The following is a 53,274-nucleotide window of genomic DNA, read 5'->3' on the forward strand; positions in this document are numbered from 1 at the left end:
GCCGGGCTCACGCTCCGGCATGGGCGCGGACACCTGTTCCGCGCGGCGTACGAGGGAATCGGCTTCGGCATCAGGCAGATCCTGGAGAAGTTCGACGACGCGCACACCGGCAACCGCACCGTCGCGGTCGGCGGCGGCCTGCGCAGCCCGGTCTGGGCGCAGGCGGTCAGCGACATCACCGGACGCACGCAACTGGTTCCCGAGCAGGCGATCGGCGCCAGCTACGGTGACGCCCTGATGGCAGCCATCGGTGTGAAATTAGTTGCACCGGAGACGGATTGGGCAAGAATCGCCCACGAGATCACGCCTGACCCTGCGAACCGCGCGCTCTACGACGAGCTGTACGGCGTATGGCGCGAGCTGTATCCGGCGACCAGGGACCTGGTGCACGAGCTTGGTGAGATTGGCGAACGGGACGCTCCGCCCACCGGCTGACCGCGCGTCACTCCTCGTTCAGCGCCGGGCTGCCCAGGATCTCGGTGGCGGTGGCGGGGTCCGTGACGAGGTGGTTGAAGTATCCGCCGCGGGCGCCCGCGATGACCGAGTCGACCTTCTCCTTGCCGACGGCGACCGCGATCGTCACCGGAATGTGGCGCAGCGCATCGAGTTCGATGGCGATCAGCCGTTCGCCGTCCTCGAAGTCGACCGGCATCCCCGTACGGTCGAAGAACCTCGAGCACACGTCACCGACCGCGGCACGCAGGGACGTCGAACCGGTCGGGACGAACCGCGGGATGTCCAAGCGGGTGAGCGGGGGCGCTCCGACACCCATCAGTGCGCATCTCGCGTGCGGCCAGAGATGCAGCACGCGTTGGATGCTCGGGTCCTTCAGTAGGGACTGGTACAGCTCGACGCCGGGCAGCGCAGGCGCGAACAGATAGTTCGCCCGTCCACCGACGCGGTTGGCGACCAGCCTGGTGATCTCGTTGGTCTGATACCACTCCTCCGGCTGATCGTTGCCGCCGACCGTGGGGGCGACGATCACCCCTGGCAGCTGCGTCAGCTCGAACTGCGCGACCTCGTACACCGTGCGCCCAGAGGACACCAGGAGGACGTCCCCGGGCAGAAGACCGGCCTCGCTGAGGGCGCGACCGACGGCGGGGGCCAACGCGCGGCCCATCACGTCGACGAAGGTGCGGCCGGGGCTGGGTGCAGGTAGCTGCGGGCTGAGGTACACCGACGTCAGGCTCAGGGCTCGGGCCAGCCGGTCGGCGAGGTCGCCGGGTAGCGCCTCGGCGGGGGGCACCACTTCGATGCGGACGATTCCCTGCCGTTTCGCCTCGGCCAGCAGTCTGCTGACGGTGGCGCGGCTGGTGCCGAGTCGTTCGGCGACCTCGGCCTGAGTGGCCTCGTCCTCGTAGTACAGCCTTGCCGCGGTATAGAGCAACGACGCCGGAAAGTGGCTGCCCTCAACCTCTTGAGGGGCGCCGTCTTGAGGGGCGCCGTCTAGAGGGGCGCCGTCTAGAGGGGCGCCGTCTTGAGGGGCGCCGTCGCCGAGCTGATTCGGCGGCGTGTGCGGGGCCGACCGGGGCATAGGGGCGAGTATGTCATTGAAAATAATCCTGCACATGTGTTCTGGAGAGAGTTTCACTGAACATTCGTTCTGGACAAATGTGCAACGCCTTCGCTACGGTGACCGGAGCCACAGGTGAAGGAGCAACGTGATGAGTGAGCAGATTCCGGAGAAGATGCAGGCAGTGGTCTGTCACGGACCCAATGACTACCGCCTAGAAGAGGTGGCCGTTCCCCAGCGCAAGCCCGGCGAGGCGCTGATCCGGGTGGAGGCGGTCGGCATCTGCGCCAGCGACCTGAAGTGCTACCACGGGGCCGCCAAGTTCTGGGGTGACGAGAACCGCCCGGCGTGGACCGAGACCATGGTCATCCCCGGCCATGAATTCGTCGGCCGCGTAGTCGAACTCGACGACGCGGCGGCCAGCCGATGGGACATCGCCGTCGGTGACAGGGTCACGTCCGAGCAGATCGTGCCCTGCTGGGAGTGCCGCTACTGCAAGCGCGGTCAGTACCACATGTGCCAGCCGCACGATCTCTACGGCTTCAAGCGCCGGACCCCCGGCGCCATGGCCAGCTTCATGACCTATCCGGTGGAAGCCTTGGTGCACAAGATTTCCGGAGACATTCCCCCCGCGCACGCGGCGTTCGTCGAACCGCTGTCCTGCTCGCTGCACGCCGTCGAGCGGGCCCAGATCACGTTCGAGGACACCGTTGTGGTGGCAGGCTGCGGACCCATCGGCCTCGGCATGATCGCCGGGGCCCGCGCGAAGAATCCGATGCACGTCATTGCGCTGGACATGGAGCCGGAGAAGCTCGAGATCGCCAAGAAGTGTGGCGCCGACATCACCATCAACATCGCCGAGAAAGACGTCGAGAAGATCGTCAAGGACCTCACCGACGGGTACGGCGCCGACGTCTACCTGGAGGGCACGGGACACCCGTCGGCAGTGCCGCAAGGTCTGAACTCATTGCGCAAGCTGGGCCGCTACGTCGAGTACGGCGTCTTCGGCAGTGACGTGACGGTGGACTGGAGCATCATCAGCGACGACAAGGAACTCGACGTCCTCGGTGCCCATCTCGGCCCGTACTGCTGGCCTGCCGCCATCAAGATGATCGAGTCCGGCGTTCTGCCGTTGGACGAGATCTGCACACACCAACTTCCGCTGAGCGAGTTCCAGAAGGGACTCGACCTAGTCGGCAGCGGCAAGGAGTCGGTCAAGGTCTCCCTGATTCCGGCCTGACCCCAACCGATCTAAGGACGTCTCGAGATGAGCGATCGACTTTCCCGTCAGGGTCCGCAGCTGTCGCGGCGGAACATGTTGGCGGCGTTGGGAATGGCCGGGGTGGCGGCCGCGAGCCTGCCGGTGCTGAGTGCGTGCGGTGTCGGCGGCAAGGCAGGCGCCCCAAACGGCGCGGGAGAGGTGAGCGGCGGGTTCGACTGGAAGAAGGCGTCCGGCTCGACCATCAACATCCTGCAGACGCCGCACCCATATCAGCTGTCCTATCAGCCGCTGCTGCAGGAGTTCTCGGAACTGACCGGGATCACGGTCAACGTCGACCTGGTGCCCGAGGCCGACTACTTCACCAAGCTCAACACCGAACTTGCCGGCGGCTCGGGAAAGCACGACGCATTCATGCTCGGCGCATACTTCATCTGGCAGTACGGGCCGCCCGGGTGGATCGAGGACCTCAACCCGTGGTTGCAGAACACGTCGGCGACCAACGCCGAGTACGACTTCGAGGACATCTTCGATGGTCTGCGCACCTCGACGCGCTGGGACTTCACGCTCGGCCAGCCGCTGGGCACCGGCGGCCAGTGGGCGATCCCGTGGGGCTTCGAGAACAACGTTGTCGCCTACAACAAGAGGATCTTCGACGAGAAGGGCATCACGAAATTGCCCGACCGCCTCGACGACTTCATCCAGCTGGCCGTCGACCTGACCGACCGCTCGCAGAATCGCTACGGCATCTCCACCCGCGGCTCGAAGTCCTGGGCGACCATCCATCCCGGTTTCATGACGCAGTACACCCGCGAAGGCGCGGTCGACTATACGTTCAACGGCTCCGAGCTGATCGCCGAGATGGACAGCGACAAGGCGATCACCTTCACCAAGAAGTGGATCGACATGCAGCACCGGGCCGGGCCGACGTCCTGGACCACGTACGACTATCCCAACGCCACCGGCGATCTCGGCGACGGCAAGGCGATGATGGTGTTCGACGCCGACAGCGCGACTTATCCCAAGAACAAGCCCGGCGCCAGCAAGGAAGCGGGAAACCTCGCGTGGTATCCCGGACCTGCCGGGCCCGATGGCAACTACAAGACCAACCTGTGGACCTGGAGCTGGGCGATGAGTGCCAATTCGCGCAACAAACTCCCGGCGTGGCTGTTCATCCAGTGGGCCACCGGCAAGGAATCGATGAACAAGGCCGTCGAGGGCGGCACCTACGCCGATCCGGTGCGAAAGTCGGTGTTCGACACCACGTTCAAGCGGATCGCCGCGGACCAGTACGGCTACCTCGAGACATTCGAGACCGTCATCGGCGAGTCGAAGATCCAGTTCACCCCGCAGAAGGCCTTCTTCGACACCACTCAGAACTGGGCAGTCGCGCTACAGGACATCTACGGCGGCGACGATGCGGCATCCCGCCTGCGCAGTCTGGCGAAGACCAATACCTCCAAGGTCAACCTCTAGGGAGTTGCGGCAACGATGACGACACAAACCCCCAAGGCACCACCCACTTCGCCGCAGCATCCGGCCAAGGCGGCGGGACGCGCATTCCCCGAGGTGCCCACGTGGCGCCGCAAGCTCCGGCCGTACTTGCTGTCGATTCCCGCCCTGGTGATCGTCATCGGGATCCTCTACCCCTTCGTGGTCGGCGCGTACTACGCCTTCCTCAACTACGCGGCGGTCAACCCCGACCCGCACTTCGTGTGGTTCGACAACTTCAAGTCGGTTCTCGGCGACCAGGTCTTCTGGCAGAGCGTCAAGGTCACCGCGATCTTCGCGGTGGCGGCGACCGCCATCGAGACGGTGCTCGGCGTGGGGCTTGCCCTGTTGCTCAACCGCTCCAGCATCATCGGAAAGATCTTCGAGAAGGTGCTGATCCTGCCCCTGATGATCGCGCCAGTGATCGCGGGCGTGATGTGGAAGCTGATGTTCAACCCGCAGTTCGGTATTCTGAATCACGTTCTGGGGCTTGGCAATACCTTCGACTGGTTGTCCAGCACCAACGCGCTGTTCTCGGTGGTGCTCGTCGACCTGTGGATCTTCACGCCGTTCGTCGCGATCCTGGTGCTGGCGGGCATGCGATCACTGCCCAAAGAGCCGTTCGAGGCGTCCGAGGTCGACGGGGCGAACTGGTTCTACATGTTCCGCAAGTTGATGCTGCCGATGCTGTGGCCCTACATCCTGGTGGCCGTCATCTTCCGGTTCATGGACAACCTGAAGGTCTTCGATCACATCTACGTGCTCACCGCAGGCGGGCCGGGTGTGGCCACCCGAACGCTGCAGATCGGCGCGTTCGAGGACTCGATCATCAACCTCAACTACTCCCGCGGCAGCACCTACATGCTGCTGCTCTGGATCATCGTGTTCATCACCGCGCGCTATCTGGTCAGCGTGCTCGGAAAGGCGCAGCGTCGTGCTGCGGGAGCGGAGTCCTAACTCATGGCACTCACCAAGTTCAGGCCGACGCGCAGTGAACTCCTTCCTGGCCAGAAGCGGCTCGGCGTCGGATCGGTGGTCGCCGACATCGGCCTGATCGGCTGGTTCGTCTTCTCGCTGTTCCCCATCGCGTGGATGGTGATCCTGGCGCTGAAGAACGCCGAGGAGCAGACGACCACCTACTTCCAGTTCAGCCCGACGTGGTCGAACTTCGCAACGGTGCTGTCCGACAAGGGCACTCAGATGACGAGCGTCGACTTCAAGGCATCGCTGCTGACCAGCCTGCTCAACTGCGGTGGTGCCGTGATCGTGTCACTGGTGATCGGCATTCCCGCCGCGTACGCCGCGGGTCGCTGGAAGTACAAGGGGTCCAACGACCTGATGTTCCAGATGCTGTCATTCCGGTTCGCCCCGGAGTTGATGGTGATCGTGCCCCTGTTCGTCATCTACAACCAGATCGGCTTGTTCGACACCAAGGTCGGCATGATCTGGGTGCTGCAGCTGGTCACCATGCCGCTGGTGGTATGGATCCTTCGCTCGTACTTCGAGGACCTGCCCGATGACCTGGAGCAGGCCGCCCTTCTCGACGGATACACGCGCACGCGGGCGTTCGTCATGGTGGCGCTGCCGATCGTCCGCCCCGGCATCGCCGCCGCGGCTCTGCTGGCGTTCATCTTCGCCTGGAACAACTACGTCTTCCCGCTGATCCTGGCTGACAGCAACGCGGGCACCGTCACGGTCGCCATCACCAAGTTCCTCGGCGGCGGCGGGCAGGCGTACTACAACCTGACCGCGGCGGCGGCGATCATCGCGGCGCTGCCGCCACTCATATTGGCACTCACCATCCAGAGATACCTGGTGCGGGGTCTATCCTTTGGGGCGGTGAAAGGCTGATGGCCACCGTATCGCTCAAGGGCCTGTCCAAGTCCTACGGAAAGACCAGGGCGGTGAGTGGCCTGACGGTCGACATCGCCGACGGCGAGTTCTTCGTCATCCTCGGGCCCAGTGGCGCTGGCAAGACGACGACGCTGAAATCCGTTGCCGGCCTCGTCGACATCGACAGCGGGTCCGTGACGATCGGAAGCAACGACGTCACTCTCGTCGAGCCCTATCACCGCAACGTCGCGATGGCGTTCGAGAGCTACGCGCTGTACCCACAGAAGACCGTCAGCGAGAACCTGGCGTCGCCATTGAAATCGGGGAGGACGGGCCGCTACAGCGATTCGCAACGGAAGGAGCGGATCGACCAGGTGACGACCACACTCGGAATCAACCACCTGCTCAAGCGCTTTCCACGTGAGCTGTCCAACGGGCAGCGCCAGCGGGTGGCGCTGGGCCGGGTGTTGGTGCGGCCTGCCGACATCTACTTGCTCGACGAGCCGCTGAGCCATCTCGACGCCAAACTGCGGGCGGCGATGCGCGCCGAACTCAAGCAGCTGGGCGCGATGTCGAAGACCACCACCGTCTATGTCACCCACGACTACCAGGAGGCACTGGCTCTCGGCGATCGCATCGCCGTGATGCGGGAGGGTTCGCTGGTCCAGATCGGCACGCCCGAGGAGATTTGGCGTCGGCCCGCGGACACGTTCGTGGCAAGAGCCCTCGGGCAGCCGGAGATCAACCTCTTCGACGGCGAGGTCGAGGACGGCCGGATCCGACTGGGTGACGGTTCGTTCGGCGTGCCGGTGCCCGCAGGTTTGAACCTCAGAGGTGGCGACCGCGTCCGGGTCGGCCTGCGGCCGTGCGACGTTCACGTCGTCGGTGACGGGTCTGCCGGGGCGGCGAGGCTCTCGGGCACGGTGACCCTCGCCGAGCGACTGGGCCGCAACGTCGAGCTGACGGTCGACGTCGGAGGCGAGCAGTTGATCGTGCTGGCCTCGGGCCGCGAAGGCGTCGCCGAGGGCGCCCGGGTATCGATGACCGTCGCCGACGACGACGTTCACGTCTTCGCCGCGGGTGACGGCGACACCCCACGTCTCGGTGCGGACGACAAGACCCTGGAGGCAGCGCAATGAGCGTCATGACATCGCGGGCCGACCGCCCCGCCAAGGGCGGGCCGGGCGCCTCGGAGACCGCGCAGAGCCTCACCCTGACGGACCTCGTCAAGACCTACGCGTCCCGAGGCAGGGAGAGCGTCACCGCGGTCAAGGGCATCGACCTGGCGATCGAAGCCGGCGAGCTCGTCGCCCTGCTCGGCCCGTCGGGCTGCGGCAAGACCACGACGCTGCGGATGATCGCCGGCCTGGAGACGGTGACCAGCGGGTCCATTCGCATCGGCGAACGGGAGATCTCGCAGCTGCCCGCATCGAAGCGCGGCATCGGGGTCGGCTTCGAGAGCTACGCGCTGTACCCTCCGATGTCCGTGCGCGAGAACCTGCTCTACGGGCTGAAGGCCCGAAAGGTCAAGGGCGCCGAGCAGATGGTGACGTCGATCAGCAGCCGCCTCGAGATGGACGACATGATGAGCCTGCGGCCCGCGGGCCTGTCCAGCGGCCAGAAGCAGCGCGTCGCGCTGGCCCGCGCGCTGGTGCGCAACCCCCCGGTGCTGCTGCTCGACGAGCCGTTGAGCCACCTCGATGCGTCGGCACGCCAGCGCGTGCGTCGCGAACTGAAGGTGCTGCAGCGCGAATTCGGCTACACCACCATCGTCGTGACCCACGACCAGGTCGAGGCACTGTCGCTGGCCGACCGGCTCGCGGTGATGGACGCCGGGGTGGTACAGCAGTTCGGCACCCCCGACGAGGTCTTCGACGATCCGGCCAACCTGTTCGTCGCACAGTTCGTCGGCGAACCGCAGATCAACGCGCTCCGCGGAGTGGTCAAGAACGCCGACGGGAAGGCTCGAGTCGAGATCGGTTCGGGGGCAGGTGCTTTGGACACCGTCGTGACCGGTATCGCCGACGGCACCAAAGTCACCGTCGGCATCCGCCCGCAGGACTGCGCGATGTCCACCGGCGACGGACCCGGGCTGTCGACCACCGTCGCCTACTTCGAGCACCTCCTCGAGTTCGGCCTGGCCACCAGTACGGTGGCCGGCGTGGAGGAGGGCATCGTCGTGCAAACGCCTGCCCAGGACGTCTACCAGCCGGAGCAGAAGGTCGTCATCAGCGCACCGCCGGAGCGGGTGTACCTTTTCGACACCGAGACGGGAGAGCGACTGAGATGACCAAACTGTTCAACGATCCCGCGCGGTTCACCGAGGACATGCTCGTCGGATTTCTCGACGCAGCAGCGAAGTACGTCGCTGGCGTGCCGGGCGGCGTGGTTCGCGCACACGAGACCCGGTCGGGCAAGGTCGCCGTCGTCATCGGGGGCGGGTCGGGGCACTACCCGGCCTTCTGCGGCACCGTGGGCCGCGGCTTCGCCGACGGTGCGGTGGTCGGCAACATCTTCACCTCACCGTCGGCCGAGGAGGCCGCGTCGGTGGCACGGGCCGCACACGGTGACGCAGGCGTGCTGCTCACCACCGGCAACTACGCGGGCGACGTGATGAACTTCGGCCTGGCCGTCACCCAGTTGCGCAGCGAGGGCATCGACGCGCACTACTTCGCGGTCACCGACGACATCGCCAGCGCGCCGACGGGCGAAGAGGCCAAGAGGCGGGGCATCGCAGGTGATTTCACCGTCTTCAAGTGCGCTTCGGCCGCCGCCGAGGACGGCCTGGACATCCAGGGCGTCATCCGCGTCGCGGAAGCCTCCAACGCCGCGACCAGGACCCTCGGCGTCGCCTTCGACGGCTGCACCCTGCCCGGCGCAGAGCAGCCGTTGTTCACGGTCCCCGACAAGCAGATGGGCGTCGGCCTCGGCATCCACGGGGAGCCGGGGGTGCGCGACGAGCCGATGCCGTCCGCCGCCGACCTGGCGGTGACGTTGGTCGACGGTGTGCTGGGCGACAAGCCCGCAGGGGAGTCGCAGCGCATCGCGGTGATCCTCAACGGCCTTGGCCGCACGAAGTACGAAGAGCTGTTCGTGGTCTGGGGCACCGCCTCTCGGCTCCTGCGGGAACGCGGCTACGAGATCGTCGAGCCCGAGGTCGGCGAGCTGGTGACCAGTCTCGACATGGCCGGCTGCTCGCTGACCGTGATGTGGCTCGACGACGAGCTCGAGAAGTACTGGACGGCACCTGCCGACACGCCTGCCTATCGCAAAGGCGTTGCGGCCGAGAAGGATTCGAGCGAGCGCCGCACCGACGCCGCCGCCGACGCGTCCGCCTCCACCCCGGATCTGGCCGAGCTCGCCGACGACGATGGCCGCTCCGGAGGACGCTTCGTCGCCAGGGCGCTCGACGCGGTGGCGGCCACGCTGGCCGACGCCGAGGACGAACTGGGCCGCATCGACGCCGTCGCCGGCGACGGGGATCACGGTCGCGGCATGGTCAAGGGGTCGTCCGCGGCCAGGACGGCGGCGGCCAGGGCGTCCGAGGACGGTGCGGGCCAGGGTTCGGTTCTCGCCGCCGCAGGCAAGGAGTGGGCGGCCAAGGCGGGCGGCACTTCCGGGGTGCTGTGGGGCGCGCTGCTCAATGCGGTGGGCGCCCGGCTCGGTGACACCGGCAAGCCCGAATCGGCCACCGTCGCCGCCGCGATGCGCGACGGGTACGACGCGCTGATCCAGCTCGGTGGCGCGTCGCCAGGAGACAAGACGATGCTGGACGCCATGCTGCCGTTCGTCGAGGAGCTGGAGCGCCGGGTCGCCGACGGTGAGTCCTGGCAGGATGGCTGGCGGGCGGCCGCGGACGTGGCCACCGCAGCCGCCATCGCTACCGCGGACCTGCGGCCCAAGGTCGGCCGCGCCCGCCCGCTCGCCGAGCGCAGCGTGGGCACGTCCGACGCGGGCGCGACGTCGCTGGCGATGTGCGCACACGCCGTCGCCGACACTTTTGCTCTGACTGCCAAGGGAGATGCCTGATGACCCCACTCCGCATCGTCGTCGGGTCCGATGACGCCGGCTACGAGTACAAGGAAGCCCTCAAGGGCGACCTGCTCGCCGACGACCGGGTCGCTGAGGTCACCGATGTCGGCGTCGGCTCCGACGAGGACACCGCCTACCCGCACATCGCCGTTGCCGCGGCCCGGCTGGTGGCCGAAGGCAAGGCGGACCGCGCCCTGTTGGTCTGTGGCACGGGGCTCGGCGTGGCTATCAGCGCCAACAAGGTGCCGGGAATCCGCGCCGTCACCGCGCACGACGGCTACTCGGTGGAGCGATCGGTGCTGTCCAACAACGCGCAGGTACTGTGTTTCGGGCAACGGGTGATCGGGCTGGAGCTGGCGCGCCGGCTGGCCCGCGAGTGGTTGAGCTACGAATTCGACCCCAACGGCCGCTCGGCCGACAAGGTCGAGGCGATCTGCAGCTACGAGCCAGCCACCACTCCCTAGCGACTTCGGCGCGCTGAGCCGCGCCCACCGCGGCTGAACGCGCCCAAATCGCAGGGGCCTGACCCAACTCGTCACCTGGCGTGCACGGACACGTCACGCTGCGATTGCCGCCGCGCTGTCCTGCTGAAGCACCGTGCTGGCCATGAGCACTATTTCCGTACTCATCGCCGCTGATCAACCGACCGCGTCGGCGGACACGCCGCGCTACACCCTGCTGCTGTCCACCGACCCCGGGCTCATCGAGGACGCGCAGCGTCTGCGCTACGAGGTCTTCACCTCGGAGCCCGGATTCGAGCTCGCCGACGTCGCCGACGAGCGGGATGCCGACCGGTTCGACGAGTTCTGCGACCACCTGCTCGTCCGGGAGGACCGGTCCGGCGAACTCGTCGGCTGCTACCGCATGCTGCCGCCGCCCGGTGCCATCGCCGCCGGCGGTCTCTACAGCGCAACGGAGTTCGACGTCACCGAGCTCGACGCGCTGCGGCCCTCCCTGGTCGAGATGGGCCGCGCAGTCGTGCGTGAGGACCACCGCAACGGGGGCGTGGTGCTGCTGATGTGGGCGGGCATCCTGGCCTACCTGGACCGCTGCGGCTACGACTACGTGACCGGTTGCGTGTCCGTGCCGGTTCGGGGTGCGCCCGACGAGGCACCCGGCTCCCAGATCCGCGCAGTGCGCGACTTCGTGCGGAAGCGCCACGCCTCCGAGTACACCGTGCGGCCCTACCGGCCGGTGCTGGTCGACGGCACGGGGCTCGACGACATCGCGCCGCCGGCTCGAGTCACCGTTCCGCCGCTCATGCGCGGCTACCTGAGGCTGGGTGCCGAGGTGTGTGGCGACCCGGCGCACGACCCCGACTTCGGCGTCGGCGACTTCCCTGCGCTGCTCGACAAACGCAAGGCCGACGTCCGGTACCTGCAGAGACTGCGGTCGGTGTCCCAGGCGTCGGACATGTCCGAGGGGATGGCCCGGTGAGCAGCCACACGGCGCCGGCGGATAGCCCCTGGCTGCCGCGCGCGTCGTGCGACGCGTCGTGCGTCCGGGCCGGTGCCACCCAGGCGTCGGCGGTCGTAGCGTTGCGCACCGCCGCGCGGATCGCGTGCGCCCTGGTGCTGCTGCCCGCGCTGCCGCTGCTGGCGGTCCCGCTGCCCGGCCGATCCCGGGTACAGCGCGTCTACTGCCGGCTGATGCTCCGGTGCCTCGGCGTGCGGATCACGACGTCCGGCGGCCCGATCCGCAACCTGATTGGCGTGCTGGTGGTCAGCGGACACGTGTCGTGGGTCGACATCTTCATCATCGGGTCGGTGTTACCCGGCTCGTTCGTGGCGCGAGCCGACCTCATCGAATGGCCCGCGCTCGGGTTCGTCGCGAAGCTGCTCAAGGTCATCCCCATCGAGCGGTCCAACCTGCGCAGGCTGCCCGACGTCGTCGCCGCGGTCGCCGACCGCCTCGCCGCAGGGCAGACGGTCGTCGCGTTCCCCGAGGGGACCACCTGGTGCGGTCTCGGTTACGGCCGCTTCCGGCCCGCGATGTTCCAGGGTGCCATCGACGCAGGTCGGCCCGTGCAGCCGCTGCGTCTGACCTACCACCATCGCGACGGGCAGCCGTCGACGGTCCCCGCCTTCATCGGCGACGACTCGCTGCTCGAATCGGTGCGACGGGTCATCACGGCCCGCCTGACCGTATGCCACGTGCAGGTGCAGTCACTCCAGCTACCTGGCGCCGATCGTCGCGATCTGGCGGCCCGGTGTGAGGCAGAGGTGCGGGGCACGACGGTTCTCGGGGCGCCTGCCGCGCACGGTCACGCGCTGGTCGCCTGAGCTTGACTGGCCACGAGTGGCCACTTACCGCACGGTTCGGAGCCGAGAACGTGCGATATGTGGCCACTCGCGCCCGAACGCAGTCAGAAGGCCCAGCCGTCGGACCCGTATCCTGGACGGGCCATGAGCTCCGTCTACCTGGATCACGCCGCGACCACCCCGATGCACCCAGCTGCCATCGAGGCGATGACTACGGCGTTGGCGACGGTCGGCAACGCATCATCGCTGCACACCACGGGCCGGGCGGCACGCCGCCGGATGGAGGAGGCGCGCGAGTCGCTCGCCGGGCTCCTCGGGGCGCGGCCATCGGAGATCATCTTCACCGCCGGGGGCACCGAGAGTGACAACCTCGCGGTCAAGGGCATCTACTGGGCGCGTCGTGATTCAGCGCCGCAGCGGCGAAGGATCATCACCTCTCCGATCGAGCATCACGCCATCCTCGATGCCGTGGAGTGGCTCGTCGAGCACGAGGGCGCCGAGGTGACCTGGTTACCGGTCGGTGCCGACGGATCGGTCGCCACCGCCGCGCTGCGGGAGGCGCTCGAGGACCACGACGATGTCGCGCTGGTGACGGTCATGTGGGCCAACAACGAGGTGGGCACCATCATGCCGATCGCCGAATTGGCCGCGATCGCCTCGGAATTCGACGTACCGATGCACAGCGACGCCATCCAGGCGGTCGGTCAGCTTCACGTCGACTTCGCGGCCAGCCGTCTCTCGGCGATGAGCATCGCCGCCCACAAGTTCGGTGGTCCCACCGGTATCGGCGCGTTGTTCCTGCGCCGCGACACGGCCTGTGTGCCGCTGCTGCACGGCGGCGGGCAGGAGCGCGACGTCCGTTCCGGCACACCGGACGTCGCGGGTGCGGTCGCGATGGCGGCGGCGGCGAAGGTGGCCGTCGACGGTCTGGACGCCAACCGTGCGCGGATCTCGACGCTGCGCGACAAGCTCATCGACGGCGTGCTCTCGTCGATCGACGACGTCGACCTCAACGGTGCCGACGGCGACACCCGCCTTCCCGGCAACACGCACTTCACCTTTCGCGGCTGTGAGGGCGACGCACTGCTGATGTTGTTGGACGCCAAGGGAATCGAGTGTTCGACCGGTTCGGCGTGCACGGCCGGGGTGGCGCAGCCGTCACACGTCCTCATCGCGATGGGCGCAGACCCCGCGAGTGCCCGCGGGTCCCTCCGATTCTCGCTGGGGCACACCAGCACCGACGCGGACGTCGCCGCGACGCTTGCGGTGCTGCCCGCCGCCGTCGACCGGGCGCGACAAGCCGCGCTGGCGAGCGCGGGAACTCGGAAGTAGACATGCGGGTCCTAGTCGCGATGAGCGGTGGCGTCGACTCGTCGGTGGCGGCGGCGCGGATGGTCGATGCCGGTCACGACGTCGTAGGCGTGCATCTCGCGCTGTCGTCGGCGCCGGGAACTCTGCGCACCGGTTCGCGCGGTTGCTGTTCGAAGGAGGATGCGGGGGATGCCCGTCGCGTCGCCGACATCCTCGACATCCCCTTCTACGTCTGGGATTTCGCCGACCGCTTCAAGGAGGACGTGATCGACGACTTCGTCGCGTCCTACGCTCGCGGCGAGACGCCCAACCCCTGCGTTCGGTGCAACGAGAAGATCAAGTTCTCGGCGCTCTCGGCCCGCGCGCTCGCGCTGGGCTTCGACGCGATCGCCACCGGCCACTACGCCCGACTCTCCGATGGTCGGCTGCGCCGCGCCGTCGATGCAGACAAGGATCAGTCCTACGTCCTCGGCGTGCTCGACGACCGACAGCTGGCGACGGCCGTCTTCCCGATCGGCGACACCCCCAAGCCGCAGATCCGGGCGGAGGCCGCCCGACGCGGTCTCGCGGTCGCCGACAAACCCGACAGCCATGACATCTGCTTCATCCCGTCCGGAGACACCCGCGCCTTCCTCGGTGCGCGGATCGGTGTCCGCCGTGGCGCCGTCGTCGATGCCGGTGGCACCGTGCTGGCCGAACACGAGGGCGTGCACGGGTTCACCATCGGTCAGCGCAGGGGTCTCGGCATCGCAGGGCCCGGCGCCGGCGGCCGCCCCCGCTACGTCACTTCGATCGACGCCGAGAGCGGCACGGTGCGCGTCGGTGACGTCGGTGAGCTCGACGTGTGGCACCTCGTCGGCGAGTGCCCGGTGTTCACCACCGGAGCGAGTCTGGACGGCGCCGTTGAATGCGACGTCCAGGTGCGTGCTCACGGCGGCCTTGCCGACGCCGTCGTCCAGGTCCGCGACGGCACGCTCGTCGCCGTGCTTCGCAGCCCGTTGCGAGGGGTGGCGGCCGGTCAGACGATGGTGCTGTACCGCCGCGACCCCGACGGTGACGAGGTCATCGCGAGCGCCACGATCTCTGCGGCGGGCAACGCAGGTTAGTCAGGAATCTTCGCCACGATGTTCGTCATCACGAGGTCGGGCACCGAGGCGGGATACGCGCAGAACGTGACCTCCACCAGGACGACCGACTTCAGGCGGTAGTCACGCCCGCACTCACTACTGGTCCGGGTGCGCACGGAATCGTCGGTCGCCGTCCAGTCGCCGACGTAGCCGGACGTCGAGGCCCCGCAGGCGTCGACGAGGCCGAGCACGCCGTCGAAGGCGTGACGTGCCGTCGCGGCGTCACGGTAGCCTGCGGCACCCTGCGAGATGAGCGCGCCGCGCGGCGGGTTCTGGTAGGTCGTCTTGTGGAATTCTTCGACCTCGGGTCCGAAGGTTTGCGTCTCGGCGAAGATCCAGCCGCACTGAGGGGGAACGCGGTCGGCGAGGATGGTGATGTCGACCGGAGACTTGCCGTCCATGCTCGGAATCACCGTCAGGTCGTCGCCGCCACCGGTGATCGCCCGCATCTGGGACTGCTCGAGCAGGACGGCATCCACGTCGACCGGCGACCGCGAGTCGTCGTCGATCCCCGGTGCGGACCGCTCGGCGGTCCCCGCCACGGTGTGGGTGCACGCCACGACGAGTAGGGCCGCGCAGACCGCACCCGACAGTCTGAGGGCCGATGCGGGCATGGTCGACGGTAACTCTTCTCACCTGCCATCGAATACTGTTGGCCGCGTGAGCGTTTTCGCCGCGGCAACCGGCATCGGATCCTGGCCAGGTACGACGGCACGTACCGCCGCCGAAGTGGTGGTCGGTGAGCTGCACACGCTGACGCACCTGGTCGAGTTGCCCGCGCGGGGCGTGGGAGCCGACATGATCGGGCGCGCAGGCGCATTGCTGATCGGGATCGGCATCGACACGGTGCCGCGCGGTTACCGTGTGGCGCCGGGCCGGAGCTCCGTGGTGCGCCGGGCGGCGAGCCTGCTCGACGAGGACGTGGACGCGCTCGAAGAGGCCTGGGAGCGGGCCGGTCTGCGTGGTGGTTCGCGGACCGTCAAGGTGCAGGCGCCCGGGCCGATCACGTTGGCCGCGCAGCTCGAACTGACCAATGGCCACCGCGCGATCACCGACGCCGGAGCGGTACGCGACCTGGCGGGGAGCCTCGCCGAGGGCCTCGCAGCTCATCGTGCCGAGATCTCTCGTCGTCTCGAAGTACCGGTCGTCGTGCAGCTCGATGAACCGTCGCTGCCTGCCGCGCTGGCGGGTCGGTTGTCCGGCGTGTCGAGCTTCTCGACGGTTCATCCCGTGGATGAACCGGTGGCACAGAGCCTGCTCGACGAGTGCATCGCGACCATCGGCGGCGAGGTCGTCATGCATTGCTGTGCACCGGATCTGCCATGGAACACGCTGGGGCGAAGTGCCCTTGGCGCGGTCTCGGTGGACGTCGCGACGTTGACCGTGAGGGATCTCGACGGCATCGGCGAATTCGTCGAGTCGGGGCGCGTGGTGATGCTCGGCGTGATTCCTTCGACGACGCCCGACCGCCCTCCGGCGCCGCAGGAGGTGGCGAAGGCAGCCGCGTCGATCACCGACCGGCTCGGCTTCTCCCGCGCGGTGCTGCGCGACCGCATTGGGGTCACTCCGGCATGTGGGCTTGCCGGAGCGACCGAGCAGTGGGCACGTGCGGCGGTCGAGTTGGCGCAAAGGGTCGCGGACGGGATCGCCGAGGATCCGTCGTCGGCGTAAGGTTTGCGGCAAACACCCAACCGGTCGAGGAGGCCCGTGGCTCAGGCGCTATTCCGCATCACGGCCGGCCTTGGGATCGTTGCCGCCGTCTCGGTAGTTGGCGGTCTCGGCGCAGCCGTCACGTCTGCGGATCCGGGTGGATCCAGATCGCCGTCGAGTCACTCGTACGACGGTGGGCACTCCCGCGGCAATGGGGAGGGAACCCGAGGTCGTGGGCGCGGCCCACGGGACGGCGACCGGGGCGGTGACCACGGGCGCGACGGCTCCGGTGGCTCCGGCCGTTCCGGCGCCGGGGACCCGCGTGGCGACGATGACCGGTTGCCGACGGTCGTCGCGGGTCGGGGTACCTCGAAGGAGTCGGTGGGCCAGACCGCGACGCCGTCACGCCTGGCCGCGGTCGAGCCGTCGACGTCCGATGCAGTCCCCGACACTCCCACCATCCCGGTCGCCACGTCGGGTGCCGGCTCGTCGGGGCGAAGCGGTGCGGGCCAGGTGACGACGCCGATCGTCGTGCCGCGGGTTACCTTCGGCAACGGCCGTTCCCCGGGACTCTCATCGGAGGGCCCCGATGAACGGCCCGGCCCGGTGGAACCGGGCCTGGCGATCGTGTTGCCGGCCGCCGCAGCGCCTGCTCCTGGCCCCGCACCTGCTCCGGCATCCGTGCCGCGCACCGTGTGGGCACCCGACACCCCGGTCGCGTCACTGTGGGCACCGGCGCACGCGGGCTGGCCCGCGAGCGTGATCTTCGGCATCGCCGGACTGCTTCTCGCGCCGATCGGCGGAATCTGGCTGGGACAACGGAACGCACGCGCGTCGAAGTCAGCCTCCGAGCTCGTCGGTTCTTAGGACGTCCGCAGGTCCTTGCGCAGAATCTTGCCGGACGCCGACTTCGGAATCGCCTCGATGAACGCGACCTGCCGAACCTTCTTGTACGGGGCCACGTGCCCGGCGACGAAATCAATCACCTCGGACTCGGTCAGCTGGGCGCCGGACTGTCTGACCACGAACGCCTTGGGGATCTCTTCGCCTGATTCGGCATCGGTGACGCCGATGACGGCCGCGTCGGCGATGCCGGGATGAGTGAGCAGTACCGCTTCGAGTTCGGCGGGAGGCACCTGATAGCCCTTGTACTTGATGAGCTCCTTGAGTCTGTCGACGATGTACACGCAGCCCGTGGAGTCGACGCGCGCCACGTCGCCGGTGTGCAGGAAGCCGTCGTCGTCGATGGTTTCACCGGTAGCCTCGTCATTCTCGAGATAGCCGGCCATGACGTTCGGCCCCTTGAACCACAGTTCCCCAGGTTCGCTGAGACCCGATGTGGGGGGATCGATCTCGGCGCCGGTCTCGGAGTCGACGATCCTGCTGACGGCGTTGGGGACGGTCCATCCGCAGGAACTGAGCGGTGCGACGGACCCGATCAGCTCCAGTCCGCCGTCAGCCGGTGTGACGTGGCTGACGGGGCTCAGCTCGCTCATGCCGTACCCCTGGACCAGTTGACAGTTCAGCCGCTTGGCGACCGCATGCCCCAGTTCCTCGTCCAGCGGCGCCGCGCCCGACATGACGTTGCGCAGGCTCGACAGGTCGTACGAGTCGACGACGGGGTGCTTGGCCAGCGCGACGGCGACCGGTGGTGCGATGAAAGCGTAAGTGCACCTGTGCTTCTGGATGTTGTCGAGAAACTCGCCAAGGTCGAAGCGCGGCATGATGACCAGACGCGCACGCGCGTGTAGCGCGGCGTTGAGCAGGACCGTCATGCCGTAGATGTGGAAGAACGGCAGGACCGCCAGGATGCGGTCGTCAGACCGCATGCCCTGCAGCGGCCGAATCTGGGCGACGTTCGCGGCGAGGTTGCGATGCGTGAGCATCACGCCCTTCGGATTGCCCGTCGTGCCCGAACTGTAGGGCAGGGCTGCCAGCTGCGTGGCCGGGTCGAAGGTCACCTCTGGAACGGGATGCCCGGGTGCAAGCAGATCGTCGGCGTTGGGATGGCCGTCGACCGCTTCGCCGGGACCGTCGAGCACGATGATCGCGCCATCGGCGAACCCGAGCGCGGCAGCTCCCTCGATGGCCTGGGCGCGCAGCGCGCTGACCGTGACCAGGGTCCTTGCCTTCGAATCGGTCAGCTGCTTGACGATGTCCTTGGCAGTGAAGAGCGCGTTGATGGTGGTGGCGGTGGCGCCTGCGCGCAGGATGCCGTGAAAGGCGATGGCGAACGCCGAACTGTTGGGCGCCAACAGCGCAACGACGTCGCCGACGCCGACACCTCGCGCCGCGAGTGCTCCGGCGAACGCATCGATCCGGGAGATCATCTCGCCGTACGTCGTCTCGATGCCCGACTTCGCATCGACCATCGCGACGCGGTCGGCATCGGCCTCGCTGACGTCCTCGAACAAGTAGTCGTAGACGCTGGTGGCGGGAATCTGGACCTGGGGGAAGGGGCTCGAGAAACTCATCGTGCCCTCGATCGAACCATGACCGGTCGCCCGTGGGTCAACGTTGGTCGAGCTGGTCGATCAACCTCTTGGGAGCGACGAGCCGGTACGACGCGTCGACCAATTCGCGGACTTCATTCCAGTCCACCTTCGCCTTGGTGAAGTCCAAACCCAGCCAGCCCGACACTCCCACGTAGGCGGGGTAGAAGAAACGGCCATCCCGTTGCAGTGCCTCGCGGTCGGATCCGTCGACCTTGATCATGACGCAGCGATCGACCGCGACCATTGGGCCCGACTCCTTGGTGCTGCCGCCGTACATCGCGAACATCTTCGACGCGAAGAAACCCGGCCTGCCGTGCGAGACCTTCTCATAGGCCTCCGGATAGCCGAGGGTGATGTCGCGTAGCTCGGCCAGCCCGGGATCGTCGTCGTCGAACATGACCGGGTGGGGCATGGCGTGAGCCTACCGGCGGGGGAGGGTTGCCTCATGCCTTCGACGTGGCTTTCTCGCCGCGGTCATCGGCGAGGTACCCGACAAGCCGGGCCCGGATCCTCGGCCAGGGGGACTGCTCGTCGAGGGCTTCCCCAACCCGGACCGATTGAGGGTTGCGGAGTTGCGCGATCTCGTCGAACCGGAGGACTTCGTGGTTCAGGGCGTCGAAGGCAGCAGGTGGCATGACGTGGTGAAGTTCAGGCTGATCCCGACGCGCTGAACATCGGCAGGCCTGTCACAGCGCTCGGATAGCCTGCCAAGGTGAGCTCACCTGACGCCGACATCCGTCGCGAGTGGCAGACGCTGGCCGACGAAGTGCGGGGCCACCAGTTCCGCTACTACGTCAAGGACGCACCGATCGTCTCCGACGGCGAGTTCGACCGGTTGCTCGGCGAGCTGACCGCCCTGGAGGAGACGTACCCCGAGTTGCGGACTCCGGATTCGCCGACCCAGCTGGTGGGCGGAGCGGGCTTCGCCACGGACTTCAGCTCGGCAGACCACCTCGAACGAATGTTGAGCCTCGACAACGTGTTCAGCCCCGAGGAGCTGGCCGCCTGGGCCGGCCGATTGACGGGCGAGGTCGTGGCGGATCCCGAATTCCTGTGTGAGCTGAAGATCGACGGTGTGGCGCTGGCACTGGTGTACCGCGACGGTGCGCTGGCCCGCGCCGCCACCCGCGGTGACGGACGCACCGGCGAGGACGTCACGCTGAACGCCCGCACCATCGACGGCATCCCCGAACGCCTGGTGCACAGCGACGACCATCCGGTCCCCAGCGTGCTGGAGGTACGCGGCGAGGTGTTCTTCCGTCTCGCCGATTTCGAGGAACTCAACGCCGGTCTCGTCGAGGAAGGCAAGGCGCCGTTCGCGAACCCCCGCAACAGCGCCGCGGGTTCGCTGCGGCAGAAGAACCCTGCGGTCACGGCTAGGCGCAAGCTGCACATGATCTGCCACGGTCTCGGCCGCACCGAGGGCTTCAGCCCCACGACGCTGCACGACGCCTACCTTGCACTCAAGGCGTGGGGGCTGCCGGTGTCCGAGCACACCACGCGGGTCACTGGCATCGACGCAGTGGCCGAGCGCATCGTCTACTGGGGTGAGCACCGCCACGACGTCGAGCACGAAATCGACGGCCTGGTGGTCAAGGTCGACGATGTCGGACTGCAGCGCAGGCTCGGCGCGACGTCACGCGCGCCGCGGTGGGCGATCGCCTACAAGTACCCACCGGAGGAAGCCACCACCAAGATGCTCGACATCCGCGTCAACGTGGGCCGTACCGGTCGCGTCACCCCGTTCGCCTACATGGAACCCATCAAGATCGCGGGCTCCACGGTCAGGCTAGCTACGCTGCACAACGCCTCGGAGGTCAAACGCAAGGGCGTGCTGATCGGCGACACGGTGGTGATCCGCAAGGCGGGCGACGTCATTCCCGAGGTGCTCGGGCCGGTTGTCGACCTGCGCGACCGCACCGAGCGCGAGTTCGAGATGCCCACGACGTGTCCCGAATGCGGCACCACGCTGGCCCCGGCGAAGGAGGCCGACGCCGACATCCGCTGCCCCAACTCAGGGTCGTGTCCGGCGCAGCTGCGCGAGCGGGTGTTCCACGTCGCGGGGAGGGGCGCCTTCGACATCGAGGGGCTTGGCTACGAGGCGGCGATCGCGCTGTTGCAGGCAGGTGTCATCACCGACGAGGGCGATCTGTTCGGCCTGACCGAGGACGATCTGCTGCGCACCGGCCTCTTCACTGTCAAGGGTGGCGAGGTCTCGGCCAACGGAAGGCGCCTGCTGGCCAATCTCGGGACGGCCAAGCAGCAGGCGTTGTGGCGCGTGCTCGTCGCGTTGTCGATCCGCCACGTGGGGCCAACGGCCGCCCGCGCACTGGCAGGAGAGTTCGGCAGCCTCGACGCGATCGAGGCTGCATCCGAGGAGCAGCTGGCCGCCGTCGAAGGCGTTGGCCCGACGATCGCCGCCGCGGTGACCGAATGGTTCACCGTCGACTGGCACCGCGACATCGTCGACAAGTGGCGTGCGGCGGGCGTACGGATGCAGGACGAACGCGACGCCAGCATCGCGAGGACGTTGGAGGGCCTGTCCATCGTGGTGACCGGGTCGCTGAAGGGGTTCTCCCGCGACGAGGCCAAGGAGGCCATCCTCGCACGCGGCGGAAAGGCCGCGGGTTCGGTGTCCAAGAAGACCGCCTACGTCATCGCGGGCGACGCGCCAGGTTCGAAGTACGACAAGGCAGTCGAGCTCGATGTGCCCGTGCTCGACGAGGACGGGTTCCGGCTGCTGCTGGAAAACGGTCCGGACGCGGACTGATGCAGTGCGTTCAGCGCAGGAGCGTGGCCACGATTCCGGCGAGGTAGCCCAGGCGGGCCACCTCGGACGGACGGAACGCCGGCCCGCCGGGGCGCCCGAGTATCACCGCAGTTCGATGGTCACCGAGTGGTGCGGCCGCGAGCATGGTGTCGAAGTCCCGCCACACCTGAGGTATCCAGTCCGCGGTCCCGTCGAGCGCTTCGGCGTGCTCGAGCGGCAGCCAGGGCGCGGACTCCGCAGCCGTCTCGGGGGCCCCGTGACTGGCCGCGACGACCTCCAGCCCGGTCTCGTTCAGGGTCAGCACCATGCACCATCCGACCCGCAGCACCTTCGGCGCCTCGTCGGCGAGCGCCTGCAGCTTGTCGCGCTTCTTGCCCGCGGCGGCGATGTGATCGATCAGCTCCAACTCGCGGTGCGCTTCGAGCAGTCCGGTGTGCGGACGGATGCTGTCGACGTACACGCCGTTGAGCTTCTCGGCGGCCGTGATGAGCATGTCGGGCATGGCGCCGGGCGGCAGCTCCACCACCAGGTCGTCGACGGCGTAGCCGGCAGTGCGCTCGACCACGTCGAGGGAGAGGATGTCAGCGCCCACCGATCCCAGCGCCACGGCCAGTGAGCCGAGGCTGCCGGGCCGGTCCTCCAGCTGGACCCGCAGCAGATATGACGGCACGGGCAACACTGTTTCACGGAGGGCAGGAGCGCAGCGACTCGGGAGTTTTCACGGAGGGCAGGAGCGCAGCGACTCGGGAGTTTTCACGGAGGGCAGGGGCGCAGCGACTCGGAAACCGGTGCGTTCGCCGTCAGCCGCACTCCGGCGCAGCCGTCCCCGCCGCGGTGACTAGGCTTCGTGGTCGTGTCTCAGATCTCGCGCGACGACATCGCCCACCTGGCGCGTCTGGCCAGGCTCACCCTGACCGACGGCGAGCTGGACAGCTTCGCCGGCCAGCTGGACGCCATCCTGGCGCACGTCAGCCAGATTCAGGCCGTCGACGTCACCGGCGTCGAGGCCACCGACAATCCTCTCAAGGTGCTCAACGTCACGCGGCCGGACGTGGTCGAGCCGTGCCTGACGCAGGACCAGGCGTTGGCCTCCGCCCCGAATGCCGTCGACGGCCGGTTTGCCGTGCCGCGGATTCTTGGGGAGGCGCAATGAGCGACCTCGTACGCATGGACGCCGCGACGCTCGGTGCCAAGATCGCGGCGAAGGAGGTGAGCTCCACCGAGGTCACCCAGGCTCACCTCGACCAGATCGCCGCCACCGACGACCGGTATCACGCGTTCTTGCACGTCGGGGCCGAAGCGGCGCTGGCCGAGGCGGGACGGGTCGACGCCGCGGTCGCCGCTGGGGAGACGTTGCCGTCTGCGCTGGCCGGCGTGCCGCTGGCGCTCAAGGACGTGTTCACCACGACCGACATGCCGACGACGTGTGGGTCGAGAATCCTGGAGGGCTGGCGCTCGCCGTACGACGCGACGGTGACGGCGCGCCTGCGGGCGGCTGGGATCCCCATCCTCGGCAAGACCAACATGGACGAGTTCGCCATGGGCAGCTCGACGGAGAACTCGGCGTACGGCCCCACCCGCAACCCGTGGAACGTCGAGCGCGTCCCCGGCGGTTCCGGTGGTGGCAGCGCCGCGGCACTGGCTGCGTTCCAGGCCCCGCTGGCGATCGGATCCGACACGGGCGGTTCGATCCGCCAGCCTGCCGCGTTGACCGCCACCGTCGGCGTCAAGCCTACGTACGGGACGGTGTCGCGTTACGGGCTCATCGCATGTGCGTCATCGCTGGACCAGGGCGGACCTTGTGCCCGGACGGTGCTCGACACCGCGCTGCTGCACCAGGTCATCGCCGGTCACGACCCTCGGGATTCGACGTCGGTGCAGGCCGATGTGCCCGACGTGGTCGCCGCGGCGACGGCTGGGGCGGCAGGTGATCTCAAGGGCGTCCGCGTCGGTGTGGTCAAGCAGCTGCGCAGCGGCGAGGGCTACCAGCCGGGCGTGCTGGCGTCGTTCGACGCGGCCGTCGAGCAGCTCAGCGCACTGGGCGCGGAGGTCACCGAGGTCGACTGCCCGAACTTCGACCATTCGATGGCGGCCTACTACCTGATCCTGCCGTCCGAGGTGTCGAGCAACCTCGCGCGCTTCGACGCGATGCGCTACGGGCTGCGGGTCGGCGACGACGGCACCCACAGCGCAGAAGAGGTGATGGCGATGACGCGGGCCGCCGGATTCGGGCCAGAAGTCAAGCGCCGCATCATGATCGGCACCTACGCGCTGTCGGCCGGTTACTACGACGCCTACTACAACCAGGCTCAGAAGGTGCGCACCCTGATCGCGCGCGACCTCGAGCGGGCCTACCAGAGCGTGGACGTATTAGTGACGCCGACCACTCCTTCCACGGCGTTCCGCCTAGGGGAGAAGATCGACGACCCGCTCGCGATGTACCTCTTCGACCTGTGCACCCTGCCGTTGAACCTCGCCGGGCACTGCGGAATGTCGGTGCCGTCGGGGCTCTCGGAGGACGACGGACTGCCCGTCGGCCTGCAGATCATGGCGCCCGCGTTGGCCGATGATCGGCTCTATCGCGTCGGCGCCGCCTACGAGGTGGCGCGCGGTTCGCTGCCGACCGCGATCTGACGGGGGAAGATACTCACATGCGGATCGGAATCCTCACCGGAGGCGGCGACTGTCCCGGACTGAATGCAGTCATCAGGGCTATCGTGCGGACGTCCAGCGTCAGGTACGGCTCGACGGTGGTCGGCTTCCTCGACGGGTGGCGCGGCCTGCTGGAGGACCGCCGCATCCAACTCGCGAACGACGATCGCAACGATCGGCTGCTCGGCAAGGGCGGCACCATCCTCGGCACCGCGCGGGTCAACCCCGACAAGCTGCGCGCTGGCCTGGATCAGATCAAGCAGACGATGGAAGACAACGGCATCGACGTGCTGATCCCGATCGGCGGCGAGGGCACGCTGACGGCGGCTCACTGGCTGTCGGAGGAGAACGTCCCCGTGGTGGGCGTGCCCAAGACCATCGACAACGACATCGACTGCACCGACGTCACTTTCGGCCACGACACCGCGCTGCAGGTCGCCAGCGATGCGATCGACCGGTTGCACAGCACCGCGGAATCGCACCAGCGGGTGATGCTCGTCGAGGTGATGGGCCGCCACGCCGGTTGGATCGCGCTCGGTGCCGGCATGGCCTCGGGCGCGCACATGACGCTGATTCCCGAGCAGCCATTCGACGTGGAGGAAGTGTGCCGGCTGGTCAAGCAGCGGTTCGTCCGTGGTGATTCGCACTTCATCTGCGTGGTCGCCGAGGGCGCGAGGCCCGCCGAGGGCTCGATGCAGTTGCGCGACGGCGGCATCGACGAGTTCGGCCACGTGAGGTTCACCGGGGTTGCACACCAACTCGGCGTCGAGATCGAGAAGCGGATCAAGAAGGAAGTGCGCACGACGGTCCTCGGGCACGTGCAGCGTGGTGGCACGCCGACGGCGTACGACCGCGTGTTGGCCACCCGGTTCGGCGTCAATGCCGCCGACGCCGCTCACTCCGGCGAATACGGGATGATGGTGTCACTGCGCGGCCAGGAGATCGGGAGGGTGGCACTCGCCGACGCCGTGCGTCAGCTCAAGCTGGTGCCGCAGGGCCGCTACGACGACGCCGCCGAGTTCTTCGGCTGAGTTCCCTCGCGAGCAGACGCAAATGTGCCGGAAATGCGGCGTGTCGGGCTACTCGTGCTGGAGCCGCTTGCGGACTGCTCGCCGGAGAAACGCCACCACTAGGATTGCAGCATGTCTGTTGCCTCCGCCGAACTGATCGACTACGACGAGGTCATCGCTCGCTATGACCCCGTGATGGGCATGGAGGTCCACGTCGAGCTGTCGACGGCGACCAAGATGTTCTGCGGATGCGCCAACCAGTTCGGCGCCGAGCCCAACTCGCAGGTGTGCCCGGTGTGCCTCGGTCTGCCCGGGTCCCTGCCGGTGGTCAACTCCTCGGCCGTCGAATCCGCCATCCGCATCGGGCTTGCGTTGAATTGCGACATCGCGCCGTGGGGCCGCTTCGCCCGTAAGAACTACTTCTATCCCGATCAGCCGAAGAACTACCAGATCAGCCAGTACGACGAGCCGATCGCGGTCAACGGCTACCTCGACGCCCCACTCGACGACGGCACGACATGGCGGGTCGAGATCGAGCGTGCGCACATGGAGGAGGACACCGGCAAGCTGACGCACCTCGGCAGCGTCACCGGCCGCATCGAGGGGGCCACCACGTCGCTGCTCGACTTCAACCGGGCGGGCGTCCCATTGGTGGAGATCGTCACCAAACCCATCGAGGGCGCTGGTGCGCGGGCTCCCGAGATCGCCCGCGCCTACGTCACCGCCCTGCGGGATCTGTTGCGCGGGTTGAACGTATCGGACGTGCGGATGGATCAGGGCTCGATGCGCTGCGATGCCAACGTCTCGCTCAGGCTCATCGGCGCAGGAGAGTTCGGCACCCGCACCGAGACGAAGAACGTCAACTCTCTCAAGAGCGTCGAGGTGGCCGTCCGCTACGAGATGCGCCGACAGGCGGCCATTCTCGACGACGGCGGCGAGATCATTCAGGAGACCAGGCACTTCCACGAGGACGGGTACACCAGCGCGGGTCGGCGCAAGGAGACCGCCGAGGACTACCGGTACTTCCCGGAGCCCGACCTCGAACCCGTCGCACCCAGTGACGAACTGGTCGAGCGGTTGCGGGGCACCATCCCCGAACTGCCGTGGTTGCAACGCAATCGGATCCAGCAGGAGTGGGGCATCTCCGACGAGGTGATGCGCGACCTCGTCAACAACGGCGTCATCGACCTGGTCACCGCCACCGTCGCGGCCGGGGCGCCGAGTGAATCCGCGCGCGCGCTATGGGGAAACTTCCTGGTGCAGAAGGCCAATGAAAGGGGAGTGGCGGTGTCCGATTTGGCCATCACGCCCAGGCAGGTGGCTGCCGTCATCGCGCTCGTCGACGAGGGCAAGCTGTCGAACAAGTTGGCCCGCCAGGTGATCGAAGGCGTGCTCGCAGGCGAGGGCGAGCCCGAGCAGGTGATGGCCGACAGGGGACTCGCGGTGGTCCGCGACGACTCGGTGATCCAGGCGGCAGTCGACGAGGCCATGGCCGCCAACCCCGACGTCGTGGACAAGATCCGTGGCGGCAAGGTGCAGGCGGCGGGTGCCGTGGTCGGCGCCGTCATGAAGGCGACCAAGGGCCAGGCCGACGCCGCCCGGGTGCGGGAACTCGTCCTGGCGGCGTGCGGCCAGAGCGGCTAGGCCGCCTAGGTGTTCTCTTCGTTGGTCCTGGGGAATCCGCCGCCCTGCGGGAAGAGCGGGAAGACGACGTCGTCGAGTTTCTGGGCGTCGCCGGAGGTCTTGTTGACCGTTCCGCCCCAGACGTTGCCGTCGGGGGACAGCGCCAACGCCCAGGCGTGGCCATGGACGTCCTGCCGGATCACCTCGGGTTGGCCGGTCACCGCGCCGGTGTCGGGCGCCAGCCGTACCGCAACGGTCTGCTTGGTGTTGACCATGTTGATCAGAACTGCGCCGTCGGTGGCCGCGCACCCGGCGATCCCCGGCTTGTCCGGCCACGTCCAGACGGTCGAGACGACCGAGTCCTTCGTGATGCGCTGAAGTCGATCACCGGCCGGGGTGCGGTCAGTCACGTACAGCGAGCCGTCGGCGTCGTCGATGCACAACCCACCCGCGGCGCCGACCCCGCTCAGCGCGGTCGTCGGCGGAGCCTGGTCGACCGTCGTCGGTTGTTCGATCCGGATCAGCTTGCCTGCCAGCGAACCCGGATCGGACGCCTGGGCGGGGTTTCCCGCATCGCCGGTAAGGACTTCCAGCGTCGTCGGGCTGGTGAAGATCAATGCACCCATGTTGCCCGTCGCGCCCTTCGGAATGCCCGTGAGGATCGGCTTGGGAACATCGCCGTCGGCGATCCGCACGACGCGGTTGTCCGACGGTGTGCTGATGTAGGCGTACATCAGTCTGTCCTGCTCGTACGTCGGTGAGAGCACGATGTCCATCAGGCCGCCGTCACCGGACGGGTCGACGGGAATGACCACCTTGACCTTGGGTTCGGCGTTGGTCGCGATCTCCTTGACCGCCCCGGTGACCCGCTCGGCCACCAGCGCCGTCTTGCTGTCGGGGCCCATGATGAGCCCGCTGGTGCTCTCGAGGCAGCCCTGCATCACGCCCTTCGCGTCGCAGACCTTCGGGAAGGGCTGCCCGGGCAACGGAGGTGGCGGCGTCGGTGCGGCACTCGGAGGGGGAGCCAGCTGCGGCTCGGTGGTGAACGGCTCCGCCTGGGCATCGTCGAACCGGGCGCAGCCCGACACGACCAGCAAAGCCGCGCACAGCAGCACCAGCACACCCTGCGTCGGCCGGTGCAAACTCATGCACGCCAGATTACGGACCGCCGGGCGGTGCGCGCCACGTCGGTGGGTTACGCCGACCGGCGACCGCTCCGCGAATCGCCGCAGGAAAGCACGCGCCAATCCGCGATTCGCAGGTGGAGAGCACTTACTCTGGGAAGCGTGACCAGTACCTCTCACGATCCGCGCGCGTGGCAGAGACCTGAGGACCGCGAGGCCTCAGCCGTGCGACCCGCGTCGGCACGCCTGGTCGACCCGGAGGACGACCTGCCGTCATCGACGTACGCAGGTGACTTCGAGACCACCGCAATCCCGCGCTACGATTCTGGCACGGGGAGCCAGGAGCACTCCGGATACGGCCTGCTCGGTGAACCCGAGCCGCTGCCCTACGTGCAGCCCGCCGGCCGTCACGCCGCGGAACCGACCGAGATCGAGCCGGAGGGCTTCGGCGCCGACAAGGCGGCGGGTCGTCGCGGCACGCAGGATCTCGGGTTGATGCTGCTGCGCGTCGGGTTCGGTGCCCTGCTGATCGCCCACGGCCTGCAGAAGGCGTTCGGGCTGTGGGGCGGTCAAGGGCTCAACGGCTTCGGCCAGTCGCTGGCCGACCTCGGCTACCAGCACGCGGGAATCCTCACCTACGTAGGCGCGGGTGCCCAGATCGGCGCAGGCGTGCTGCTCGTTCTCGGCTTGTTCACGCCACTGGCCGCCGCGGTCGCGGTCGCATATCTGATCAACTCGCTGCTGGCAGCCGTTGCCGCACAACCCGACAGCGGCTACTTCTCGTTCTTCCTGCCGGACGGGCACGAGTACCAGGTCGTGCTCATCGTGCTGGCGGCCGCCTTGACGCTGACCGGTCCTGGCCGCTACGGCCTCGATGCGGGCAGAGGCTGGGCCAGGCGCCCGTTCGTCGGATCCGCGGCCGCACTGGTTCTCGGCGTCGGCGCCGGCGTCGGAGTGTGGGTGCTTCTCAACGGCGCAAACCCACTCGCCTGAGCGCCTACTCGTAGGGGTTGGGCACCCGACCGTCAGTTGCCGTGGTCAGCTGCGGCAGCGTGGCGAAGGTCACGGCGGGTAGCCGTACGTCCGAACCGTCCTTGAGATGCGCTGATGCCCATGCGCCTCCGTCGAACCGCAGTCCGTCGACGTCCTCCCAGGCGACCGTCCGGCTGCCGATCAGCGATCGCGCCGTGACGGTGTCGCGATCGGCGGTCGTGCGGTAACGAATGATCGCCGCGGACGCCGCGACCGGAATGATCAGCAATGCGGTGAACCATCGGGGATTGGAAAAGACCAACGCGAGCAACCCCAGTGTGAAGAAACCGACCGCGATGTGCGCCGTCGCAGAAATCCTGATGACAACGGGGACCGAGGGCGCCGAGGGGGATGGGGGACTCACCCCGCCATCCTTCCACCGGCTACGGGTACCGTGCCCTTCGCGTCCGCGGCGGGCGCCCGGGAATTTGACCTTTGAGCTGTACGGCGGCTACCGTCAACGGTTATGCAGACCGTCGCAATTCTCGTAGTAATTGGTTCGCGCGTTGGTGCGTAACCCGACTGTGTAACCAGTCAGAGCCTACGAGCACCGACGCGCAACCCTCGTGCAGCATCCGCTGACGGGGGTTTTTTGTTGCCCGAGAACATCAGAACCACCGCCGACCTAGACAAAACGAGGACTTGAGGACATCGTGAGCGCACCGACCACGCGGCCACCGCAACCGGCCCAGCGTGCCAATGGCACGCCCGCAGGCCCGAACACGCCGGCCCAGCAGCCCAAACGAGTTGCCCCGGAACGGATGACCGGTGCAAAAGCCGTCATCCGCTCGCTCGAAGAACTCGACGTCGACGTCATCTTCGGCATCCCGGGCGGCGCCGTACTGCCGGTCTACGACCCTCTGTTCGATTCGCAGAAGCTGCGTCACGTGCTGGTGCGCCACGAACAGGGTGCCGGGCATGCCGCCAGCGGGTACGCACACGCCACCGGAAAGGTGGGCGTGATGATGGCCACCTCGGGTCCGGGCGCCACCAACCTCGTCACCCCGCTGGCCGACGCCCAGATGGACTCGATCCCGGTCGTCGCGATCACCGGACAGGTCGGTCGTGCCCTGATCGGCACCGACGCCTTCCAGGAAGCCGACATCTCAGGCATCACCATGCCGATCACGAAGCACAACTTCCTCGTCCGCAGTGGTGACGAGATCGCTCAGGTGATGGCCGAGGCCTTCCACATCGCCAAGAGTGGACGTCCTGGCGCTGTCCTCGTTGATGTCCCGAAGGACGTTTTGCAGGGTGAGTGCACCTTCAGCTGGCCGCCGAAGATCGACCTCCCCGGCTACAAGCCGAACATGAAGCCGCACAGCAGGCAGGTGCGCGAGGCCGCCAAGCTCATCGCGGCTGCGCGCAAGCCGGTGCTGTACGTGGGTGGCGGCGTCATCCGCGGTGAGGCGACCGAGCAGCTGTTGGAGCTGGCCGACCTGACGGGCATCCCGGTCGTGACCACGCTGATGGCCCGCGGCGCCTTCCCCGACAGCCACCCGCAGAACCTCGGCATGCCAGGAATGCACGGAACCGTAGCGGCGGTGGGCGCGTTGCAGAAGAGTGACCTGCTGATCGCGCTCGGCACGCGTTTCGACGACCGGGTGACGGGCAAGCTCGACTCGTTCGCTCCGGATGCCAAGGTGATCCACGCCGACATCGATCCGGCGGAGATCGGCAAGAACCGCAACGCCGACGTGCCGATCGTGGGTGACGTCAAGGCCGTGATCACGGATCTGCTCGATGCCCTGCGCCGCGATGGACTGACCTCGGCCACGTTGAACCTGGACAACTGGTGGGAGTACCTGCGCAGCGTGCAGGCCACCTTCCCGTTGAGCTACGGCCCTCAGAGCGACGGCAGCCTGAGCCCCGAGTACGTCATCGAGACACTGGGCCGCATCGCAGGCCCGGACGCGGTGTACGTGGCAGGCGTTGGGCAGCACCAGATGTGGGCCGCTCAGTTCATCAAGTACGAGAACCCCAAGACGTGGCTGAACTCCGGTGGCCTCGGCACCATGGGTTACGCGGTGCCCGCAGCGATGGGCGCCAAGTTCGGCCGCCCCGAGGCCGAGGTGTGGGCCATCGACGGCGACGGCTGCTTCCAGATGACCAATCAGGAGCTGGCCACCTGCGCCGTCGAGGGCGCGCCCATCAAGGTCGCCGTGATCAACAACGGCAACCTCGGCATGGTGCGGCAGTGGCAGACCCTCTTCTACGAGGGTCGCTACTCGCAGACCGGCCTGTCGACGCATGATCGTCGCATCCCGGACTTCCTCAAGCTGGCCGAGGCGCTGGGTTGTGTCGGATTGCGTTGCGAGCGAGCCGAAGACGTCGAGGACGTCATCAACCAGGCTCGGGCGATCAACGACCGACCCGTGGTGATCGACTTCATCGTCGGCGCCGACGCCCAGGTCTGGCCGATGGTGGCTGCGGGCACGAGCAACTCGGAGATCGAGGCCGCCAAGGGAATCCGGCCGCTTTTCGACGACCAGGGCAACGAGGGGCACGCGTGATGAGCAGGTTGCGCCGCGATGAGCGCTTGCCCGAAGAGCCATCGACGAAGAACCGAGGAATCCGATGAGCATCCAGACCCACACCCTCTCGGTGCTCGTCGAGGACAAGCCCGGCGTGCTGGCGCGCGTCGCATCGTTGTTCTCCCGGCGCGGCTTCAACATTCAGTCGCTGGCCGTCGGCGCCACCGAACAGAAGAATCTCTCTCGGATGACGATCGTCGTCTCGGTGGAGGACTTCCCGCTCGAACAGATCACCAAGCAACTCAACAAGCTGATCAACGTGATCAAGATCGTCGAACAGGACGAGGTCAACTCGGTGTCTCGCGAGCTGGCACTGATCAAGGTCCGTGCCGACGCGGCGACCCGTGGACAGATCATCGAAGCGGTGAACCTGTTCCGCGCCAAGGTCGTCGACGTGTCAGCCGAATCGCTGGTGGTGGAAGCCACCGGCACGCCGGGAAAGCTCGAGGCGCTGCTGGCGCTGCTGGAGCCGTACGGTATCCGAGAGATCGCCCAGTCCGGCATGGTGACCCTTGCCCGTGGCCCACGCGGTATCTCGGGCGTCAAATAACGCAATTGCAGTAACGAACGAAGAGAAGGAAATATCAAGTGGCAGTTGAGATGTTCTACGACGACGATGCTGATCTGTCGATCATCCAGGGACGCAAGGTCGGCGTCATCGGATACGGCAGCCAGGGACACGCGCATTCCCTGAGCCTGCGCGATTCGGGCGTCGAGGTGAAGGTGGGTCTCAAGGAGGGCTCCAAGTCGCGTGAGAAGGTCACCGAGCAGGGCCTCGAGGTCGACACGCCCGCAGAGGTCGCCAAGTGGGCCGACGTCGTCATGCTGTTGGCTCCTGACACCGCGCAGGCAGAGATCTTCAAGAACGACATCGAGCCGAACCTCGTCGCGGGCGACGCGCTGTTCTTCGGCCACGGCCTGAACATTCACTTCGACCTGATCGAGCCTGCCGAGAACATCACGGTCGGCATGGTCGCCCCGAAGGGCCCCGGCCACTTGGTGCGCCGACAGTTCGTCGACGGCAAGGGTGTGCCCTGCCTGATCGCCATCGACCAGGACCCCAAGGGCGAAGGCCAGGCTCTGGCGCTGTCATACGCCAAGGCGATCGGTGGTGCCCGCGCCGGCGTCATCAAGACCACGTTCAAGGAGGAGACCGAGACTGATCTCTTCGGCGAGCAGGCCGTGCTCTGCGGCGGTACCGAGGAACTGGTCAAGGTCGGCTTCGAGGTCATGGTCGAGGCGGGCTACGCCCCGGAAATGGCCTACTTCGAGGTGCTCCACGAGCTCAAGCTCATCGTCGACCTGATGTACGAGGGTGGCATCGCCCGGATGAACTACTCAGTGTCCGACACCGCAGAGTTCGGTGGCTACCTGTCGGGCCCGCGCGTCATCGACGCCGACACCAAGGAGCGGATGCGCGGGATCCTGAAGGACATTCAGGACGGCACCTTCGTCAGGGAGCTCGTCGCAAACGTCGAGGATGGCAACAAGCGGCTCGAGAAGCTCCGCAAGGAGAACGCCGAGCACCCGATCGAGGTCACCGGCAAGAAGCTGCGCGACCTGATGAGCTGGGTGGACCGCCCCATCACCGAAACGGCCTGATTCGGCGTCAACACGAGTCGTGGAGTTTCAACCGTGTTGCTCGCGTTTGAAACACCACGATTTGGCCACACTCGGCGGTGAACACGTTCTCGCGACGTGTGCTATCCCTCCCTAGGAACATTGGAACGTGTCATGAGCGAGTCGGCAGATCGCCGTGCTGACGTCACCCGTCAGGCGATCCTGGACGCCGCGTCCCGTCAGTTCGCCGAGCGTTCGTTCAGCTCGGTGAGCCTCGATGACATCGTCGCCGACACGGACGTTTCGAAGAGCGCGCTGTACTTTCACTTTCGGTCCAAGCATTCCTTGGCGCTGGCGATCATCGAACATCACGCCGAGGAAGTCCGCGCAGCCACCATGGAGTTGCTGACGCACCAGCGCTCGGGCTTGGAGACGATGATCGAGGTCACGTTCATGGTGGCCACGCGCGACGCGCGTGACGGCTACGCCCGCGCCGCCATGAACCTGTTCGGGGAGGCTCGAAGTCCCGGCGCCCCGCCCGTCGGCCTGGTCGACGAATGGGTCAAGGGCTCGATCACGGTGCTGGAGCAGGCGATCGCCGATGGTGACGTGCGCGTCGACTGCGATCCCGAAGACCTGGCCCAGGTCCTCGTCGGCCACTACGTCGGCATGCGGCAGGTGAGCGACCTCAACGAGCCGGCCTCCTTCTTGACCCGCGTCGCGAACAGCTGGCGCACCACGTTGCCAGGATTCGCCAACCCCGACCGGATCGACTATCTGACGCAGTTCGTCGAGCGGCGTGCCGTCGCGGCCATCCGCAACATCACCGGGCGCGGCTGACCCCGATGGCGTCGAGAAGCGGTCGTTGTGTCGATCGCGCGTCGGCGGGTACGTAGAGGGACGTGTCTTCCATGACGGTGGTTTCCGGTGACGAGCGTGTCGTGCTTCTCGACGAGGCTGGGCAAGAGGTCGGTAGCGCAGCGAAGGCAGCCGTGCACAGCGAATCAACCCCACTGCACCTGGGCTTCTCGTGTTATCTGTTCGACGGCGCCGGGCGGGTGCTCCTGACCCGTCGCGCGCTCGGCAAGCAGACCTGGCCCGGTGTGTGGACCAACTCGTTCTGTGGACATCCCGCGCCTGGCGAACGGGTCGCCGAGGCGGTGCGGCGCCGGGCCCGCCAGGAACTCGGCATCACGATCGACGCTCCGGTCTGCGTGCTTCCGCATTTCCGCTACCGCGCCGTCGCGGCCGACGGCAACGTCGAGAACGAGGTGTGCCCCGTATTGTGCGCCAGCACGGACGGAACCATTCATCCAGCCGCGGACGAGATCATGGACTCGCGGTGGGTGACGTGGGACGAGTTGCACTCGGCTGCCGGGTTGCCCTGGTCGATCAGTCCTTGGGCGGTAGAACAGATCCCGCTGTTGGAAGCCGCTGGGCTGTCGGCGTGGGTGCGACCGACCAGGGCCTGATCTTCCGGCCTGCCGTCAAACCGGCGGCGTGCCGCTTTCGCGCACCGTGAAGAGCCGTTCGGCGTAGACGAGGTCGTCGCGCCACAGCCGGGTGGCGGCGTGGCGCATGACGGGTACCAGCAGCGCCCTGGCGTGCAACGCCTGCGCGAACCTAGGTCGGTCGGAGTGGGCGATGACTGCTTCCAGCACGGCGGTTCTCGGTCGACCGTCGGTTCCTGCGCCCAGTGGCGTGGCGTGCGTCTCCACCACGCTGCCAGAACCCTCTCCTTCGACGATCCGCATCAGGATCGTCCTGGGCTCGGGGCTGGTGAACTCGGCAACCACCGGTACCCCCAACCGGCCGATCTTGAACGTGACGGCGACGAGCAGACGGTCGAGCTCCTCGGGAAGGTCATCGTCGACGGGCGGCGCACTGAGCACGTCGAGCCTGGCGAACGAGTAGGGGTGAAACCACGACCCGTGCCACGGGTCCAGTCGGTTGGCGATGACATCCCTTGGTTCGCACACGCCGACGAGGCGTGTGACGGCGTGCACCCGTGCCCCGCCGGGCCGTTGGGAGATCACCGGTGCTGCGGTGGGGGTCTCACCTCCGACGGCATCCAGTCGCACCCACGCGAGTACGCCGTCGTCGTGCGCGGGAAGCGGACTCCAGCCAAGGCGGCTGCCTCCGGTGAGACGCAGCCCATGCCACGGACAGACCAGTGCGCCCCCGTCGAGCCGACCGGTCGAGAGGTCGGCGCCGAGGTGTGGGCACGCTGCGGGGCCGGTGTGTAGCGCTCCGGCCTCACCGCGCCAGGCGACCAGATCGCGGCCCGCGACGGTGAACCCCAGTGGGCGGTCACCGATGTCACCGGCCGCTGCGAACGGATACCAGTTGCCGCTCGGCCGGCGCTGCGAACGCGCCAGGGCGGAGCCGATCACCGCGGGGTCGGCGTCGCGGTAGGTCGGGCGCTGGCCCGCCCACTGCGTGCGGTGGAGGAGTCGAAGCGGCGACGTCTTCGACAACTTCGACCTGAACTCCGTCAGCAAGCTCATCGCCGGTGTGATCCTTCCCGATTGGCGAGCCGTCTCAGTCCGGCCGAACGACCCCGTGTCGGAACGGTTTCCAATCCATGGCCGGCGAGCCCGAAGTGCGATAGCAGCCGGTTGGCGGCGGACCAGCCGGTGGTCGCCGCCCGTTCCATGAGCGCCACCGGGAGGTCGATCCGGATGCCGTCTCCCGCCAGCGCCAGTGCGTCGTGCGGAGTGTCAACGCCGGGGCGGCCGGCGAAGTCGCCCGGCGCGAACCGCGGGCAGTCGTTGCGGCACAACACCCGCTCGCCGACGATGTGCGCCCGTGCGGTCTCGGGATAGATCTCGTGCATCCTGGCCAGCAATCGCTCGCGCAGATCGTCGTGGCCCTCGGTCACCGCGTACGCGTGCAGTTCGATGACGGAGCCGCCGGTTCGCCCGGCCCACTGGCCCGCCTCGGCCTCGTACCGTTCCAGCACGCTGACGTTGTCCAGCGGTGGCCGACCACCGGTGCCAAGGAAGGCGGGGCGGTCGGCGTTGACGGGTAGGTCCAGCCACAGCCGGTACACCACGAAGGGCGCCGCAGTGCCGAGGTTCTCGATGCGGCGCCGCCAGTCGCCGTCGAGGGTGGGGGAGCCTTCGGCGATGTGACGCAGGCTGGAGACGTCGGTGGCCAGTACGACGCCGTCCGCGTCGAAGCTCTGCCCAGAATCGGTCTCGATGGTGAAGTCGGACGCGTCGTGCACAGCGCTCACCGTGACGCCGGTGTGGAAGCGCACGCCGCGGGTCTCGAGATATGCCCGTAACGGGTTCCACAGCGCGACGTCGAAATTGGCATTGGCCACGTCGAAGACCAGCCCCTCGCTCGAGCCGAGGAAGTAGATGTGGAACATCGTCGCCAGCTCGGCGGCCGACAGGTCGGTCGGCTCGGCGAAGAAGCTACGGGAGAAGACCTCGAACGCCAGATGCCTTGCCGCATCGGGAAAGTTGATGTCGCGAAGGAAGGTGTCCGCATCCGAGTGGTCGAGCCACCGGTAGATGTCCGGCACCGACACAGCCGCCAGCGGGGCCGCCGCGCGGGCGTTGATCCGCACCAGATCGCGGAGCCGAAACGTGGGGCTCCGCAGCGCGAAGACGAGCGCGTTCAGTGGCGGGGTCTTCGGAAGGCCGCGGAACGTGTCCCGGCGGCCGCTGGCGTCGACCAGCGGGTAGTCCTCGACGGGGGTGAGCATGGACAAGTCGGAATCGATGCGTCGCAACAGCTTTCGCAGGTTGTAGTACTGCCGGAAGAATGCGTGGAAGCCCCGGTTCATTGCCACCGGCGTGCCGTCGTCGAAGGTCCCCGGCCAGCCGCCGACACGACCCCCGAGGTAGGGTTCGCGTTCGACGACATCGACGGTGACCCCGCGTTCGGCCAGGCCGGTGGCCGCGGCGAGCCCGGCGATGCCCGCGCCGACCACGACGGCATGCGGCCTTCGCGGCAGCGCCGAGGCGTCCGGCAACCCGCGCGGTGCGTCGTGCGTCGGGAGGCGCCGATCGGTCATCGAGGCGCCTCCGCCAGGAAGGTGTGCACGACGTTGCGCTGCCAGCCACGCATCGTTTCGCGGCCAACGGCGGTGAAGCCGTTGTGACGAAGACGCTCCTGGAAGGCTGCCGCGCCGTCGAACTGGTTCACGCTGCGCCGTAGGTAGCGGTAGAGGCCGGCGTCACCGGTCCGGATGCGACCGGCGGGGATGATGACCGTTGCACACACGGCGTTCCACACGGCCGTCGCCAACCGCGAGTCACGCACCGAGTACTCGTGCACCGCCAGCGTCCCGCCTGGTCGCAGCAGACCGCGAAAGGCGCTCAACTGCGCGTCGGCATCGGCGAGGTTGCGGATCAGGTAGGCAGCGAAGATCCCGTCGAACGGGCCGTCGACGCCTGCATCGGCAAGATTCTCGATGTGGCTGTGCACGAAGCGAACCGAGGAAGGCCACTTCTTGGCGGCGGCTTGGGTCAGCATGCCGGCCGATCCGTCCACGCCGATGATCTCGGCCCGCGGCGCAGCGGCCAGCAGCGCCGCCGTGGACGCTCCGGTGCCGCAACCCGCATCGAGCAAGCGCAACCCGCGGCCTGCGTCGGGAAGCCGCATTCGGGCCGCCGACAGTCGAAGGTGTTCGTGGTAACCGGGATTCGCGCCGACGAGGGCATCATAGGCGGGCGCGTCTGCGTCGAAGGCGGCGGGAACGTCGCCGGGTGTCATCTCACTCTTCACTGGTTCTCCTGGCGGTTGCGCGGTCCCTGCCGTTCCCACAACAGCAGGACGGCGGTGACCAGTGCCCAGCCGAAGAGGAAGTCTTCGACCGGTATGTCGAACGGAAAGCGGATGCCGCTGGTGTGATGCTCGTCGTACATGACGATGGGCGCAGTGAGTTTGGTGAGCCAACCGTCGACGAGTATCTGGAAGCCCACCACGATGACCATCGAGATCCAGTAGGCCGGGCGGCGGAAGAGTCCCGTGCGCAGCACGCCGAACTCAAGCCCGATCACCGCGACGACGCCGATGAGGGCAGGCAGGGTGTAGCCGAGGCCGATCACGAGGGCCGCACCCGGGAGCGTCGAATTCGCCTGACGCGGTCGAGGATGCCTTGGACGGCGGAGTAGGTGAGTAGTCCGCAGATCGGTATCACGATGAAGAAGAGCAGTTCTTCGAGAGGCAGTGTGCCAAGGTCGATGCCGCTGACGTACCGAGGGCTGTACGTCCCCACGTGGCCGGCGATCGCGAACAGGTCCCAGACGACGAACACCAACGCCACCGGGACGATGGCGCGGACCGCTCGGCGGGACTGTCGGTAGACCCCCGTGCCGAGGAACTCCAAAGGTGCGGTGATGGCCAGACACGCCGCGAGGACGAACAAGTACTGCCAGCGGTCCACGATTACGCTCCGGCTCCCTTCGCCCGCGCGCGCCACGCCTTCACCAGGCCGGCTGTTCCAACCCGGATGCGACGCGCGCCTCCGACGGTGGCACGTTGGCCGAAGACGGCGAAGTCGATGTCCTCGATACGGTCCAGGATCCCCGAGTACAGGGTGAACGCGGCCTCGACGCACGGCCGTGAACGTGGATGCAGCAGCGGGATCCCTTGTCGTGCCTGGTCGTAGATCCGGCGGGTGGTGGCGTGCTGCTCGACGAGGGCACTGCGCACCCGCGGGTCGGTGCGGGCGTTGTCGTGGCACCACGTCAGTAGCTCGCGGTCGACGCCGTGAGCGGCGAGTTCGTCGGCGGGCAGATACACGCGTCCCCGGTCGAGGTCCTCGTCGATGTCACGCAGGAAGTTGGTCAGCTGGAACGCCTTCCCGAGCGCGGCCGCCGACGGCGCGGCCTCCTCGCGTGGAACCACCGTGCCGAGGATGGGAAGCATCTGCAGTCCGATGACTTCGGCCGAGCCGTACATGTAACGGTTCAGGGCGGCCCGGTTGGGATAGTCGGTCACCGTGAGGTCCATCTGCATGGAACCAAGGAAGTCGTCGAACAGCTGCCAGGTGATGCCGTAGCGGAGAGCACTGTCGACGACGGCGGCCAGGGTGGGGTCGGCGCCGCTCGACCTGCCCTGGACGAGACGTTCGAACAGCTGAGTGGCCAGCACGTGAAGCAGGTCTCCACGCTCAGCGGTATCGAGGCTCGGGTCGAAGTCGTCGAGGATGTCGTCGGCGCGCCTGGCGAAGCCGTAGAGTGCGTGCACCGCAGGACGTTGCGAGGGGGCCAGCAGCCGGGTCGCGAGGAAGAACGTGCGGCCGTGCTCCGCGTTGATCTCTCGGCAGCGCCGATAGGAGTCGCGCAGCTCGGGTTCGCGCACTCCGGCGGCATCCAGCTCGGAACCGATCACGAGCTCACCACCCGTCCCGTGCGTCGAGCCGCCACGCCGGTTATCCGGTCCGCCGCCAGCCTGCCGGAGATGATGGCGGTCGGCACCCCGACGCCAGGCACCGTCGACGACCCCGCAAGCACCACGTCGTCGATCCCGCGAACTGTGTTGGCGGGGCGGAACGGCCCGGTCTGGCCGAAGGTGTGCGCCAAGGCGAACGGACTGCCCGAAAGCATTCCCTGCCGAGCCCAGTCGGCGGGGTTGACGGTGTGCAGGATTTCGGCGTCCGCACCGAGCTGGGGGAGCCGGGTGGCCACGGCGCTCATCACCTCGTCGACGTACGCGTCACCTCTTGCGTCCCAATCAACCTTGCCCACAGCGGTGTTCGGGGCCGGGGCCAGGATGTAGAGGAGGTCTCGACCAGCGGGCGCGAGGGAGGGGTCGCTCGCCGTCGGCCTGGTCACCAACAGTGACGGATCCGACATCACCACCCCTTCGTCGATGATGTCGCGAAAGGTCTGCTTCCACGCGTCGCCGAACAGGATGGTGTGGTGTCCCACCGATTCCGCGATGCCGTCTCTTGCGGCACGGCAGCCGACGTGCGCAACGACGGCCGACGGTGCGGGACGCAACGGCAGCAACCGCCGAGGGGTCCTGTCCAGCAGTCGGTAGGTCTCCGGCAGTTCGGTGGTGAGCACGACGGCGTCGGCCGCCAGGCGCGTGCCGGTGTCGGTCTGCACGGCCACGACCCGGCCGCCCCTGCGTTCGAGTGCGGAAACACTGGTGTCGTACACGAACTCGACGCCGGCAGCGGAGGCGGCGGCGGCCATGGCGTCCGGAAGGGCGCGCATGCCACCTCGCGGGAAATAGACGCCTGCGACGGTGTCCATGTACGCGATCACGGCGTAGACCGCGAGGGCCCGCTGCGGCGGGACGCCTGCGTAGAGCGCCTGGAAGGTGAAGACGCGAAGCAGCCGTTCGTCGGTGATGAACCTCCGCACCACCCGGTCCCAGCGACGGAAGCCTCCCATCGCGGCGAGTCGTGCCAGCTGCGGCGTCACCAACGAAAGGGGGGAATCGAAGTTCGCCGATATGAACCCGTCGAACTCCACCTCGTAGAGCCGCGTCAACCACTCGCGCAGCCGTCGGTAGCCCTCGGCTTCCCGACGGCTGGCGAATCGTTCGATCTCGGCGGCCATCGCGTCGGCATCGCTGTGGACGTCGAGCGCACTGCCGTCGGCGAACGACGCGTGATAGGCGGGTTCGATGCGCAGTAGTTCGAGCCAGTCTGCCGTCGATTCACCGAGCGCAGCGAACGCGTCGTCGATGATGTCGGGCATGGTCAGAACGGTCGGGCCGGTGTCGAGCCGGTAGCCAGATACGTCGGCGCGCCCGACCCGTCCGCCCGGGTGCGAGCCACGCTCGACGACGGTCACCGAGCGCCCGCGACCGGTCAGTTGCATTGCGGCGGACAGCCCCGCGAGACCCGCTCCGACCACGACGACGCGGTCGCTGTCACCGCCCATGGCGCGCGCTACGCGTCTCGTCCGGCGAAGAGGGAGGTTTTCGACCCCGCTCTGGACGTGCTGCTGGGTGGACTCATTCGTTGCCAGTGCTCAACTGCGTCTCATTCCTCGTCGCGCCGGCCCGCCGTCCAACCGGCGAGGCCACGTGCCGGTATTACCCCGAATTGCGGAAATCAATCCAGCCCGGACGCTGCAACGCCGCCCGGCTCCCTGCGCCCGACGCCGCACCCCGACTAGAGGTTGAGCCGACCGGCCACGCCGAGCACCCGGCGCGCAAGGTGGTCGAGTGCCGCGTTCGTCGCGTCGTCGAGTGTCCCCACGTTGTCGCGGTTGGCGATGAGCCCGGCGCCGTAAGGGTTTCCGTCGACGTACTTCACCTGATCGGTATAGCCGGGAGGCACGATGATCCCGCCGAAGTGCATGAGCGTCACGTACAGCGTGAGAATCGTCGACTCCTGCCCACCGTGCAACGTCTGCGACGACGTGAACGCCGCGTACACCTTGTCGGCCAGCTTGCCCTCGGACCAGAGCCCACCCAGTGAGTCGATGAACGTGCGGAATTGCGATGTGACCGAGCCGAATCGGGTCGGCGAGCCGAAGATCACCGCATCCGCCCAGACGATGTCGTCACCCGAAGCCTCGGGTAGGTCCTTGGTCGCCCGGTAGTTCGCCGTCCATGCCGGATTCTCCGCGAACGACTCGGGGTCACGAGTTTCGGCGATGTGCCGTACCCGCACCTCGGCGCCCTCGGCCTGCGCGGCGTCGGCGACGCGCTGCGCCATCGTGGTGCCGTGGCCGGTGGCGGAGTAGTAGATGATCGCGAGTTTGGTCAAGCTCTCAGCCAATCATGGCGCGAGACCGGGCAGCTTCTCGATCCCGAATTCGCGGCGCAGCACGGTCCGCGCGGCGTAGTAGCCGGCCATGCCGTGCACGCCGCCTCCCGGTGGCGCGGCCGACGAGCAGAGGTAGGCTTTCGGAATCGGCGTTGACCACGGGTTGAGTCGCGCCGTCGGACCGGCCAGCGCGCTGAACATATTGTTGCCGCCGACGCCGATGTCACCGCCGACCAGGTTGGCGTTGTGCGCCGCAAGGCGCGAGGCCGGCACGCTGCGGGCCGCCAGCACCACGTCGCGAAATCCCGGCGCGAAGCGTTCGACCACCGCCGTCACGGCCTCGGCCATGTCGACGGTCGACCCGGCGGGAACGTGCGCATAGGTCCACAGCGGCCGACGGCCCTCGGCGTCGATGCGGCCGGGATCGGCGAGGTGGGGGAGTGCGGCGAGCACCATGGGCCAATCGGCGTGGCGGTCCCTGGCGATCTCCGCCTCGGCCAGCGCCATCTGCGAACGGGCGCCGCCGAGGTGCAGCGTGGGCGCGACTGCCAGTCGCGAGTCCCGCCAGGGGATTTCGCCGGACAGCACGAAGTCGACCTTCGCCACGCCCGGCCCGAACCGGTAACGCCGCAAGGCCTTGGCATATCGCGAGGGCAGCGCATCGCCGTAGATCCGGAGCAGCGCGGTCGGCGCGGTGTCGTACAGCACCACACCCTCGGGCGGGCTGGTGACCTCCTCGTCGAGAACCAATTCGCCGCCGTGGGCGCGGAGGTCGGCGATCAGGGCGTCCGGGATCACTTGGGAGCCGCCGACGGGGATCGGCCATCCCACCGCATGGCCGAGGGTGGTGAGCATCAGTCCGACTCCGGAGGACACCAGGGACGGCATCTGCGAAATCGTGTGCGCCGCAACGCCACTGAACAACGCGCGGGCGTCCTCGCCGACCAGGCTCCGCCACAGCGGTGTGCCCTGCTCGAGCAGCCGGGGACCGACGCGCAGCGCCGCCGGGATCGAGGGCGGAATCGAACGCTTGTCGCCGAGCATCAGGCCGACCACGCCCTCGGCGTCGGCGACGAGTGGCCCCAGTAGCCGGCGCCATGACGCGCCGTCGTCGAGTTCGTCGCAGGTGCGCGCCAGGTCGGCGTATCCGATCGCCGCCTGCCTTCCCGGCAGCGGATTGGCGTAGGAGACCTCGGGCACGGTCAGCCGTACGCCACGCGCGCGCAGATCGAACTCGGCGAAGAACGGCGATGCCAGCGCAAGGGGATGCACCGCCGAGCAGACGTCGTGCCTCACGCCCGGGTACTCGGGGTCGGCCATGGTGCGCGCACCGCCCCCGGCCGTCGGCTGGGCCTCGACGACGCGCACCGACAGACCGGCTCGGGCGCAGATGACGGCGGCGCTCAGTCCGTTGGGTCCACTTCCGACGACGGTGACGTCCACATCATCGATCTTCCCCGGGTCGCTTCGCTCCTGCCCACCGGCCCCTGATTAGAGCCCATTACGCTGTCCGCGTGAGCCTGCCCGTTGTTCTGATCGCCGACAAACTTGCCGAATCGACAGTTGCCGCCCTGGGTGACCAGGTCGAGGTGCGCTGGGTCGACGGCCCCGACCGAGAAAAGCTGCTGGCCGCGGTGCCGGAGGCCGACGCGCTGCTGGTGCGCTCGGCGACGACGGTGGACGCCGAGGTCATCGCCGCCGCGCCCCGGCTCAAGATCGTGGCCCGTGCCGGCGTCGGCCTCGACAACGTCGACGTCGACGCAGCGACCGCACGCGGCGTGCTGGTCGTCAATGCGCCGACGTCGAACATCCACAGCGCGGCGGAGCACGCCCTCGCGCTGCTGCTCGCCGCGGCCCGGCAGATCCCGGCGGCCGACGCAACACTGCGTGAGCGCACGTGGAAGCGGTCGTCCTTCTCGGGCACCGAGATCTTCGGCAAGACGGTCGGCGTCGTCGGACTCGGCCGCATCGGACAGCTAGTGGCGCAGCGGCTCGCCGCCTTCGGCGCCCACATCGTGGCCTACGACCCCTACGTGTCCCAGGCCCGCGCCGCACAGCTCGGTATCGAGCTGCTGACGCTCGACGAGCTGCTGGGACGCGCCGACTTCATCTCGGTGCACCTGCCGAAGACCAAGGAGACCGCTGGCCTCATCGGCAAGGAGGCGCTGGCCAAGACCAAGCCGGGCGTCATCATCGTCAACGCCGCCCGCGGCGGCCTGATCGACGAGCAGGCGCTCGCCGACGCGGTCATCAGCGGTCATGTGCGCGGCGCCGGACTGGACGTGTTCTCGACCGAGCCGTGCACCGACAGCCCGCTGTTCGGGCTGCCGCAGGTCGTCGTGACCCCGCACCTCGGTGCCTCCACTGCTGAGGCGCAGGACCGCGCCGGGACCGACGTGGCGGCCAGCGTGAAGCTCGCGCTGGCGGGTGAATTCGTCCCCGACGCTGTCAACGTGGGCGGCGGTTACGTCGGCGAAGAGGTCGCGCCGTGGCTGGACCTGGTGCGCAAGCTGGGGCTGCTGGTGGGCGCGTTGTCGGCCGAGCTCCCGACCAACGTCGCCGTCCAGGTGCGCGGCGAACTGGCCTCCGAGGAGGTCGGGGTCCTGCGGCTCTCGGCACTACGCGGCTTGTTCTCCGCGGTCATCGAGGACCAGGTGACCTTCGTCAACGCCCCGGCTCTGGCCTCCGAGCGCGGGGTCGAGGCCTCCATCGACACCGCGCCGGAGAGCCCCAACCACCGCAGCGTCGTCGACGTGCGCGCGGTGGCCGTCGACGGCTCGACGGTCAACGTGGCGGGCACGCTCTCGGGTCCGCAGCTGGTGGAGAAGATCGTCCAGATCAACGGACGCAACCTCGACCTGCGCGCCGAGGGCGTGAACCTGATCATCAACTACCACGATCAGCCGGGCGCGCTCGGCACCATCGGCACGCGACTCGGCGTCGCGGGGATCAACATCCTCGCCGCCCAACTCAGTCAGGATGCCGATGGTGACGGTGCGACGATCATGTTGAGGCTCAACCGCTCGGTGCCCGACGACGTGCTGAGCGCCCTCGGCGCCGACGTCAAGGCCGTGACGCTGGAACAGGTGGACTTGTCATGAAACTGGCGGTGATCGCAGGCGACGGCATCGGACCCGAGGTGATCGACGAGGCCCTCAAGGTGCTCGACGTGGTCAAGCCGGGCGTCGAACACACCACCTACGACCTGGGTGCGCGGCGCTATCACGCGACGGGTGAGGTGATGCCCGACGGCCTGGTCGACGAGCTCCGCACGCACGACGCGATCCTGTTGGGCGCCATCGGCGATCCGTCGGTGCCGAGCGGTGTGCTGGAGCGCGGACTTCTGCTGCGAATGCGGTTCGAGCTCGACCATCACGTCAATCTGCGGCCGTCGCGGCTGTACCCGGGCGTGACCAGCCCGCTCGGCGACGTCGACATCGACTTCGTCGTCGTGCGGGAGGGCACCGAGGGGCCGTACACGGGCACCGGCGGCGCGATCCGCGTCGGCACGCCGCACGAGGTCGCCACCGAGGTGAGTCTCAACACCGCGTTCGGCGTCGAGCGGGTGGTGCGCGACGCGTTCACCAGGGCGTCCAAGCGACGCAAGCACCTGACGCTGGTGCACAAGACCAACGTGCTGACGTTCGCGGGCAGGTTGTGGTCGCGCATCGTCGCCGAGGTCGGCGAGGAGTTCGCCGACGTCGAGGTCGCCTACCAGCACATCGACGCGGCGACCATCCACATGGTCACCGATCCCGGCCGGTTCGACGTCATCGTGACCGACAACCTGTTCGGCGACATCATCACCGACCTCGCCGCCGCGGTGTCGGGCGGAATCGGCCTGGCCGCCAGCGGCAACATCGACGCCACGCGGACCAATCCGTCCATGTTCGAGCCGGTGCACGGCAGCGCGCCCGACATCGCAGGCAAGGGCATCGCCGATCCGACGGCGGCGATCATGTCCGTGGCACTGCTGCTCGCGCACGTCGGCGATGACGCCGCGGCGGTGCGGGTGGACAAGGCGGTCGAGGAGCACCTGGCAACCCTGGGCGGGGAGAAGCTTTCGACGTCGGCGGTCGGCGACCGCATCGTCGGGTTGCTCTGACTCGGTCGGACAGATACTCAGGCTGATCTGATGGGTGGATGCGGTGCGGTTGCCCCTCCTAGCGTCGTAGCGTTCGACGCTAGGAGTAACGATTGACGACGGAAACCGTTCGCAAGCCCAGCGATTCAGCGATCCATCCGCTGGACGACCCGGTCCGGTCGTCGTTGCGCGGAGCTCACGCGCGGTTCGCGGTCTGGTCCGGCCGGATTGCCCGGATTGCCCGGTACGACCGGGAGGTCGCGGGGTTCGTCGGCCATCCGCTGGAACTCGACGAGCAGGATTGGTCAGATCTCGCCGCGTCGGTGGGTCCATCGACCGAGGTGTCGCTGCGGGGTGCTCACGTTCCGCCCGCCGACTGGGAGGTGCTCGGACAGATGGGTTCGGTGCAGCTGGACGGATCGGCATTCGAGGTGGCTCCCGATCCGGATGTCGTGGTGCTCGGCGCCGCCGACGTGCCGCAGATGCTGGATCTGGTCGAGCGGACCAAGCCAGGGCCGTTCCGAGTGCGGACCATCGAGATGGGCACGTATCTGGGGCTTTTGGACGACGGGCGACTGGTGGCGCTGGCCGGTGAGCGGATGCACCCCGCGGGCTGGACCGAGATCAGTGCCGTCTGTACCGATCCGCGGTTCCGCAAGCGAGGTTTCAGCACCCGTCTGGTGCGGGCGGTGGGCTACGGCATCCGCGTTCGTGGGGAGGTTCCGTTCCTGCACGCGAGGGCCGACAACACCCCGGCGATCAGGCTCTACGAGTCACTGGGTTTCACGCTCCGGAAGCGTTCGGTGCTCACGTTGGTCCGGACTCCCCGGCATGCACCGCTGTGACTCCCAGTGATGCGTCGCCCTGGTCCGATACGGCACCTGGTGACGACGTCTTTCGGTTGCGCCCATGAAGTCATGACGCCTAGCGCCGGTGCACCGACTCGACCGTGTACAGATGCGGATCGAAGCCTTCGGCGAGCGCCGCCGCCCGGCCCATGTGCTCACGCGCGGTCGGGTCGGCCAGCATCGCCTGATAGGCCTCTGCGGTCTCCCACTGCGCATAGTTGACGACGCGAGTTCCGTCGGTGCTGAGGTGAATGTTGGCCGACACGAACCCGGGAACGTGCCGCATGACGTTGTCGCTCGCCGCCTCCAGTAGTTCTGCGAGCTCATCGGCCTTCGCCGGCTCGACGGTGAACACGTTGATCAGCGTGGCGTGGGGACCGTGTCGCTCGATGGTGGTCACTTTCGGCTCCTCCAGTTGTCAGGTTCCTTACATAGTCGACCGTAGCACGATGTAAGGTTCCTGTCATGTCTGAGCCGGAGGTCGAAGGTGGTGCGGGCTACCTGGTGAAGCGGGTCCAGCAGTCGATGCGACGCCGCTGCGATGCCGCGTTACGCCCCACGGGGTTGTCGATGGCCCAATACGCGGCGTTGCGAGCACTCGCCGATCACCCAGACGCGTCGGCATCGGAGCTGGCGCGCCTCTGCTTCGTCACCCGGCAGTCGCTGCAGGATCTGCTGGCGGGACTGCGTTCGTCTGGTCTGGTGCGATCGGCGGCGGCGGCGTCGTCGTCGGGGCAGGGGCGTGCCAACGCGCTCGCGCTGACCCCGGTCGGACGCAAGCGACTGGCGGCCAGTCACGACGCGGTCCTCGACGTGGAACGGTCAATGGTGCGGGGCCTTTCGGCGAGCGCCCGGCACGAGCTGGCCGACCTGCTGACCCGGTGTGCCGAGAATCTGGAGAACGGAACAGTCGATTGAGTACGCGCCTGCCGACGTTGGTGACGCTGAGGCATCAGTGCTGGCTGTTCGTCATCGGGTCCCTCTGTTTCGCGACGGGCACGGCGCCCGGCTTCTCAGCTCTCGCAGGCGCGGAAGCGGCCAACGTGGCATGCTTCGTCGGCTCGTGGCTCTTCACCAGTGCGGCCTGGATCCAACTGGTGCGCTCGGGCCCGAAGGGCAGCGTCGAATGGCTCTCGGCTGCAACGCAGTTCGCGGGAACCGTGTTGTTCAACGTCAGCACCGGCGCGTCGGTGTGGGCGCACGCGGTGTTGATGGAACGCAGGCTCGTGTGGGCGCCCGACGCCACCGGCTCGTTCGCGTTCCTCGCTAGCGCCGCGCTCGGCATCGTTGCGGTGTCGGCGCAGGTCGGGTACTGGGTGCCAAGGTCGCGTGACTGGCAAGCCCAGTGGGTCAACATGATCGGCTGCCTCGCGTTCGGCGCGAGCGCGGTCGGGGCGTTCGTCCACGAGACGGGTACCGACGCGGACGAGGGGCTCGCGAACGTGGGCACCTTCATCGGCGCCCTTTGCTTCCTGGCCGCAGCGCTGATCGTGCTGCCCCGCTCCCGCGCGCCTTCGACGGTCTGAGGGGTTAAGGCTGCCCGACTACTCGGCGAGGCGTGACTGCGGCTTGCGGATTGGATCGGCGTCGACCGGCACCAACGGCAGCGCCAGCAGGGGGAACAGTGCGCACACCGCGAAGGCGAGCGGAAAACCGGCCGCGGTGATCAGTGCGCCGAACACCGGCGGAACGATGCCCGCCGTCAAGAGCTGACTGGTGTTCTGCGTCCCCAGGGCGCGGCCGCTCCAGAACGGACCTGCGATCTCGGCGATCGCGGTGAAGGCCAGGCCGTTGTCGGAGACGGTGATGACGGAGGCGGCCACCATCACCGCGATCGCGAGTGGTGAGTGCAGAAGATCGGTCAGCGCGAGCAGGCCCATTGCGATGGCCGCTCCGATGGCGATGGTCCGGATCGGATGAAGGCGCGAACCGGCCTTGTCCGACCACCGGCCCGCGGCGATCCTCCCTGCCGCGCCGAGTATCTGCGCAAAGGTCACCATCGCGCCCGCAGACGCCGCCGACCAGTCGCGGTCGGTCATGAGCCACACCAGGGTGAACGTCCACACCACGCACTGTGGCGCGACGAGAAGCACCGAGACGGCATGGATGCGCCACAGCGTCGAGGACCCGCGATAGGGGTTTGTGAGGTCATCGGCGTGCGCCTCGGCTCTGGCTGGTCGAGGTGGATCGAGCACGCCGACCGCGCTGATGACGGCGGCGACGGCGCACGCGATGGCGGGGAACAGCAGGGCCGCGGTGACGCCCATGGTCTCGGCCAGTCGGGGAATCACCAACGCGCCCAGACCGACTCCGAGTGGCTGTGCGGTCTGACGGATTCCCATCACCAGACCGCGCTGATGTGGCGGAAACCAGCCGACCACCAGGCGGCCGCTTGCGGAGTTGCTGCTCGCGGCTGCCATGCCGCCGAGGAACAGGAAGACTCCGACGGCGGGCAGGGAGTGCGCCGAGGCGGCCGCGAACGCCGACACCGCCGTCAGCGCGGAACCGACGGCCAGCACCAGGCGTTCGCCGAACCTGTCGACCAGATAACCCCAGGCGATGAGTGTGGCGACCATTCCGAAGCTGGGGAGCGCCGAGATCAGGCCTGCCTCGGCCAGGTCGAGGCCCTGCTCGGTGTGCAGGGTGGGAATGAGGAAGGCCACGCCGTTGATGAACACGTTCGCGCACAAGGTCGCGGTGAGTGCGATCACCAACATCGACCACCGGCGCACGGTGCCGATCGCCGAGGTGTCCATGACGATCATGTTGGCACGCACTTCCCAACATATTAAATCTGATTCCCAATATATGAGGCAGCAAAGAATCTCGTCACCGTGTCGCTTCCCGACTCGACCCCGTTTCTGCGTCGGGTATTCGCGCCTCACTAGGCTGTGAAAAATGCGCCTCGGTCGAATTGCCAGCCCAGATGGGGTCGCCTTCGTCAGCATCGAGGGTGACCCAGCAGACGCGATCGTTCGGGAGATCGCCGAACATCCCTTCGGTACCCCCACGTTCACGGGCCGATCGTGGCCACTTGCCGACGTTCGGCTGCTTGCGCCGATCCTGGCCAGCAAGGTCGTCTGCATGGGCAAGAACTACGCGGCCCACGCGGCCGAGATGGGTGGTGAGGCGCCCGAGGATCCGGTGATCTTCCTCAAGCCCAACACCGCGATCATCGGGCCCAACGTGGCGATCCAGCTTCCCGCGGACGCGCATCCCGTTCACCACGAGGGGGAGTTGGCGGCGGTCATCGGCAGGCCGTGCAAGGACGTGCAGGCGTCGAAGGCCGCGGAGAACATCCTCGGCTACACCATCGCCAATGACGTGTCCGCACGCGATCAGCAGAAGCAGGACGGTCAGTGGATGCGGGCCAAGGGCCACGACACGTTCTGTCCGGTCGGCCCGTGGATCGACACCGAGGTCAATCCCTTCGACCTGGATCTGCGCACCGAGGTCAACGGTCAGGTGCGCCAGCACAGCCGAACCTCGCTGATGATTCACGACATCGGCGCGATCATCGAGTGGGTCTCGGCCGTGATGACGCTGCTGCCTGGCGACCTGATACTCACCGGGACGCCGGAGGGCGTCGGCCCCATCGAGGACGGCGACACGGTGAGCATCACCATCGAGGGAATCGGAACGCTGTCCAATCCCGTTGTGCGCAAAGGAAAGTCATGACCGATGGAAAGGTCAGGGTCCGGTTCTGTCCGTCACCCACTGGCACCCCCCACGTGGGACTGGTGCGGACGGCCCTGTTCAACTGGGCCTACGCGCGCCACACGGGCGGCACGTTCGTGTTTCGGATCGAGGACACCGACGCCGCCCGCGACAGCGTGGAGAGCTACGCCGCCATCCTGGACGCGCTGCGCTGGCTCGGGCTGGACTGGGACGAGGGACCGGAGCTCGGTGGGCCGTACGCGCCCTACCGGCAGTCCGAGCGCGGCGAGATCTACCGCGACGTCGTGGCCCGACTCCGCGAAGCGGGGGAGGTGTACGAGGCGTACTCGACGGCCGACGAGGTCGAGGCCCGCCACGTCGCCGCAGGCCGGAACCCGAAGCTGGGCTACGACAACCACGACCGCACCCTCACCGATGCCCAGCGTGCGCAGTTCGCCGCCGAGGGGCGCAACCCCGTGCTGCGGCTGCGGATGCCCGACGATGACATCACGTGGAACGACCTGGTCCGCGGCCCGACGACGTTCGCCGCCGGTGCCGTGCCCGACTTCGCCATCACCCGGGGCAGCGGGGATCCGTTGTACACCTTGGTCAATCCCGTCGACGACGCGCTCATGAAGATCACCCACGTGCTGCGCGGCGAGGACATCCTGCCGTCGACTCCCCGGCAGATCGCGCTGTACCTGGCACTGATGCGCATCGGGGCCGCCGAACGGGTTCCCGAGTTCGCACACCTGCCAAGCGTTCTCGGTGACGGCAACAAGAAACTGTCCAAGCGCGACCCGCAGTCGAACCTGTTCCTGCACCGCGACCGCGGGTTCATCCCCGAAGGTCTGCTGAACTATCTGGCGCTGCTGGGCTGGGGCATCGCCGACGACCACGACCTGTTCAGCCTCGACGAGATGGTGACCGCCTTCGACGTCAAGGACGTCAACTCCAACCCCGCCCACTTCGATCAGAAGAAGGCCGACGCGATCAACGCCGAGCACATCCGGCGGCTCGAACCCGAGGACTTCACTGCGCGGCTGCGGGACTACTTCGTCGCGCACGGTCACGACACGGGCCTCGATGACGCTGGGTTCGCCGTGGCCGCCGCTCTGGTGCAGACGCGCATCGTCGTCCTCGGCGACGCGTGGGACCTGGTGAAGTTCTTCGACGAAGGCTCGTATGCGCTCGACGAGAAGTCCGCAGCCAAGGAGCTTCGCCCAGAAGCGGTGCCCGTGTTCGACGCCGCGCTCGCCGCGCTGGAGGCGGTGGGCGAGTGGACCACCCCGGCTATCGAAGCGGCACTGAAGACGGCGCTGCTGGAGAACCTCGAGCTCAAGCCGCGCAAGGCCTTCGGCCCGATCCGCGTGGCGGTCACGGGGGCGTCCGTCAGCCCGCCGTTGTTCGAGTCGATGGAACTGCTCGGCCGGGACCGCAGCCTCGGTCGGCTCCGCGCCGGACGCGACCACGCAGCCGTTGACGTGTGAAATTGGGCGCTGAAATCTTTGGTAGTGTGCTCGTCGGCCGGTGAATGCGCGCGTTGGATCGCTTCAGCTCGCGTTCGGCCCGCACGACGCCTGTGACCAGCGGTTATAGGCGGTCGATGGGGTATGGTGTAATTGGCAACACAGCGGTTTCTGGTACCGCCATTCTAGGTTCGAGTCCTGGTACCCCAGCCAATCGGAGTGATTAGGTCAGCCTCCACGGGCTGAGATATGCTCACCCTCCGGAAGAAGTTCTAGCCCCCGTCGTCTAGCGGCCTAGGACGCCGCCCTCTCACGGCGGTAGCGTGGGTTCGAATCCCATCGGGGGTACAAACGCCAAGAGCGCCCGTCGTCGAGACGGGCGCCTTTTGCGTTTTCGCGGGCGCCGCAGCCCGTCACGGAAGGCGCTACAGGCGACGGGTCAGCGCCTCGGCGGCCGCGAGCAGGTCCGCTGCCCAGCGCGCGCCGGGCCTGCGGCCCATACGGTCGATCGGGCCCGACACGGACACTGCGGCGATCACCGCGCCCCGTGCGTCGCGCACCGGCGCCGAGATACTCGCGACGCCCGGTTCCCGTTCGGCCACACTCTGCGCCCAGCCGCGCTTGCGCACCTCGGTCAGCGTCCGATCGGTGAACTTGGCCTGCGGGAGCACGGCCTGCTGGGTCGCGGTGTCGCTGTAGGCCAGAAGGACCTTGGCTCCCGATCCGGCGGTCATCGGCAGACGAGTGCCCACGGGCACGGTGTCACGCAATCCCGCGGGTGGTTCGAGCGCCACCACGCACACCCTCGACGTGCCCTCCCTTCGATACAGTTGCACGCTCTCCCCTGTGATTTCGCGCAGTCGGGGCAGCACCGCCGCGCTCGCGGCGAGTAGAGGATCGTTGACCTGGCCTGCCAACTCGTTCAACGCCGGACCGAGGCGCCACCGGCCGTCGGCGTCCCTGGCCAGGAGGCGGTGTACTTCCAGCCCCGCGGCCAGGCGGTGCGCGGTGGCGCGCGGCAGGCCCGTGCGGTCGCACAATTCGGCGAGACCGCAGGGTGACTCGGCCACGGTATGCAGCACACCCACGGCTTTGTCGAGCACGCCGATACCGCTATCCTGTCTCATAGGGAGATACTAGCGTCCCGCATGTTGAGATAGATAAGTGAGATTCTCCGCATCATCACCTGCGGATCGCCCAAAGGAGTGAAGCCGGTCATGACTGACACACCACGCACCATGGCCGAGAAGGTATGGGCCGACCACGTCGTGGTCACCGGCTCCGGCGAGG

General features: G+C 67.7%; 52 protein-coding genes and 2 tRNA genes. 35 read left to right on the forward strand and 19 right to left on the reverse strand.

Annotated features, from left to right (window positions below; all coding sequences use genetic code 11):
* Positions 1-435 (forward strand): FGGY-family carbohydrate kinase (locus QOI01_RS33595; RefSeq protein ID WP_526388141.1); only part of this gene is annotated, 435 nt, incomplete at its 5' end.
* 7 nt (positions 436-442) lie between these two features.
* On the opposite strand, the gene QOI01_RS33600 is transcribed toward QOI01_RS33595, so the two are convergent.
* The gene (locus tag QOI01_RS33600; RefSeq protein ID WP_526388143.1) at positions 443-1,534 is read right to left on the reverse strand and encodes a sugar-binding transcriptional regulator; all 1,092 of its coding nucleotides are present in this window, start codon (positions 1,532-1,534) and stop codon (positions 443-445) included.
* A gap of 130 nt (positions 1,535-1,664) precedes the next feature.
* Between QOI01_RS33600 and eltD the strand changes: the two genes are divergently transcribed.
* The 12 genes from eltD to mnmA all read left to right on the forward strand — a co-directional run bounded on the left by eltD (position 1,665) and on the right by mnmA (position 14,766).
* Positions 1,665-2,753, forward strand: coding sequence for an erythritol/L-threitol dehyrogenase (eltD, locus tag QOI01_RS33605; protein ID WP_526388145.1), 1,089 nt, complete (start codon positions 1,665-1,667; stop codon positions 2,751-2,753).
* A gap of 27 nt (positions 2,754-2,780) precedes the next feature.
* Entirely contained in the window at positions 2,781-4,208 is a 1,428-nt protein-coding gene (locus tag QOI01_RS33610) for an extracellular solute-binding protein (protein WP_526388147.1), read from the forward strand.
* Between the two features lie 15 nt (positions 4,209-4,223).
* Positions 4,224-5,180, forward strand: coding sequence for a carbohydrate ABC transporter permease (locus QOI01_RS33615; protein WP_526388149.1), 957 nt, complete (start codon positions 4,224-4,226; stop codon positions 5,178-5,180).
* Positions 5,181-5,183: 3 nt separating this feature from the next.
* Positions 5,184-6,074 (forward strand): carbohydrate ABC transporter permease, encoded by an 891-nt coding sequence (locus QOI01_RS33620; protein ID WP_526388151.1) that lies wholly within the window; start codon positions 5,184-5,186, stop codon positions 6,072-6,074.
* Positions 6,074-7,195, forward strand: coding sequence for an ABC transporter ATP-binding protein (locus QOI01_RS33625; protein ID WP_526388153.1), 1,122 nt, complete (start codon positions 6,074-6,076; stop codon positions 7,193-7,195). The genes QOI01_RS33620 and QOI01_RS33625 overlap by 1 nt, the downstream gene beginning before the upstream one ends.
* Before the next feature lie 5 nt (positions 7,196-7,200).
* The gene (locus QOI01_RS33630) at positions 7,201-8,346 is read left to right on the forward strand and encodes an ABC transporter ATP-binding protein (protein ID WP_526388235.1); all 1,146 of its coding nucleotides are present in this window, start codon (positions 7,201-7,203) and stop codon (positions 8,344-8,346) included.
* Positions 8,343-10,085, forward strand: coding sequence for a D-erythrulose 4-kinase (gene derK, locus QOI01_RS33635; RefSeq protein ID WP_526388155.1), 1,743 nt, complete (start codon positions 8,343-8,345; stop codon positions 10,083-10,085). Before QOI01_RS33630 ends, derK begins: the two co-directional genes overlap by 4 nt.
* A complete protein-coding gene (locus tag QOI01_RS33640) occupies positions 10,085-10,552 on the forward strand; it encodes a ribose-5-phosphate isomerase (protein ID WP_526388157.1) in 468 nt (155 codons plus the stop codon). Before derK ends, QOI01_RS33640 begins: the two co-directional genes overlap by 1 nt.
* A 142-nt stretch (positions 10,553-10,694) precedes the next feature.
* Positions 10,695-11,525, forward strand: coding sequence for a GNAT family N-acyltransferase (locus QOI01_RS33645; protein WP_526388159.1), 831 nt, complete (start codon positions 10,695-10,697; stop codon positions 11,523-11,525).
* Positions 11,522-12,370, forward strand: coding sequence for a lysophospholipid acyltransferase family protein (locus tag QOI01_RS33650; RefSeq protein WP_526388161.1), 849 nt, complete (start codon positions 11,522-11,524; stop codon positions 12,368-12,370). The genes QOI01_RS33645 and QOI01_RS33650 overlap by 4 nt, the downstream gene beginning before the upstream one ends.
* A 123-nt stretch (positions 12,371-12,493) precedes the next feature.
* Complete coding sequence (locus QOI01_RS33655) at positions 12,494-13,681, forward strand: cysteine desulfurase family protein (RefSeq protein ID WP_526388163.1); 1,188 nt, start codon at positions 12,494-12,496, stop codon at positions 13,679-13,681.
* Between the two features lie 2 nt (positions 13,682-13,683).
* Positions 13,684-14,766 (forward strand): tRNA 2-thiouridine(34) synthase MnmA, encoded by a 1,083-nt coding sequence (gene mnmA, locus QOI01_RS33660; protein ID WP_526388165.1) that lies wholly within the window; start codon positions 13,684-13,686, stop codon positions 14,764-14,766.
* Here mnmA and QOI01_RS33665 read toward each other — a convergent pair.
* Positions 14,763-15,401, reverse strand: coding sequence for a sensor domain-containing protein (locus QOI01_RS33665; protein WP_526388167.1), 639 nt, complete (start codon positions 15,399-15,401; stop codon positions 14,763-14,765). The two genes, mnmA and QOI01_RS33665, sit on opposite strands and share 4 nt — an antisense overlap.
* Positions 15,402-15,447: 46 nt before the next feature.
* Between QOI01_RS33665 and QOI01_RS33670 the strand changes: the two genes are divergently transcribed.
* Both QOI01_RS33670 and QOI01_RS33675 read left to right on the forward strand, forming a co-directional pair.
* Entirely contained in the window at positions 15,448-16,458 is a 1,011-nt protein-coding gene (locus QOI01_RS33670; RefSeq protein ID WP_526388169.1) for a uroporphyrinogen decarboxylase/cobalamine-independent methonine synthase family protein, read from the forward strand.
* Between the two features lie 36 nt (positions 16,459-16,494).
* Positions 16,495-17,304, forward strand: a complete 810-nt coding sequence (locus QOI01_RS33675; RefSeq protein ID WP_526388171.1) for a hypothetical protein — start codon at positions 16,495-16,497, stop codon at positions 17,302-17,304.
* On the opposite strand, the gene QOI01_RS33680 is transcribed toward QOI01_RS33675, so the two are convergent.
* Together QOI01_RS33680 and QOI01_RS33685 are read right to left on the reverse strand one after the other, a co-directional pair.
* The gene (locus QOI01_RS33680) at positions 17,301-18,911 is read right to left on the reverse strand and encodes a 4-coumarate--CoA ligase family protein (RefSeq protein ID WP_526388173.1); all 1,611 of its coding nucleotides are present in this window, start codon (positions 18,909-18,911) and stop codon (positions 17,301-17,303) included. The genes QOI01_RS33675 and QOI01_RS33680 overlap by 4 nt on opposite strands.
* A gap of 37 nt (positions 18,912-18,948) precedes the next feature.
* A complete protein-coding gene (locus QOI01_RS33685; protein WP_526388175.1) occupies positions 18,949-19,344 on the reverse strand; it encodes an MmcQ/YjbR family DNA-binding protein in 396 nt (131 codons plus the stop codon).
* Between the two features lie 300 nt (positions 19,345-19,644).
* Here QOI01_RS33685 and ligA point away from each other — a divergent pair, with 300 nt between their 5' ends.
* Positions 19,645-21,702, forward strand: a complete 2,058-nt coding sequence (gene ligA / locus QOI01_RS33690; RefSeq protein ID WP_526388177.1) for an NAD-dependent DNA ligase LigA — start codon at positions 19,645-19,647, stop codon at positions 21,700-21,702.
* Positions 21,703-21,712: 10 nt separating this feature from the next.
* Here the strand turns inward: ligA and QOI01_RS33695 are convergent, their stop codons facing one another.
* On the reverse strand, positions 21,713-22,372 hold the full coding sequence (locus QOI01_RS33695) for an ACT domain-containing protein (RefSeq protein WP_526388179.1): 660 nt from the start codon (positions 22,370-22,372) through the stop codon (positions 21,713-21,715).
* Positions 22,373-22,555: 183 nt separating this feature from the next.
* Here QOI01_RS33695 and gatC point away from each other — a divergent pair, with 183 nt between their 5' ends.
* The 4 genes from gatC to gatB all read left to right on the forward strand — a co-directional run bounded on the left by gatC (position 22,556) and on the right by gatB (position 27,008).
* Complete coding sequence (gene gatC / locus QOI01_RS33700) at positions 22,556-22,855, forward strand: Asp-tRNA(Asn)/Glu-tRNA(Gln) amidotransferase subunit GatC (RefSeq protein ID WP_526388181.1); 300 nt, start codon at positions 22,556-22,558, stop codon at positions 22,853-22,855.
* Complete coding sequence (gatA, locus tag QOI01_RS33705) at positions 22,852-24,336, forward strand: Asp-tRNA(Asn)/Glu-tRNA(Gln) amidotransferase subunit GatA (RefSeq protein ID WP_526388183.1); 1,485 nt, start codon at positions 22,852-22,854, stop codon at positions 24,334-24,336. The genes gatC and gatA overlap by 4 nt, the downstream gene beginning before the upstream one ends.
* A gap of 17 nt (positions 24,337-24,353) precedes the next feature.
* Positions 24,354-25,385, forward strand: coding sequence for a 6-phosphofructokinase (locus QOI01_RS33710; protein WP_526388185.1), 1,032 nt, complete (start codon positions 24,354-24,356; stop codon positions 25,383-25,385).
* A gap of 111 nt (positions 25,386-25,496) precedes the next feature.
* The gene (gene gatB / locus QOI01_RS33715; protein ID WP_526388187.1) at positions 25,497-27,008 is read left to right on the forward strand and encodes an Asp-tRNA(Asn)/Glu-tRNA(Gln) amidotransferase subunit GatB; all 1,512 of its coding nucleotides are present in this window, start codon (positions 25,497-25,499) and stop codon (positions 27,006-27,008) included.
* 5 nt (positions 27,009-27,013) lie between these two features.
* On the opposite strand, the gene QOI01_RS33720 is transcribed toward gatB, so the two are convergent.
* Complete coding sequence (locus QOI01_RS33720) at positions 27,014-28,135, reverse strand: PQQ-dependent sugar dehydrogenase (protein ID WP_526388189.1); 1,122 nt, start codon at positions 28,133-28,135, stop codon at positions 27,014-27,016.
* A gap of 138 nt (positions 28,136-28,273) precedes the next feature.
* Here QOI01_RS33720 and QOI01_RS33725 point away from each other — a divergent pair, with 138 nt between their 5' ends.
* Complete coding sequence (locus QOI01_RS33725; protein WP_526388191.1) at positions 28,274-29,104, forward strand: DoxX family protein; 831 nt, start codon at positions 28,274-28,276, stop codon at positions 29,102-29,104.
* 4 nt (positions 29,105-29,108) lie between these two features.
* Here the strand turns inward: QOI01_RS33725 and QOI01_RS33730 are convergent, their stop codons facing one another.
* Positions 29,109-29,507, reverse strand: a complete 399-nt coding sequence (locus QOI01_RS33730) for a PH domain-containing protein (protein ID WP_526388193.1) — start codon at positions 29,505-29,507, stop codon at positions 29,109-29,111.
* A 289-nt stretch (positions 29,508-29,796) separates the two neighbouring features.
* On the opposite strand from QOI01_RS33730, the gene QOI01_RS33735 reads away from it, so the two are divergent.
* The 5 genes from QOI01_RS33735 (at position 29,797) to idi (ending at position 34,709) form a co-directional block, all read left to right on the forward strand.
* Positions 29,797-31,656 carry an acetolactate synthase large subunit gene (locus QOI01_RS33735; protein WP_526388195.1) on the forward strand — a complete coding sequence of 620 codons (1,860 nt, stop codon included), beginning with the start codon at positions 29,797-29,799 and terminating at the stop codon, positions 31,654-31,656.
* A 64-nt stretch (positions 31,657-31,720) separates the two neighbouring features.
* Positions 31,721-32,227 carry an acetolactate synthase small subunit gene (ilvN, locus tag QOI01_RS33740; protein ID WP_526388197.1) on the forward strand — a complete coding sequence of 169 codons (507 nt, stop codon included), beginning with the start codon at positions 31,721-31,723 and terminating at the stop codon, positions 32,225-32,227.
* A 38-nt stretch (positions 32,228-32,265) separates the two neighbouring features.
* Positions 32,266-33,279: a ketol-acid reductoisomerase gene (gene ilvC, locus QOI01_RS33745; protein WP_526388199.1), complete on the forward strand. Its 1,014-nt coding sequence runs from the start codon at positions 32,266-32,268 to the stop codon at positions 33,277-33,279.
* Between the two features lie 132 nt (positions 33,280-33,411).
* Positions 33,412-34,077 carry a TetR family transcriptional regulator gene (locus tag QOI01_RS33750; RefSeq protein ID WP_526388201.1) on the forward strand — a complete coding sequence of 222 codons (666 nt, stop codon included), beginning with the start codon at positions 33,412-33,414 and terminating at the stop codon, positions 34,075-34,077.
* Between the two features lie 71 nt (positions 34,078-34,148).
* Positions 34,149-34,709 carry an isopentenyl-diphosphate Delta-isomerase gene (gene idi / locus QOI01_RS33755; RefSeq protein WP_526388202.1) on the forward strand — a complete coding sequence of 187 codons (561 nt, stop codon included), beginning with the start codon at positions 34,149-34,151 and terminating at the stop codon, positions 34,707-34,709.
* A 15-nt stretch (positions 34,710-34,724) separates the two neighbouring features.
* On the opposite strand, the gene QOI01_RS33760 is transcribed toward idi, so the two are convergent.
* The 9 genes from QOI01_RS33760 to QOI01_RS33800 form a co-directional block, all read right to left on the reverse strand.
* Complete coding sequence (locus QOI01_RS33760) at positions 34,725-35,744, reverse strand: DUF5914 domain-containing protein (RefSeq protein WP_526388204.1); 1,020 nt, start codon at positions 35,742-35,744, stop codon at positions 34,725-34,727.
* A complete protein-coding gene (locus QOI01_RS33765) occupies positions 35,741-37,264 on the reverse strand; it encodes an FAD-dependent oxidoreductase (RefSeq protein ID WP_526388205.1) in 1,524 nt (507 codons plus the stop codon). Before QOI01_RS33765 ends, QOI01_RS33760 begins: the two co-directional genes overlap by 4 nt.
* On the reverse strand, positions 37,261-37,965 hold the full coding sequence (locus QOI01_RS33770) for a class I SAM-dependent methyltransferase (protein WP_526388237.1): 705 nt from the start codon (positions 37,963-37,965) through the stop codon (positions 37,261-37,263). The genes QOI01_RS33765 and QOI01_RS33770 overlap by 4 nt, the downstream gene beginning before the upstream one ends.
* A gap of 8 nt (positions 37,966-37,973) precedes the next feature.
* The gene (locus tag QOI01_RS33775) at positions 37,974-38,300 is read right to left on the reverse strand and encodes a lycopene cyclase domain-containing protein (protein ID WP_526388207.1); all 327 of its coding nucleotides are present in this window, start codon (positions 38,298-38,300) and stop codon (positions 37,974-37,976) included.
* Positions 38,297-38,638 carry a lycopene cyclase domain-containing protein gene (locus QOI01_RS33780; RefSeq protein WP_526388209.1) on the reverse strand — a complete coding sequence of 114 codons (342 nt, stop codon included), beginning with the start codon at positions 38,636-38,638 and terminating at the stop codon, positions 38,297-38,299. Before QOI01_RS33780 ends, QOI01_RS33775 begins: the two co-directional genes overlap by 4 nt.
* Before the next feature lie 2 nt (positions 38,639-38,640).
* On the reverse strand, positions 38,641-39,588 hold the full coding sequence (locus tag QOI01_RS33785; protein WP_526388211.1) for a phytoene/squalene synthase family protein: 948 nt from the start codon (positions 39,586-39,588) through the stop codon (positions 38,641-38,643).
* Positions 39,585-41,093: a phytoene desaturase family protein gene (gene crtI / locus QOI01_RS33790; RefSeq protein WP_526388213.1), complete on the reverse strand. Its 1,509-nt coding sequence runs from the start codon at positions 41,091-41,093 to the stop codon at positions 39,585-39,587. Before crtI ends, QOI01_RS33785 begins: the two co-directional genes overlap by 4 nt.
* Positions 41,094-41,326: 233 nt before the next feature.
* Positions 41,327-41,926 (reverse strand): NAD(P)H:quinone oxidoreductase, encoded by a 600-nt coding sequence (gene wrbA, locus QOI01_RS33795; RefSeq protein ID WP_526388215.1) that lies wholly within the window; start codon positions 41,924-41,926, stop codon positions 41,327-41,329.
* 12 nt (positions 41,927-41,938) lie between these two features.
* The gene (locus QOI01_RS33800) at positions 41,939-43,369 is read right to left on the reverse strand and encodes a phytoene desaturase family protein (protein ID WP_526388217.1); all 1,431 of its coding nucleotides are present in this window, start codon (positions 43,367-43,369) and stop codon (positions 41,939-41,941) included.
* Positions 43,370-43,440: 71 nt separating this feature from the next.
* On the opposite strand from QOI01_RS33800, the gene serA reads away from it, so the two are divergent.
* The 3 genes from serA (at position 43,441) to QOI01_RS33815 (ending at position 46,855) form a co-directional block, all read left to right on the forward strand.
* Positions 43,441-45,027 carry a phosphoglycerate dehydrogenase gene (gene serA / locus QOI01_RS33805; RefSeq protein WP_526388219.1) on the forward strand — a complete coding sequence of 529 codons (1,587 nt, stop codon included), beginning with the start codon at positions 43,441-43,443 and terminating at the stop codon, positions 45,025-45,027.
* Positions 45,024-46,031, forward strand: a complete 1,008-nt coding sequence (locus QOI01_RS33810; protein ID WP_526388221.1) for a 3-isopropylmalate dehydrogenase — start codon at positions 45,024-45,026, stop codon at positions 46,029-46,031. Before serA ends, QOI01_RS33810 begins: the two co-directional genes overlap by 4 nt.
* A 92-nt stretch (positions 46,032-46,123) precedes the next feature.
* Positions 46,124-46,855: a GNAT family N-acetyltransferase gene (locus tag QOI01_RS33815; protein ID WP_526388223.1), complete on the forward strand. Its 732-nt coding sequence runs from the start codon at positions 46,124-46,126 to the stop codon at positions 46,853-46,855.
* A 79-nt stretch (positions 46,856-46,934) separates the two neighbouring features.
* Here the strand turns inward: QOI01_RS33815 and QOI01_RS33820 are convergent, their stop codons facing one another.
* The gene (locus QOI01_RS33820) at positions 46,935-47,258 is read right to left on the reverse strand and encodes an antibiotic biosynthesis monooxygenase family protein (RefSeq protein WP_526388225.1); all 324 of its coding nucleotides are present in this window, start codon (positions 47,256-47,258) and stop codon (positions 46,935-46,937) included.
* 65 nt (positions 47,259-47,323) lie between these two features.
* Between QOI01_RS33820 and QOI01_RS33825 the strand changes: the two genes are divergently transcribed.
* Both QOI01_RS33825 and QOI01_RS33830 read left to right on the forward strand, forming a co-directional pair.
* Positions 47,324-47,776, forward strand: coding sequence for a MarR family winged helix-turn-helix transcriptional regulator (locus QOI01_RS33825; RefSeq protein WP_526388227.1), 453 nt, complete (start codon positions 47,324-47,326; stop codon positions 47,774-47,776).
* Between the two features lie 20 nt (positions 47,777-47,796).
* Complete coding sequence (locus tag QOI01_RS33830; RefSeq protein WP_526388239.1) at positions 47,797-48,384, forward strand: hypothetical protein; 588 nt, start codon at positions 47,797-47,799, stop codon at positions 48,382-48,384.
* An 18-nt stretch (positions 48,385-48,402) separates the two neighbouring features.
* Here QOI01_RS33830 and QOI01_RS33835 read toward each other — a convergent pair whose 3' ends face one another.
* Complete coding sequence (locus tag QOI01_RS33835; RefSeq protein ID WP_526388241.1) at positions 48,403-49,614, reverse strand: MFS transporter; 1,212 nt, start codon at positions 49,612-49,614, stop codon at positions 48,403-48,405.
* 142 nt (positions 49,615-49,756) lie between these two features.
* Between QOI01_RS33835 and QOI01_RS33840 the strand changes: the two genes are divergently transcribed.
* The 4 genes from QOI01_RS33840 (at position 49,757) to QOI01_RS33855 (ending at position 52,332) form a co-directional block, all read left to right on the forward strand.
* Entirely contained in the window at positions 49,757-50,536 is a 780-nt protein-coding gene (locus QOI01_RS33840) for a fumarylacetoacetate hydrolase family protein (RefSeq protein WP_526388229.1), read from the forward strand.
* Positions 50,533-52,005 carry a glutamate--tRNA ligase gene (gltX, locus tag QOI01_RS33845; RefSeq protein WP_526388231.1) on the forward strand — a complete coding sequence of 491 codons (1,473 nt, stop codon included), beginning with the start codon at positions 50,533-50,535 and terminating at the stop codon, positions 52,003-52,005. Before QOI01_RS33840 ends, gltX begins: the two co-directional genes overlap by 4 nt.
* A 117-nt stretch (positions 52,006-52,122) precedes the next feature.
* Positions 52,123-52,197 (forward strand) — tRNA-Gln (locus tag QOI01_RS33850).
* A gap of 62 nt (positions 52,198-52,259) precedes the next feature.
* Positions 52,260-52,332: transfer RNA gene (locus QOI01_RS33855), tRNA-Glu, on the forward strand.
* Positions 52,333-52,409: 77 nt separating this feature from the next.
* On the opposite strand, the gene QOI01_RS33860 is transcribed toward QOI01_RS33855, so the two are convergent.
* A complete protein-coding gene (locus QOI01_RS33860; protein ID WP_526388233.1) occupies positions 52,410-53,111 on the reverse strand; it encodes an IclR family transcriptional regulator in 702 nt (233 codons plus the stop codon).
* Positions 53,112-53,274 lie beyond the last annotated feature (163 nt).

The sequence above is a fragment of the Mycobacterium sp. genome (genome assembly GCF_032162605.1).
GTDB lineage: Bacteria > Actinomycetota > Actinomycetes > Mycobacteriales > Mycobacteriaceae > Mycobacterium.

Bases quoted from the DNA above. Each gene is read 5' to 3' on its own strand.
- QOI01_RS33835 (WP_526388241.1), bottom strand. From the start codon at position 49,614: ATGGACACCTCGGCGATCGGCACCGTGCGCCGGTGGTCGATGTTGGTG.
- QOI01_RS33600 (WP_526388143.1), bottom strand. From the start codon at position 1,534: ATGCCCCGGTCGGCCCCGCACACGCCGCCGAATCAGCTCGGCGACGGC.
- QOI01_RS33685 (WP_526388175.1), bottom strand. From the start codon at position 19,344: ATGCCCCACCCGGTCATGTTCGACGACGACGATCCCGGGCTGGCCGAG.
- crtI (WP_526388213.1), bottom strand. From the start codon at position 41,093: ATGGGCGGTGACAGCGACCGCGTCGTCGTGGTCGGAGCGGGTCTCGCG.
- QOI01_RS33665 (WP_526388167.1), bottom strand. From the start codon at position 15,401: ATGCCCGCATCGGCCCTCAGACTGTCGGGTGCGGTCTGCGCGGCCCTA.
- QOI01_RS33625 (WP_526388153.1), top strand. From the start codon at position 6,074: ATGGCCACCGTATCGCTCAAGGGCCTGTCCAAGTCCTACGGAAAGACC.
- QOI01_RS33765 (WP_526388205.1), bottom strand. From the start codon at position 37,264: ATGACCGATCGGCGCCTCCCGACGCACGACGCACCGCGCGGGTTGCCG.
- QOI01_RS33720 (WP_526388189.1), bottom strand. From the start codon at position 28,135: ATGAGTTTGCACCGGCCGACGCAGGGTGTGCTGGTGCTGCTGTGCGCG.
- QOI01_RS33630 (WP_526388235.1), top strand. From the start codon at position 7,201: ATGACATCGCGGGCCGACCGCCCCGCCAAGGGCGGGCCGGGCGCCTCG.
- QOI01_RS33655 (WP_526388163.1), top strand. From the start codon at position 12,494: ATGAGCTCCGTCTACCTGGATCACGCCGCGACCACCCCGATGCACCCA.
- QOI01_RS33860 (WP_526388233.1), bottom strand. From the start codon at position 53,111: ATGAGACAGGATAGCGGTATCGGCGTGCTCGACAAAGCCGTGGGTGTG.
- mnmA (WP_526388165.1), top strand. From the start codon at position 13,684: ATGCGGGTCCTAGTCGCGATGAGCGGTGGCGTCGACTCGTCGGTGGCG.
- QOI01_RS33710 (WP_526388185.1), top strand. From the start codon at position 24,354: ATGCGGATCGGAATCCTCACCGGAGGCGGCGACTGTCCCGGACTGAAT.
- QOI01_RS33680 (WP_526388173.1), bottom strand. From the start codon at position 18,911: ATGAGTTTCTCGAGCCCCTTCCCCCAGGTCCAGATTCCCGCCACCAGC.
- QOI01_RS33825 (WP_526388227.1), top strand. From the start codon at position 47,324: ATGTCTGAGCCGGAGGTCGAAGGTGGTGCGGGCTACCTGGTGAAGCGG.
- QOI01_RS33750 (WP_526388201.1), top strand. From the start codon at position 33,412: ATGAGCGAGTCGGCAGATCGCCGTGCTGACGTCACCCGTCAGGCGATC.
- derK (WP_526388155.1), top strand. From the start codon at position 8,343: ATGACCAAACTGTTCAACGATCCCGCGCGGTTCACCGAGGACATGCTC.
- QOI01_RS33610 (WP_526388147.1), top strand. From the start codon at position 2,781: ATGAGCGATCGACTTTCCCGTCAGGGTCCGCAGCTGTCGCGGCGGAAC.
- QOI01_RS33620 (WP_526388151.1), top strand. From the start codon at position 5,184: ATGGCACTCACCAAGTTCAGGCCGACGCGCAGTGAACTCCTTCCTGGC.
- QOI01_RS33840 (WP_526388229.1), top strand. From the start codon at position 49,757: ATGCGCCTCGGTCGAATTGCCAGCCCAGATGGGGTCGCCTTCGTCAGC.
- QOI01_RS33760 (WP_526388204.1), bottom strand. From the start codon at position 35,744: ATGAGCTTGCTGACGGAGTTCAGGTCGAAGTTGTCGAAGACGTCGCCG.
- ilvN (WP_526388197.1), top strand. From the start codon at position 31,721: ATGAGCATCCAGACCCACACCCTCTCGGTGCTCGTCGAGGACAAGCCC.
- QOI01_RS33810 (WP_526388221.1), top strand. From the start codon at position 45,024: ATGAAACTGGCGGTGATCGCAGGCGACGGCATCGGACCCGAGGTGATC.
- QOI01_RS33615 (WP_526388149.1), top strand. From the start codon at position 4,224: ATGACGACACAAACCCCCAAGGCACCACCCACTTCGCCGCAGCATCCG.
- idi (WP_526388202.1), top strand. From the start codon at position 34,149: ATGACGGTGGTTTCCGGTGACGAGCGTGTCGTGCTTCTCGACGAGGCT.
- gatA (WP_526388183.1), top strand. From the start codon at position 22,852: ATGAGCGACCTCGTACGCATGGACGCCGCGACGCTCGGTGCCAAGATC.
- gatB (WP_526388187.1), top strand. From the start codon at position 25,497: ATGTCTGTTGCCTCCGCCGAACTGATCGACTACGACGAGGTCATCGCT.
- QOI01_RS33640 (WP_526388157.1), top strand. From the start codon at position 10,085: ATGACCCCACTCCGCATCGTCGTCGGGTCCGATGACGCCGGCTACGAG.
- QOI01_RS33645 (WP_526388159.1), top strand. From the start codon at position 10,695: ATGAGCACTATTTCCGTACTCATCGCCGCTGATCAACCGACCGCGTCG.
- eltD (WP_526388145.1), top strand. From the start codon at position 1,665: ATGAGTGAGCAGATTCCGGAGAAGATGCAGGCAGTGGTCTGTCACGGA.
- gltX (WP_526388231.1), top strand. From the start codon at position 50,533: ATGACCGATGGAAAGGTCAGGGTCCGGTTCTGTCCGTCACCCACTGGC.
- QOI01_RS33770 (WP_526388237.1), bottom strand. From the start codon at position 37,965: ATGACACCCGGCGACGTTCCCGCCGCCTTCGACGCAGACGCGCCCGCC.